This is a genomic window from Gabonibacter massiliensis, from assembly GCA_001487125.1.
GTDB lineage: Bacteria > Bacteroidota > Bacteroidia > Bacteroidales > Marinifilaceae > Gabonibacter > Gabonibacter massiliensis.
Genome location: LN913008.1, coordinates 1 through 57,051, shown reverse-complemented (window position 1 = coordinate 57,051; position 57,051 = coordinate 1). Strand labels below are relative to the sequence as shown.

Annotated in this window: 35 protein-coding genes; 25 read left to right on the top strand and 10 right to left on the bottom strand. The window is 41.7% G+C overall.

From position 1 onward, the window contains the following. Positions 1-262 precede the first annotated feature (262 nt). Positions 263-808: an RNA polymerase sigma-70 factor gene (locus tag BN3283_RS00195; protein ID WP_059025222.1), complete on the bottom strand. Its 546-nt coding sequence runs from the start codon at positions 806-808 to the stop codon at positions 263-265. Positions 809-1,491: 683 nt separating this feature from the next. On the opposite strand from BN3283_RS00195, the gene BN3283_RS00185 reads away from it, so the two are divergent. From BN3283_RS00185 to BN3283_RS00165, 5 genes are all read left to right on the top strand, one after another. Further along, the gene (locus BN3283_RS00185; protein ID WP_059025211.1) at positions 1,492-2,664 is read left to right on the top strand and encodes a FecR family protein; all 1,173 of its coding nucleotides are present in this window, start codon (positions 1,492-1,494) and stop codon (positions 2,662-2,664) included. A gap of 189 nt (positions 2,665-2,853) precedes the next feature. Continuing rightward, positions 2,854-6,519, top strand: a complete 3,666-nt coding sequence (locus tag BN3283_RS00180; RefSeq protein WP_059025220.1) for a SusC/RagA family TonB-linked outer membrane protein — start codon at positions 2,854-2,856, stop codon at positions 6,517-6,519. A gap of 11 nt (positions 6,520-6,530) precedes the next feature. Continuing rightward, complete coding sequence (locus BN3283_RS00175) at positions 6,531-8,048, top strand: RagB/SusD family nutrient uptake outer membrane protein (protein WP_059025209.1); 1,518 nt, start codon at positions 6,531-6,533, stop codon at positions 8,046-8,048. Between the two features lie 12 nt (positions 8,049-8,060). Beyond that, positions 8,061-8,966 carry a hypothetical protein gene (locus tag BN3283_RS00170; protein ID WP_059025207.1) on the top strand — a complete coding sequence of 302 codons (906 nt, stop codon included), beginning with the start codon at positions 8,061-8,063 and terminating at the stop codon, positions 8,964-8,966. 38 nt (positions 8,967-9,004) lie between these two features. After that, the gene (locus BN3283_RS00165; protein ID WP_059025205.1) at positions 9,005-11,668 is read left to right on the top strand and encodes a zinc-dependent metalloprotease; all 2,664 of its coding nucleotides are present in this window, start codon (positions 9,005-9,007) and stop codon (positions 11,666-11,668) included. 365 nt (positions 11,669-12,033) lie between these two features. On the opposite strand, the gene BN3283_RS00160 is transcribed toward BN3283_RS00165, so the two are convergent. The 4 genes from BN3283_RS00160 to rsmA form a co-directional block, all read right to left on the bottom strand. Then, positions 12,034-13,380 (bottom strand): deoxyguanosinetriphosphate triphosphohydrolase, encoded by a 1,347-nt coding sequence (locus BN3283_RS00160; RefSeq protein WP_041502982.1) that lies wholly within the window; start codon positions 13,378-13,380, stop codon positions 12,034-12,036. A gap of 100 nt (positions 13,381-13,480) precedes the next feature. Further along, positions 13,481-14,788 carry an acetyl-CoA hydrolase/transferase family protein gene (locus BN3283_RS00155; RefSeq protein WP_041502983.1) on the bottom strand — a complete coding sequence of 436 codons (1,308 nt, stop codon included), beginning with the start codon at positions 14,786-14,788 and terminating at the stop codon, positions 13,481-13,483. Positions 14,789-14,930: 142 nt separating this feature from the next. Further along, on the bottom strand, positions 14,931-16,298 hold the full coding sequence (gene mgtE / locus BN3283_RS00150; RefSeq protein WP_059025203.1) for a magnesium transporter: 1,368 nt from the start codon (positions 16,296-16,298) through the stop codon (positions 14,931-14,933). A 14-nt stretch (positions 16,299-16,312) separates the two neighbouring features. Continuing rightward, positions 16,313-17,080 carry a 16S rRNA (adenine(1518)-N(6)/adenine(1519)-N(6))-dimethyltransferase RsmA gene (rsmA, locus tag BN3283_RS00145; protein ID WP_059025201.1) on the bottom strand — a complete coding sequence of 256 codons (768 nt, stop codon included), beginning with the start codon at positions 17,078-17,080 and terminating at the stop codon, positions 16,313-16,315. Positions 17,081-17,246: 166 nt separating this feature from the next. On the opposite strand from rsmA, the gene BN3283_RS00140 reads away from it, so the two are divergent. From BN3283_RS00140 to nifJ, 5 genes are all read left to right on the top strand, one after another. Continuing rightward, positions 17,247-18,242 carry a lysylphosphatidylglycerol synthase transmembrane domain-containing protein gene (locus BN3283_RS00140; protein WP_041502985.1) on the top strand — a complete coding sequence of 332 codons (996 nt, stop codon included), beginning with the start codon at positions 17,247-17,249 and terminating at the stop codon, positions 18,240-18,242. Positions 18,243-18,252: 10 nt separating this feature from the next. Continuing rightward, positions 18,253-18,891, top strand: a complete 639-nt coding sequence (gene rsmG, locus BN3283_RS00135) for a 16S rRNA (guanine(527)-N(7))-methyltransferase RsmG (protein ID WP_434059162.1) — start codon at positions 18,253-18,255, stop codon at positions 18,889-18,891. Positions 18,892-19,014: 123 nt separating this feature from the next. Further along, positions 19,015-20,991, top strand: coding sequence for a transcription termination factor Rho (rho, locus tag BN3283_RS00130; protein WP_059025199.1), 1,977 nt, complete (start codon positions 19,015-19,017; stop codon positions 20,989-20,991). Positions 20,992-21,117: 126 nt separating this feature from the next. After that, positions 21,118-22,293, top strand: a complete 1,176-nt coding sequence (locus BN3283_RS00125) for an AAA family ATPase (RefSeq protein ID WP_059025197.1) — start codon at positions 21,118-21,120, stop codon at positions 22,291-22,293. A gap of 128 nt (positions 22,294-22,421) precedes the next feature. Further along, positions 22,422-25,955 carry a pyruvate:ferredoxin (flavodoxin) oxidoreductase gene (nifJ, locus tag BN3283_RS00120; RefSeq protein ID WP_059025195.1) on the top strand — a complete coding sequence of 1,178 codons (3,534 nt, stop codon included), beginning with the start codon at positions 22,422-22,424 and terminating at the stop codon, positions 25,953-25,955. Between the two features lie 77 nt (positions 25,956-26,032). On the opposite strand, the gene BN3283_RS00115 is transcribed toward nifJ, so the two are convergent. After that, complete coding sequence (locus BN3283_RS00115; RefSeq protein ID WP_082027428.1) at positions 26,033-26,857, bottom strand: tetratricopeptide repeat protein; 825 nt, start codon at positions 26,855-26,857, stop codon at positions 26,033-26,035. Positions 26,858-27,449: 592 nt separating this feature from the next. Between BN3283_RS00115 and BN3283_RS00110 the strand changes: the two genes are divergently transcribed. The 7 genes from BN3283_RS00110 (at position 27,450) to BN3283_RS00075 (ending at position 38,109) form a co-directional block, all read left to right on the top strand. Beyond that, positions 27,450-29,417 (top strand): OPT family oligopeptide transporter, encoded by a 1,968-nt coding sequence (locus BN3283_RS00110; RefSeq protein WP_041504735.1) that lies wholly within the window; start codon positions 27,450-27,452, stop codon positions 29,415-29,417. Between the two features lie 104 nt (positions 29,418-29,521). Then, a complete protein-coding gene (gene pepT, locus BN3283_RS00105; protein ID WP_059025217.1) occupies positions 29,522-30,739 on the top strand; it encodes a peptidase T in 1,218 nt (405 codons plus the stop codon). A 99-nt stretch (positions 30,740-30,838) separates the two neighbouring features. After that, positions 30,839-31,687: an AAA family ATPase gene (locus tag BN3283_RS00100; RefSeq protein ID WP_059025193.1), complete on the top strand. Its 849-nt coding sequence runs from the start codon at positions 30,839-30,841 to the stop codon at positions 31,685-31,687. A gap of 9 nt (positions 31,688-31,696) precedes the next feature. Continuing rightward, the gene (locus BN3283_RS00095; RefSeq protein WP_059025192.1) at positions 31,697-33,484 is read left to right on the top strand and encodes a vWA domain-containing protein; all 1,788 of its coding nucleotides are present in this window, start codon (positions 31,697-31,699) and stop codon (positions 33,482-33,484) included. 214 nt (positions 33,485-33,698) lie between these two features. Further along, entirely contained in the window at positions 33,699-34,328 is a 630-nt protein-coding gene (locus tag BN3283_RS00085) for a carboxypeptidase regulatory-like domain-containing protein (RefSeq protein ID WP_059025188.1), read from the top strand. 51 nt (positions 34,329-34,379) lie between these two features. Continuing rightward, a complete protein-coding gene (locus tag BN3283_RS00080; protein WP_041504722.1) occupies positions 34,380-34,721 on the top strand; it encodes a hypothetical protein in 342 nt (113 codons plus the stop codon). Between the two features lie 109 nt (positions 34,722-34,830). Continuing rightward, complete coding sequence (locus tag BN3283_RS00075) at positions 34,831-38,109, top strand: golvesin C-terminal-like domain-containing protein (RefSeq protein WP_059025186.1); 3,279 nt, start codon at positions 34,831-34,833, stop codon at positions 38,107-38,109. Between the two features lie 41 nt (positions 38,110-38,150). On the opposite strand, the gene BN3283_RS00070 is transcribed toward BN3283_RS00075, so the two are convergent. Both BN3283_RS00070 and BN3283_RS00065 read right to left on the bottom strand, forming a co-directional pair. Continuing rightward, positions 38,151-39,350, bottom strand: coding sequence for a C1 family peptidase (locus BN3283_RS00070; protein ID WP_070807423.1), 1,200 nt, complete (start codon positions 39,348-39,350; stop codon positions 38,151-38,153). A gap of 170 nt (positions 39,351-39,520) precedes the next feature. After that, positions 39,521-40,030: a YfbM family protein gene (locus BN3283_RS00065; RefSeq protein WP_059025184.1), complete on the bottom strand. Its 510-nt coding sequence runs from the start codon at positions 40,028-40,030 to the stop codon at positions 39,521-39,523. A gap of 320 nt (positions 40,031-40,350) precedes the next feature. On the opposite strand from BN3283_RS00065, the gene BN3283_RS00060 reads away from it, so the two are divergent. From BN3283_RS00060 to BN3283_RS00025, 8 genes are all read left to right on the top strand, one after another. Beyond that, on the top strand, positions 40,351-40,878 hold the full coding sequence (locus BN3283_RS00060; RefSeq protein ID WP_059025182.1) for an RNA polymerase sigma factor: 528 nt from the start codon (positions 40,351-40,353) through the stop codon (positions 40,876-40,878). Between the two features lie 53 nt (positions 40,879-40,931). Further along, positions 40,932-42,107 (top strand): FecR family protein, encoded by a 1,176-nt coding sequence (locus BN3283_RS00055; protein ID WP_059025180.1) that lies wholly within the window; start codon positions 40,932-40,934, stop codon positions 42,105-42,107. Positions 42,108-42,193: 86 nt separating this feature from the next. Continuing rightward, the gene (locus tag BN3283_RS00050; protein WP_059025178.1) at positions 42,194-45,628 is read left to right on the top strand and encodes a SusC/RagA family TonB-linked outer membrane protein; all 3,435 of its coding nucleotides are present in this window, start codon (positions 42,194-42,196) and stop codon (positions 45,626-45,628) included. A gap of 17 nt (positions 45,629-45,645) precedes the next feature. Next, the gene (locus BN3283_RS00045) at positions 45,646-47,127 is read left to right on the top strand and encodes a RagB/SusD family nutrient uptake outer membrane protein (protein ID WP_059025177.1); all 1,482 of its coding nucleotides are present in this window, start codon (positions 45,646-45,648) and stop codon (positions 47,125-47,127) included. A gap of 10 nt (positions 47,128-47,137) precedes the next feature. Continuing rightward, complete coding sequence (locus BN3283_RS00040) at positions 47,138-47,827, top strand: DUF4843 domain-containing protein (RefSeq protein ID WP_059025174.1); 690 nt, start codon at positions 47,138-47,140, stop codon at positions 47,825-47,827. A gap of 17 nt (positions 47,828-47,844) precedes the next feature. Beyond that, positions 47,845-49,350, top strand: coding sequence for a PKD-like family lipoprotein (locus tag BN3283_RS00035; RefSeq protein ID WP_059025172.1), 1,506 nt, complete (start codon positions 47,845-47,847; stop codon positions 49,348-49,350). Between the two features lie 92 nt (positions 49,351-49,442). Then, positions 49,443-52,082, top strand: coding sequence for a zinc-dependent metalloprotease (locus tag BN3283_RS00030; RefSeq protein WP_059025170.1), 2,640 nt, complete (start codon positions 49,443-49,445; stop codon positions 52,080-52,082). Positions 52,083-52,143: 61 nt separating this feature from the next. Then, positions 52,144-54,729 (top strand): zinc-dependent metalloprotease, encoded by a 2,586-nt coding sequence (locus tag BN3283_RS00025; protein ID WP_286137400.1) that lies wholly within the window; start codon positions 52,144-52,146, stop codon positions 54,727-54,729. A 269-nt stretch (positions 54,730-54,998) separates the two neighbouring features. On the opposite strand, the gene BN3283_RS00020 is transcribed toward BN3283_RS00025, so the two are convergent. After that, positions 54,999-55,715 carry a hypothetical protein gene (locus BN3283_RS00020; protein WP_147625502.1) on the bottom strand — a complete coding sequence of 239 codons (717 nt, stop codon included), beginning with the start codon at positions 55,713-55,715 and terminating at the stop codon, positions 54,999-55,001. Next, the gene (locus BN3283_RS00015) at positions 55,685-56,731 is read right to left on the bottom strand and encodes an RHS repeat domain-containing protein (RefSeq protein ID WP_059025164.1); all 1,047 of its coding nucleotides are present in this window, start codon (positions 56,729-56,731) and stop codon (positions 55,685-55,687) included. Before BN3283_RS00015 ends, BN3283_RS00020 begins: the two co-directional genes overlap by 31 nt. Positions 56,732-57,051: the final 320 nt, after the last annotated feature.

The window sequence follows — 57,051 nt, the reverse complement described above, 5'->3', positions numbered from 1 at the left end:
GGTACTGCCGCGAGGTGGGAGAGTAGGTCGATGCCGAATTTAGGAAGAAGCCACGAGAGATCGTGGCTTTTTTATTTTAAATTGTAGATTGTAGATTGTAAATTAAAAACGGAATTCAATCTACAATTTAAAATCTACAATCGTCAATTTACAATCGTCAATCCTTTAATCTCCTAATCACGGAATCTCTCAATCACAGAATCCATTTAATTTCTCGATCATGCTACTCCTTAATCTATGAATCTCAATTTCAACGTGGAACTTATTTAGTCAATGTTATTAAAAGGAATAAATCTAACCGTTCTGCAAAACGTCCCCGTAAATGCCGCATACCATTCTTCAATAATGTTTTCACCGTGTTTATAGAGATTCCTAATTGGTCTGCCACCTCTTGATATTTCATTTCCCGAAAAAATACGCCTTGAATGATTTCACGGGTTTGTTCCGGCATTCCAGTTATTTCTGATTCTACTTCTTGTATCAAAGCATCATTCCAGATCTGCATCTCTTCTTCCGCAACATCCTCCTGCAAATGGTCCAACCGGTCCTTCAATACATCTTTTTTTTTCAAACGATTCAAACAATTATTCTTAACAGAACGAAACAGATAAGTCTTTGTCACTTCATTCGATACTTTCTGAAAAGTATCGTCTTTCCAGAAATTGACAAACACTTCTTGTATAACGTCTTCCGCTTCTTCTTCTAAAACCAGGAAACTGAGAGCATATAGAAACATGGGTTTCGAATATCTTCTATATATTTGTTCGAATTTTATTTTTATACCTGCTCTATTTTTCGATCTATTCATTTGTTGCATATACAGGGAATAACCCTTTTAAATAATTCATAAAATGTTTCTCGATACGTATTTCTTCGGAATATTCCAACACTATAATTTTTGCCGATAAACGAACAAAATCAATCGAATCATGCAAAAGTATATATACATGTAAATACATCCTCCCCATTTTTTTCTTGCAAATAATCAAAAAAAACATGATCAAACCTGTTTTATTTGCAAACAGGTGGCAATCTCACTACATGCGTTTGTATACACGATCAGGAGCTCTCTCCTGATCAAAAACAAATTCTTTGTAATGCTTTTTTCATTCAAATCGGTTTCGTTACTGATTTTATCTCCTCCTAATTTGTGTGACAAAGATATAAAAAATCAATTGTTATTTATTTCATATAATCCAAAATAGATAGGTGTTGCAAAATGGGTATCTGACGATTAAAATAATTCCGTGACTAAAAGATATAGGTATTAGGGGATTAAAGGATTCTGTGATAGGGAGACCGGTAGATTTTTTTGATCGGTAAATTTATTGATTCATAGTTATTTTGTAATGAAAAGAGGGCTGTAACGGAATTCAGACGAGAATCGACCTTATCTGCAATCTAAAATATATCTGATCTTTTTAGTAAAAAATTTCATTTTGATTCACCCGATTTTATTTTTTATTGTCTATACGGGAAAGAAGATGAAGCATGGAATCATGGAATAATATAGATGAGTGGGTGAGTCAATATTGTCAAGGCGTTCTATCTGAAGAGGATCGGGTAAAGTTAACGGCATGGGTTGAGGCTTCACCGGAAAATCAGAAGGAGTTCGAACGGATGCTTCGGGTTTGGTTACGTGTGTCTGCAGCCGGGAAATGGAGTAAACTGGACCGTATGCAGGAGAATGTATGGGGAAAAATAGTTCAGATGTTAGAGATACACGGGAAACGTTTCTACTTGTGGAGCGTAAAGGGAGCGGCGGTGGCCGTTCTTTTGGTAGGAATTGTGTTTGTATGGGAGCGGGTAAATTTTTCCGAGGAAGCAGTTCCGGTAAAACATATGATGACCGTCGAATCCGGTTCGCCAAAGGCTTTGCTTATACTGCAATCCGGGGAGCGAATCGAATTGAAAGGCGGGAACATACATCAGGTTGTAAATATCAGCGGAGTGGATGTAGTACAGGATTCAGCCGGAGGTGTTCGATTTGAGGATTCCGGTATTGGCATGGAGGGTGAAACAGACAGTAACAGGATCGTGGTTCCGGAGCGGGGGGAGTATTATGTCGTGCTGAGTGACGGGACAAAAGTGTGGATGAATTCCGGATCGGAATTAGTATTTCCGACTCGTTTTCGGGGAGATCGTCGAGAGGTGAATTTAAAAGGAGAGGCTTATTTTGAAGTCGTGTCGGATCAGGAAAAACCGTTTTACGTGGAAACGGGAGAAATTCGCGTGCGGGTATTGGGAACGGCTTTTAACGTGATGTCTTATCAGGAGGATGCCCGTGTGGAGATCGCTTTGTTACGGGGGAAAGTATGTTTCGATACGCGGGAGGAAGTGTTTGTACTGAAACCGGGTGAGGTTGCAACATTGAACCGGGGAAACGGAAATGCGACCGTGCGGAAGGGGGACGTTGAGGCGATTATTGCTTGGACTTCCGGGCGCTTTAATTTTGAGGATGTTACACTTTCCGAGTTGGTGATAAAATTGGAACGTTGGTACGGGGTGAAATTCGTTTTCGGCGATGAGGCAAGTAAAGCATTGCGATTCTCCGGAGCCGTGACGAAATACAGACCGTTGGATTACGTGTTGGACATTATTTCTAAAACAACAGCCGTGGGTTTTAAGGAAAGCGGGGATTATATTGTAGTGTATACCAAGTGATGGGTTTGCGTCTCGTGTGACGACGAGGCGGATATTCCGGGATATGAAATCCCGGATAATGGTGATGCATTATCCGGGAGGAATAATAACTATAAAGTATATTATTAACTAATTGACAAATGTATGAAAAAAAATGGAGTAGGTGAACTGCTTTGGAATAAAAGTAAGTTCCGAAAAATTTTTCAGATTATGAAACTGAGTGTAATTCTATCGGTTGTTTTCGTTCACGTGGTTTTAGCCGACGTCGGGGCGCAGTCTAAGATCACGATAGAGCAGGATACCATGACGTATGCCGAATTATTTGACCAAATCAAACGGCAAACCGGCTTGACGGTGATGTACAGCAATAGCGAGTTGAATAAAAACCGTAAAGTCGAGGCCAAATTCCATGATATGGAGGTGCAGAAAGTGTTGAATAAGGCGTTGGCGGGGACCGGACTCGGGTATGAGTTTATCGACGAGTTTATCGTGCTGAAAGTACAACAAAAACAAACTCAGCAGAAGAAAGAAATTCGCGTGAGGGGAAAGATAACGGATGAGGGGGATTATCCGTTGCCCGGGGTAACAATCCGATTAAAAGGCACAAGCATAGGAACGGCCTCCGATAAAGACGGGAAGTATTCGATCGCTTTTCCCGAGACGAAAAAAGCGGTACTGGTGTTTTCGTTCATCGGAATGGAAACCCGGGAGATCGAGTACCGGGGAAAGGATACGATTAACGTGGTGATGAAAGAATCTTTGGCGCAATTGGACGAAGTGGTGGTAAACACGGGTTATCAACGTATCGATCCCCGAAAATCCACGAGTGCGATCACGACGATCAAAGCTGCCGATATTCTGAATCCCGCTTATCATTCCATCGATCAAATGCTGGAAGGACATGTGCCGGGTATGATTTTTATGCAGAATTCGGGACAGTTGGGGGCTACGCCAAGATTGAGAATCCGGGGAACATCGACGATTATAGGTAATCAGGAACCCGTGTGGGTGGTTGACGGGATTATCCAGCATGACCCGGTGAATGTGGACCCGTCGAGGATCAATGATTTCGATTTCGTGAATTTGTTAGGCAACGCGATATCCGGATTGAACCCGAATGATATCGAGCAGATCGACGTGTTAAAAGATGCTTCGGCAACAGCTATTTATGGCGCTCGGGCGGCAAATGGGGTGATCGTAATCACGACAAAGAAAGGAAAAGCGGGCCCCCCGACGATTTCGTATTCTTTGTCGATGAATTTTACCCAACGTCCTCGTTATTCTGACCGGAGTGTGAATATGATGAATTCTAAAGAACGTGTGGCTTTATCCCGCGAGCTGGTGGAGAATAGTATCGTTTATCCTTCTATTGACTCTTGGGTAGGGTATGAAGCTGTCATGCGGGATTTTTGGAACCAAAACATCACTTACGCGGAAATGGCTGAGAAAGTGGCTAAGCTGGAAACGATGAATACCGATTGGTTCGATATTTTGACCCGCGATGCTTTCACGCATAAACATAATCTGAATATATCGGGTGGTTCCTCCGTGATGAAGTATTATGCTTCAATCGGTTATAATGATGCCAAAGGAAGTGCCAAGGGAGAGAGTAACAAGCAATACACGGCGAATATCAACCTGTCCGCGAATTATAACCGATTCTCCGTTCGGTTCGGGATGCAGGCAAACGTGAGTGAAAAAAAATATACTCCTTCCGATGTAAATGTTATCGGGTACGCGTACAACACGAATCGTGCCGTGCCGGCACGTAACGAAGATGGCAGTTTATGGCATTACCTTCGCTCGGAAAATGATGCGGATCAAACCTATGATTTTTATCCGTTCAATATTATCGAGGATGTAAATAACAGTTTATTTGATATTAATTCTAACCAGTTAAGCTTGACGGTGGGGGCGGATTACAAGATTATCGATCCGCTGAAATTCGGGTTGACATTGTCTTACACGACGTCTAATACCTATCAGGACGAGTATCATGGTGAAAATACTTTTGCCGCGAAGATTTTGAGGAAAGAACGAAATGGAGTGATTAAACCGGATAAAACATTATTGCCTTTCGGGGGAATACTGAAAGAGGATAACCAAAGAAATAACAGTTATGTAGTACGGGGGCAATTGGATTTCGTGAAATTTCTGGATAAAGAGGATATACACCAGGTTGTCGCCGTGGTCGGCGGTGAAATTTCCTCCAGTCGTTACGCGGGAAAAAAGCAGACTCATTACGGGTATGTACCGGAAAGAGGGAAGCAGATGATATTGGTAGACCTGTCTCAATACAGTGAATTTGCATATATGCTTTCTACTTCTCCGGAATGTTGGGGAATTATAAAAGATGAATTAAACCGGATGGCTTCCGCTTACATGACCTTGTCTTATAATTACAAGGATTATTACATGTTTAATATCAACGGGCGTATAGACGGTTCGAATAGTTTTGGTGCTGCGAGCAATGAAAAACTCTTGCCCATTTGGTCGTTATCGGGACGTTGGAACGTAAAAGAGGATATTTTGAAACGGGCGAATTGGGTGACGAATCTGTCTTTACGGGCTTCTTTCGGTTTTCAGGGGAATATGCTGGCGCAGGAGTCTCCGCGTTTGATTATCAAAAGGGATAAAATGTCTCCGACACTGGAAGAATATGGATCTACCATCTATAAATTCCCGAATCCGCATTTGAAATGGGAGAAAACGACATCCATGAATTTCACCTTGGAGTTCGGTTTCCTGAACAACCGGATAAACGGAACCTTCTCCTATTTTTATAAGAAGACCAAGGATGCGTTTATGAATAAAAGCGTATCGGAAATTAACGGAGTGGAGACATATTACGTGAATCGGGGAACATTGGAAAATCAAGGTATCGAGGTCGCGTTGAATATTATTCCTATCAACACGGTCAGCGCGGGCAATCCCGAGGGATTCCGTTGGAATTTCGACCCGCAATTGGGACAGGTATTCAATAAATTACTGAATAAGGCGTTTGAGCGGAAAGAGAATACGTTTAGAGATGAAGACGCTATAACTTATAAAAATTATTTAGCCGGAAGCGTGGAGATGCCGGGAGAACCGTTAGGGACATTCTATTCTTATAAGTTTGCCGGACTAAACGGGGAAAACGGATTACCCATGTTTTACGGTGCCGAGGAATTTTACACCGTGAACGGGGAGATTATGAAAGACGAAAAAGGCGACCCGATCTCCAATCGAGAGCGAATGAAGGAGATGACCAAAGAAGAGGCTTATATGTCCGTGATGAAGAAATCGGGAACCCGGGTTCCGGTACTGCAAGGTGGATTGGTGAATACTTTTTCATTCAAGCGATTCGTGTTGTCATTTAACTTGACATATAGTTTGGGAGGTAAAGTGAGGTTACTGAGCCTATATCCTGATGTGACCAGACCGAACGGGACGATCGCCCCGAAGCCGTTACAGAATATGCGTAAAGAGTTTGTTAATCGTTGGAAGACACCCGGAGACGAGAGACGTACGGATATTCCCGGAATTGTTCCTAATGCCTTGTTTTCAGAAACGATGTCTCCCTGGTGGGTTGGAGGAGGCTATGCTAATAAGTTTTCCGATAATATCTGGCAAATGTATGATAATTCCGACCTACGGGTAGCCAAGAGTGATTATTTGAGATTACAATCCCTGTCTTTCCGATACAGTTTGCCGGAAAGCTTGTGTGGTAAATTATATCTGAAATCATGTTATGTCGGTTTTTACGCCACCAATCTTTTCACGATATGCGATAAGAAGTTGAAAGGACAAGACCCGGCTTCGCAATCGGGAAGTTCGGCGGGAACAAGTCTGTCATTGCGTCCGACGTATTCGTTGAATTTAAACATTTCATTTTAAAAAAGAGAGTTATGAAAAAGAGTTATGTTTCAATATTAGCGGGCATCGGATTGGTGTTTACCTCTTGCGGAGATTTTCTTCAAGAATATTCCCAGGATTTGGTGTATGCTTCAAGTATGACTGATTTAAGCGAATTGTTGGTGGGAGAGGGGTACGCGGCTTCGGATCGAGTAGTGGGAAGAGATGTTGATTTCTATGCTATCCATTTAATGGATGACGATGTGACGGAGTCTGTCGTGGATTACCTTTATTCGGATGATAATAGAATGGATAATGGATTTTATTGTTATAAGGAGCAACCTTTCGAATCTTACGGAAAGCCGATTGATGATGAAGTGTGGAAGGGGGTGTACAAAAAACTGGGTGCTTTGAACACGATTATTGAGGAAACGGAACATTTCAGAGGTGAAGAAGGTTATGCAAAAGTACAAGGAGAGGCGCATTACTTGCGGGCGTGCTGGTATTTTTGGTTAGTAAACCTGTATGCAAAACCTTACGCGAAGACCACGGCCATTGATGAGCCCGGGGTACCGATGAAGTTAACGAATTACATCGAGGACCGCTATTTTTCTCGTGCTACCGTGCAACAGGTGTATGAGCAAATCGTGAAAGATTTGACCATAGCTGTAGATCATTTGAAGACAGTCCGGGAAGCATCTGTTTATCGGGCGAACGAAACGGCCGCACGAATCTTATTGAGTCGCGTGTATTTATATATGAACGAATGGCAGTTAGCATTTAATGTGCTTAAAGATGTGTCGGCAGGTTATCAACTGAAAAATTTGAATTTGGAGGATTTAAAGACGAGTTTTACGAATGCGGACTCTCAAGAAACGGTATTCTCGATGGGAGGAAATCCGGTTTATTCGTTTATCATGAGGGTCGATTCCTATTTTCCTGTAATGCCGGGATGGGTATTTCCTATCGGTTTCTCGTATGCCGTGAATGCGGATTTACTGAGTTTGTATGAGCCGGGAGATTTGAGAAAGGATGCCTTTTTCTCGTGTCCACCGGATTATCCGTCTGTAACGCTGGCGTCGAAATTATTAAAAAATGACACCAGAATCGTTTCCGATCGTTTTTTGATCCGTTATGCCGAGGTGTATTTAAACCGGGCAGAGGCTTTGGTTATGTTGGGAGAGGAAGGAGAAGCGATAAAGATAATACAAGATTTCAGAAAGACCCGGTTTAAAGAAGGGAACGTGGGGGCTATCGATAAGACGGGAAAAGATTTGATTGAACTGATTCGGAAGGAACGCAGACTGGAATTCTGCTTCGAGGGGCATCGGTGGTTCGATATCCGGCGCTACGCGGTTTGTTCAAAATATCCTGAAAACAAACCTATCGTTCATTCCTATACCGTTTGGGATAAGGCAGTGGGTAGACCTGCCCGTTTGGGGGAATATGTATTACCGGCTTACTCGGAAGATAGTGATAATTACGTGTTGCCGATACCCGATTACGCGATTCGGTTTAATCAAGGAATGTTGAAAGGCAATAATCGGAAGAATATAGGGATGACACACTAAAAACGAAAGGAAATGAGAAAGTTAGTTTTTGTATACAGTATGTTGTTTCTGTACATGTGTTTGGCATGTTCGGACAACGAAAATTTGGAGCCCAGTGGTTTTGACAAGGATTGGTTTGTAATAGAAAACGATCCGACGGATCCTTTAAAAAGTCTGGTATACGATATATACGTAAACAAGAAAATCGCTGTATTTTATAACGATACGATCGGAAGAAGCGTGCGGGGAATGGATCAGAACGGAGATCCCGTGATACATTACCAGATTTTAGTTCCGCATTATTCGATAGACAGGATGGGTATTAATTATCACTTTGTTATCAGTCAAGATGATGATTTGATTTTACAAGCTATTCGTTTTTTGAAAGAACGAGTGTTAAAATATATGCCGGCAGGAGCATTGCCTAAAAGCTATTTTTTGGTAGATTCCGTGGCTTATTTAGTAAATGAATATTATAACGAGTGGGAATCCCGGGGTATATACAAGGGGATGATGACGACTGTTTGTGGTAAAATGTCTGAGATTCCGGAAATGGACGAGGTGAAGTTGCAGGAGTTGGCAGCGGAAATTATTGCATCGGATTATGGACCTTACGTGTATCGAACCTGTTCGAAGCAGTTGACCGAATTTTATTCGCACACGAATACGTATGCCGGTAAAAATTTTTACAATGTCAAGTTAAGTTATGATTCAAATCCTCCAAGCTGGAATATTGATATGAACGAGTACGGTTTTTTAAGGGAGTTATCGGATTATTATACAACCCCGACTGAAATGGAGGATATCTCAGACTATGTGGAATATATATATGCTTATCCCGAAGAGGTATTTACGGAAATGTACGGAGAATATGATTTAATCATGGCAAAGTATGCTATCATAAAACGCATTTTGGTAGATATTCAAAATAAACAATGAAAGTGGTGTATTGATTAACTTATTTAATTGTATGTAAAATGAAAAAATGGATTGTTTTATTGTTGGTGTCACTGTTTGTGATGCCAACCCAGGGTTCGTATGCTTTTTGGTGGAAGAAAAAGAAAAAAAACAAGGCGGATACAACTGCCGTGGCTCCGAAACCAAAAAGTAAATATGAAAAATTATTCGAGGGGAAAAAAAGTGAAACGGCGAAAAGTGATTTTATCACGATTCACAGGATCGGGGGTAAGCTATATTTCGAGCTGCCTATAAGACGCTTGGGCGAGGAGATGTTATTGGCTTCGACTATTGCGGCAACCTCGAATAATGAAGTGGCGGTTGTGGGGTATAAACCGACTGCACCGTTACATGTTAAGTTTTCGATGAAAGACAGTACGGTATTTTTGAAACAGATAAATACCCGATGTACGTATGATGAGGTTTCCCGGAAGTCGATAGCTGAATCTCAGGAGGCGGGCTATACCGATGAAATTTTGGAAAAGTTTATGGTAGAGGCTTACAATAGAGATAGTTCAGCCGTGGTAGTGGAGGTGACGCCATTATTCACGCGAGATATTCCTTATTTAAGCCCCTTGTCCTCGTATATGGGTTATCTCTCTGTTAACGGGAATGTTGATCCGAAGTATACATCTCTGGAAGAGATTAAAGCCTTCGAGGATAACGTAACGGTAAATACGACATTCATGTATAATTACATGAAAAAAATGATGGGTGTGGATTTTGGTGGTGGTAAGGTTTTGTTGAAAGCGACCCGAACATTTTTGCTTTTGCCGAAAGAAAAAATGCGTCCTCGCGTGTCGGATTCCCGGGTAGGAATCTTTTTAACCGAGAAAAAGCATTTGAAAAGTGGTGATGCATATCAGAACTACTCCCTGGCAAACCGTTGGCGTATAGAGCCTAAGGACATGGAGGCATGGAAACGGGGTGAACTGGTAGAACCTAAGAAACCGATCGTGTTTTATCTGGATGATGCTCTTCCCGAACAATGGAAAGAGCCGACCAGACGAGGGGCGTTACGTTGGAACAAGGCATTCGAGAAGATCGGATTCAAAAACGTAGTTCAAGTGGTGGATTTCCCGAAAAATGATCCTGATTTTGATCCGGCAAACTTGAAATATTCCTGTATCCGTTATGTGCCTGTGGCTATCGAGAATGCGATGGGACCCTCGTGGGTAGATCCGACAACGGGAGAAATTATTAACGCATCTGTATTGATATACAATGATCTGGTGGGATTGATCAACGAGTGGCGTTTCGTGCAAACAGCACAAATCGATCCTCGGGTGCGGGGGAAACGTATTGCCGACGATGTGATGGCGGAATCTATCGAGTATGCTGTCGCGCATGAAGTGGGTCATTGTTTGGGGTTGATGCATAATATGACGGCTTCTGCCGCTATTCCGGTGGATTCCTTGCGTTCGGCCACTTTCACCCGGAAATACGGGACAACGGCTTCTATCATGGATTACGCCCGTTTTAATTACGTGGCTCAACCCGGGGATAAAGGGGTAACATTGTCTCCGCCTTATTTGGGGGTGTACGATGAGTTTGCTATCGAATGGTCATACAAGCCTGTACCGGAAGCCAAATCTTTGAAAGAAGAAACTGCCGTCGTGGAGAGTTGGGTGGATGCGAAGGCGGGAGATCCGATGTATCGTTACGGAAAACAGCAGATACTCAGTCGTTTTGATCCGAGTGCCTTGGAGGAAGATTTGGGTGATGACCCGATTAAAGCGGGAGATTACGGGATCAAGAATTTGAAATATATAATGGCTCATTTGAATGAATGGGTACAGGATGATCCGAGTGGAGAGTACAAAGCGAAATTGTATGATGCGATTGTAATGCAATACTTTCGTTACTTGGGGAATGTGGTCCAGAATATTGGAGGTATTTATTTGTCTTCCGTGAAGGAAGGTACTCCGGGACATAATAAACGTCCTGTGCCCAAGGATGCGCAGAAAGCCTCCGTGAAATGGTTGTTCAAACAAGTACGTTCTTCCGGATGGCTGACAAAAACTCCGGTCGTGGACAAAATCCCTTTGGATGTTCCGATGTCCTATAATATGCTATATGTGGTAGATAAATTTTTCGGTTCGTGGATGGCTTCCCGGGTGGCTTTATCTTCCGTTACTTTCCCGAATACATACACGGAAAAAGAATTTTCGGAAGATGTCTTTAATGAAATCTGGAAACCCACGATGGAGGGACGGCGTCTTACGCATACTGACCAGTTGATTCAAAAGTCTTTCTTTAAGAAAATGACGACTTTATGGTGGATGCAAAACGGCATTATCGCGGGTTTTGCCGATCATACGGCACCGTCTCCGTCATCCGGATACAGTTTTGCGCCTTCCGTTGACGAGATAAATTTATATGGATTGGATCCGTCAGGAATGACAAAGCGTTACCTTAAGGAGTTGAAAGAGCTGGAAAGCCGTTACGGGCAGGGTGTGCTGGCTGCTCAAATGGAAAAAGTAGGTTTTGGGGCTGGTTATGGCTGGCAACGCAGTGTTGATGTGACGAGAATAGATGTACAGGATATCTATATGGTGTATATGGTACAGAAATCTATTAATTTGTTGAAGTCTAAACTACCCGGTTCGACGGGTAGTGATAGAATCCATTACCAGGGTATGCTGATAAAGTTGGAGAAGATGTTGGATCGGATGCAATATTAGTTCGTAAAACTCATATTTTTAGCAAGATATATAAAGTGACCGAATCCCTCTGGAGGATTCGGTGCTTTATAGGTAGATCCGCTTGAAAATGCATTGAATAAAAAAGAGCTTGTCTAATAACAAAACTTTAGACAAGCTCTTTTAAGCATTTATTCTGCAATCGTCAATCCTTTAATTGTAAATTGCAGATTGTAAATTTTAAATTGAATGCTGTTTTGTTAATTTACAATCTACAATCGTCAAGCTTTCTAATCCCTCAATCGCATAATCACCCTAATCACGTAATCTCTCAATCCCCCGATCCTTTAATTTACAATCTACAATCTACAATCTACAATCGTCAATTGTCAATTGATTGAGGTATTTTATTTGATTTCGGGTAGTTCGATACCTTTTATTTTGCGGTAAAGATTCAGGGCGTAGGAATCGGTCATCCCCGATACATAATCGGTTACGGTTTGAATTTTTGTATAAATGCTATCGTCTTGGTGTACTTTGTATTGTTCCGGCATGATGGATAATATATTTCGGGCATAATAGGTTCCCGGTTTCAGGACGGCATCGATGTATTCTTTAAGGATCGTGGCCAATATTTTGAAACCGGCTATTTGAATTTGAGTCACGATATTGGTATGGTATATGCGCGAATAAGCCAAATCGGTGCAGGCATCATAAGCTGTTTTATTGATTCCGGAAAGGTGTTGTATCAGAGAACCTTTGAATGTACCGTTCATGATTGCCTCGTAATTCTCACAGAATACGTTGGCGCAGGCATTGATCAATTTGTTGATGATTCCGGCTCGTAAAAAAGCGATACACTCATTTTTGTCGGTAACTATTTTGAATGTTTTGGCTATCGTTTTCAAATCCTCTTTATCCTCTTCCTTATCGTAGAAATTTAATAATATTTTGGTCGTCTCATCGTAAGATAAAATTTTCAGTTTATGGGAATCTTCGATATCCATAATTTGGTAGCAGATATCATCTGCGGCTTCGACTAAGAAGACTAAAGGGTGGCGTACGAATTGAAGAGGTTTTTCATTCAGCTGGATTAATCCCAACTCTTCGGCAATTTCCCGGTAAATCTCTTTTTCACTTTGGAAAAAACCGTATTTATGCCCTTTAACTGCCGCTTTGGATTCGAAGGGATATTTGACGATGGAGGCTAACGTGGTATATGTCATGGTATATCCTCCCGGCCGCCGGCCGTTAAAGTTATGGGTTAGTAATCTGAAGGCATTTGCGTTCCCTTCAAAATGACTGATATCCGCCCACTCTTCATCCGTGAGTAATTTTTTTAGGTATTGTCCCTCACCATCTATGAAAAAGTAAGATATGGCCTCTTCACCGGAGTGACCGAAAGGGGGATTTCCTAAATCATGGGCCAGGCAAGCCGTACTGACAATCGTTCCGATTTCCTCTAAAATTTCAGGGTTTTCTACTCTCTCTCTTTGCTTTATAAATTGGGCGATTTTGATTCCTAAGGAACGCCCTACACTGGCTACTTCCAGACTATGGGTCAGTCTGTTGTGCACGAATATGTTTCCCGGTAAAGGAAATACCTGGGTTTTGTTTTGTAAGCGTCTGAAGGGAGAAGAGAAGATCAAACGATCGTAGTCCCTTTGGAATTGCGAACGATCGTGCGAACGAAATAGGGTGGGGGCACTTCCCGGTTGATACCGTCTGGCAGATATAAGTTTATTCCAATCCATAATAAAAAATTTAAAAAAAATACCTGATCCATTGATCGGTATTATGTACAAAAATAGTAATAAAAAAAGAGGAAGCTAATTTAAGCTTCCTCTTTTCTTTTTATTTTTGGATAAAATGGAAATGACTGCCGAATCGTTCGAAGGCTGCTTTGTCCAACTCTTCCTGATGATCCGGATGTGCGATAGCGATAAGTGCTTTTGCTCTTTGTTGCAGTGTTTTTCCGTATAAATCGGCCGCACCGAATTCCGTTACGATATAGTGGACGTCAAAACGGGTGGTCACGACTCCGGCTCCGTTTAATAGGGTCGGGGTAATTTTGCTCACTCCTTTATTGGTAACGGAGGGTAAGGCGATGATGGGTTTACCTCCTTCGCTGGCTGCTGCTCCGCGGATGAAATCCAATTGGCCGCCGCAACCGCTGTAAAATTTGCACCCGATGGAGTCGGCATTCACCTGTCCCGTAATATCGACGGACAGAGCCGAATTAATGGCTGTCATCTTAGGTTGTTGAGCGATGATGCACGGGTCGTTGGTATACCCTACATCCATCATGGCTACGGCCGGGTTATCGTCGATGAAATCATATACTTCTTTGGAACCCATTAAGAAGGTGGATACGATCTTTCCTTTATCGAATTTTTTATTTAAGTTATTGATGACTCCTTTGGCATAGAGAGGCAGTACGCCGTCTGCGAACATTTCGGTGTGAATACCTAAATTTTTATGATTTCCCAATTGAGAAAGCACGGCATTCGGAATAGCTCCGATTCCCATTTGCAAGGTAGCTCCGTCTTCGATTAATGCGGCGCAGTTTTTTCCGATTTTGATATCCTCTTCCGTTAGAGAGGCCGGATGTGCTTCGATTAACGGCGTGTTGTCTTCGCAGAAGACATCGATATCCGATAATTTAATGATAGCGTCACCCCATGCTCTGGGAACATTCGGATTGATGACGGCAATAACCGTTTTCGCGTTTTGTACGGCAGCTAAAGTCGCGTCAACGGAGGTCCCCATAGATACGTATCCGTGTTTATCCGGCGGACACACTTGAATCATAGCTACGTCTATCGGATGAATTCCGCTGCGGATTAATTTTTGTGTTTCACTCAAGTGAACGGGAACATAATCGGCATAACCGGCTTGGGTCGGTTTGCGAACATTGCTTCCCACGAAATAAGATTCGAGAAGGAAAACACCTTCGAATTCGGCTTCGGCATAGGGAGCGCTTCCTTCCGTGTGCAGGTGTTGTATTCTTACACCTTTTAATTCACCTGCACGACCTCTGTTACAAAGGGCTTGAATCAATCCTTGCGGAGCACAAGCAACACTGTGAATGTGAATTCGGTCACCCGATTTCACTACTTTTACAGCTTCTTCAAATGATACTGTTTTTATTCCTTGATACATAATGATTTATTTTATCTTAACGCCTTATGATTTATAGCAGTTTTTCTTTCTTATCGAGGGCGCAAGTTAGCAACACTCTTTTAATTAAACAATTTTTTCTGTAATTAAAAAAGTGCTTTTGGAAGCTAATGCTAAAGGGGGGTTATAATAGTTCGGCAAGGATTAATTTTCCGATGAAAAGATAGATATTTAATCCGATGATATCATTGGTTAAGGTGATGAAAGGACCGGTAGCCAGAGCCGGGTCAATATTGATTCTATTGAGTAACAGAGGGAAAGCCGTTCCGAATAGCGAAGCAAAAATAATTACCGTAAAGAGAGAAATCGTTACCGTGAGCGGCATGGCGAAAGAGTTCATATTGAAACAAAGGGTGAGGACAAAAATGATGGAAGAGCATATGGTAGCGTTGATTAAAGCTCCTCCTATTTCCTTAATAATGTTTTGGAAAATATTTTTTACTCCGAGAGAATTGGAGGCCAAACCTTTTACGACGATGGCCGAAGATTGTATTCCTACATTTCCTCCCATGGCGGTGATAACAGGGATAAACATGGCCGTAGCCGGGAAAAGGGCAATATCCGCCTGGTAGAACGAGATCATATAGGCAGCTATCATTCCTCCGAAAAGACCTATGATTAACCAAGGTAGACGAGCTTTTGTCTGGTCCCATATCGTATCCGAAGATTCCACGTCTTGGGTGATACCGGACATCATATGATAGTCTTTTTCAGCCTCTTCACGAATGACATCCACGACGTCGTCGATCGTAATTCGACCTACCAGTCGTCCGATGGAATCCACGACCGGAATGGCTACCAAATCGTATTTTTGCATGATCCGTCCTACCGATTCCGCGGTCTCGTCCGTGTTAACGAAGATGACGTCAGGGTTATACAGTTTATTTATTTTGGTCGATGTCGGGGATAAGATCATTTTTTTTAATGATAATCTTCCTTTTAGTACGTTGTCATCGTCAACGACATACACGTAGAAAATTTCTCCGATATTTTCGGCTTGTCGACTCAACTCCCTGAGGCAGGTCAATACGGTCCAATTTTCATTGACGGCAACTAACTCTTTTCCCATCAGACCACCGGCGGTATCTTCATCATAGTGCAACAGGTCGACAATATCTCCGGCTTGTTCCAAGTCCTCTATGTGGGAAAGTACTTCGTGTTGTTGTTCATCGGACATGCTTCCTACCAAATCCGCCGCATCATCCGAATCCATATTGTCGATGAAACGCTTAGCGATGATTTCCGGGGGAAAAGATTCGATAAAACGTTTACGTTCGTCCTCTTCCAATTCTGCTAATACGTCACCGGCTAACTCATTATCAAGAAGTAAGAATAAGAATTGAGCCTGTTTATTATCGAGTTCTTCTAAGATTTCGGCGATATCGGCAGGGTGGAGGGTTTCCACTATTTTGGAAGCTCCCTCTTTATCGTTCGCGTTGATGATTTCTTCTAATTTGGCGAGAAACTCGTTGGTCAATTCAAATTGTTGCATGCTTGTCAGGTCTGTTATAAGTTGTTTTCTATGGCTTTACATAGCGTGATGAAGTCTTCTGCGCTAAGTTGTTCGGGTCGCAAATTTAACATATCCGAAGTAAATTCCGGGGGTAAAATCGGTTTTAATGAATTTCGGAGTGTTTTTCTCCTTTGATTAAAACCGGTTTTTACGACGTTGAAAAACAGTTGTTCTTTGCAATCCAATTTTTCCCTTCGGTTACGCGTCAGACGGATAACAGCGGATTTTACTTTGGGAGGGGGATCAAATACCTGTTCATTCACGGTAAAAAGGTATTCTATATGATAAAAAGTTTGTAAGAAAACACTTAATATCCCATAGGTTTTGTTTCCGTGGGAAGCACTGATCCGATCGGCGACCTCTTTTTGTATCATACAGACAACCTGTGGAATGTAATCTCTGTTTTCAATAACTCTGAAAAAAATCTGCGACGAGATATTATAAGGTAAATTTCCTATTATTGAAAAAGGTTCTTTTTGAAAAAGAGTGAGATCCATTTTAAGGAAGTCACCGTAAATGATCTGTTTTTTCTGTTGCGGAAAGGCCTCGTGGAGGTAGCTTATGGACTCTTGGTCGATATCGATAGCCAAAACTGAAAATCGGTTATTTTTTAGTAAATACTGGGTTAAGATACCCATCCCAGGTCCTATTTCCAACACGTTTGCCGTTAAAGGAAGAAGACTGTCCGTGATCTTTCGAGCGATATTTTGATCTTTTAGGAAATGTTGTCCTAAATATTTTTTAGCTTTTACAATACCCATCTGTTCCTGTTGTATTAAAAACAATGTGCTTACATTATAACGACTTTCTCCTCCCTAATTTTTCAACTTCCGATTAATAATGTACATTTGCAATCAACTTACAAAATAATCATTTTATTTTGATTTGAGGAAATTATTAAAGTGTGAACTTTACTAAAGTTGATGGATGAAGCCAATATATAAGCAAATAATAAAGTTTTTTGCTTTTTTTGCCGTAACGGTTTTCTTGTTTTGGTTGGTATACCGGGATCAGAATCCGGCGGATTTAATGAAAGTATTGCGTGAAGATGTAAATTATACTTGGGTATGGGTCGGCGTGGTGTTGGGAATTCTTAGTCACGTCAGCCGGGCTATGCGTTGGCAGTTGTTGACTCGGTCCATGGGCTATAAGATCTCTTTCATGAATAGTTTTATGGGGGTTATGATCGGTTATTTTGCTAACTTGGCCATTCCTCGAATGGGAGAGTTCACTCGTTGCGGAGTGGTAGCTAAATATGAACAGGTACCTTTTTCCAAGTTGTTAGGAACGGTCGTCACGGAGCGGGTGTTCGATATGATCATGTTGCTATTGTTGACTTTGGTCGTGATTTTATCTCAATTTGGACAAGTCGTACGTTTTTTGGATACTAACGAAGATATAAAGGAAAAGCTGTACGGTTTACTGACATCCGGTTGGATTTGGGCTATCGGTTTTTTATTTGTTATCCTGTTAATGATATTGATTTGGTTGGTTCGGAAAGGCGTTTTTTCGGCACGGATACATAAGTTTTTATCTGGATTAAAGGAGGGTATTTGGGCCGTAAAGGGAGTGGATAACAAATGGTTGTTTATAGCGCATACTGTTTTCATTTGGTTGATGTATTTTTTAATGCTGTATGTCTGTTTCTTCTGTTTCAAGTTTACCTCCGGCTTAAATATGCTGGTCGGCCTAACCGTGTTTGTTATTTCCAGTTATGGAATGGTCGCTCCGGTTCAGGGGGGTGTCGGGGCATGGCATTTTATGGTTGTGGCTGCCTTGATGTTGTATCTGCCGAATACTCCCGAAATGGAAAGTCTGGCCAAGACGTTCGCTTTATTGTCTCACGGGGCGATGACCTTATTGTATATCGTAATGGGAGTTTTGTGTATGCTGTACTTGCCTATCTACAATCGGAATCGCTAATTAATTATTAATGATTAAAGAAACAATGGAATTCATTCAGAAATATTTTGCCGGATTGAGTGACTTGCAAAAAAAACAACTGGAACAATTGGAAGGACTGTACCGGGAATGGAATGAAAAAATAAATGTCATATCTCGAAAAGATATCGGCGAATTGGAAATACATCATGTATTGCATTCCATGGCCATCGCGAAAGTTATCTCTTTCAAACCGGGTACCCGGGTTATGGATGTCGGTACTGGCGGAGGTTTTCCGGGAATCCCCTTGGCGATTCTTTTTCCGGAAACGGATTTTTTTTTAGTAGATTCGATCGGTAAAAAGATAAAGGTCGTTCGGGAAATCGTGACAGCTTTGGGGCTTAAAAACGTAAGAGCGGAGCAACTTCGGGTTGAAGAGGTAAAAGAAAAATTTGATTTTATTGTAAGTAGGGCGGTTACGGCATTTCCAACTTTTATGTCCTGGACGCGGAATCGCATTCGAAAAGGAGGAAACAACGAATTGCCGAACGGGATTCTTTATATAAAGGGAGGGGATTTTGACGAGGAGATAAAACCGTATAGAGATAAGGTCCGTGTATATGGTATTCCGGATTTTTTTGAAGAAGAGTTTTTTGCAACCAAAAAAATAATTTATATGCCGTTGCTTTAAATTATTTCTTAACAATTTGGGAATAAAGATAATTCTTTCTAATTTTGTGCAGATTATACTTTCCACCTGGTTCATGCCGGGTGACTTAACTTACTTAATGATAATTATCCATAACGTAATTATATGTACGATATTTTAGAACTGAATGAAAAATTACTTTCAGATTTGCGTCAAATTGCAAAAGATCTGAATGTTAAAAGGGTTGAATCCTATAAAAAGAAAGAGCTGATATATAAGATTTTGGATCAGCAGGCTATGGTGGCTACAGAAGAAACTACTCCTGTTGAACCGAAAGAAAAGAAGCCCAGGGTGCGGGTTATACGGGGAGGGGTGCAGAAAGTGGGAGATTCCAATGGAGGAATGAAAAGGTTTAATAAGAAGGATAACAAATCCCAGACCCTACCTACAAAAGAGGAACCAAAAGAAGAACCTGTGGCGGTAGAAGCGGAGAAGAAGGAAGAACCCCGGGTTATTAATGTTATCCATAGTGATATTTTGGATAAGGATATAGTTCTGAATCGTACGGAGAACGGTATAGTTGTCGAGAATAAAAAAGAGGAAGTTGAAGAGACGGCTCCTGAGGAGAAGAAAATAGAAAATAGTCAGGAAAACAAACGGGGAAACAAGCCTAATCGTAAGTTTATGGATCGCCGGAATAAAAAGCCGGAAAATAATGAACAGTCGGTAAGTCCGGAGCCCGCTATACCGGAGGAGAAGGAAGAAGAAAAGAGTAAAGAAAATTTTCCGGCAAAACAGGATCGGATGTCTAAATTTGTAAAGAAGGCTAAACGTTACGAGAAAGATAACGAAGCCTTACAGCAAGTTGTAGAGGACGATATCGTATTGGATGAGCCGGATGTTGATATTTTGCCCGAATTGGTACAGGAACCCGTGCTTGAAAGTCCGTTGGCGGAGTCGGAAGAGAAGCGTGAGAATACGAATAAAATGCGGTTCGACAAAAGAGATAAATATTATGAGTTTGAAGGTATTATATTAAATTCCGGAGTGTTGGAGATTATGCCTGACGGTTACGGTTTTTTACGCTCATCGGATTATAATTACCTGAACTCGCCGGATGATATATACGTGTCACAGAGCCAAATTAAGCTTTTCGGTCTCTCAACCGGTGATACGGTTGAAGGAACGGTGCGGCCGCCCAAAGAGGGAGAAAAATATTTCCCCTTGATAAAAGTGGAAAAGATCAACGGGAAGTCTCCGGAAGCTGTCCGGGATCGTATTCCGTTTGATCATCTTACCCCTCTTTTCCCGAATGAAAAATTCAATTTGACCGGAAACGGACGTGCGACCATTTCGACCCGGGTGGTAGATATGTTTGCTCCTATCGGTAAAGGACAGCGCGGATTGATCGTTGCTCAACCAAAGACCGGTAAAACCATGTTATTGAAGGAAATTGCCAATGCCATTTCTGCTAATCATCCGGAGGTTTATTTGATCATACTGTTGATAGACGAGCGCCCGGAAGAGGTTACGGATATGGCCCGGAATGTAAATGCAGAGGTTATCTCCTCTACGTTCGACGAACCGGCGGAACGCCACGTGAAGGTCGCTAATATCGTTTTAGAGAAGGCGAAACGTATGGTGGAATGCGGTCATGATGTGGTGATTCTTTTGGATTCCATTACTCGTTTGGCCCGCGCCTATAATACCGTATCTCCTGCTTCCGGTAAGGTTCTTTCCGGCGGTGTGGATGCAAACGCGTTACATAAGCCGAAACGTTTCTTCGGAGCGGCCCGGAATATTGAAGATGGAGGATCGTTGACGATTTTGGCCACCGCATTGACGGAGACCGGATCGAAAATGGATGATGTGATTTTTGAAGAGTTTAAAGGAACGGGTAACATGGAGTTGCAATTGGATCGCAAATTATCCAATCGTCGTATTTATCCGGCTGTGGATATTACGGCTTCCAGTACGCGTCGTGACGACCTTTTGTTGGGTGATTACACGTTGAATCGAATTTGGATATTACGTAATTATTTGACGGATATGAACTCCGTTGAAGCTATGCAATTTGTGAAAGATCGTTTGGAAAAAACGAAATCCAATGAGGAATTTCTGATTTCTATGAATGATAAGTGATTCAGATGACTTATAAGATAAAAAAGCGGGTTAAAATGATCTTTAACCCGCTTTTTCTATGTTTTGTAACATGTAGATTACAAAATGCTTCTTTTTTTACTATATTTGCATTGCAAAAAAAGAGAGATGGAGAGTTTACGTATTACACACGATATTCTATTGAAGGAGAGGACTTCTACTATCCGTCGGGGATTGCTGGATGTAATAGATTGTCGTGCCCGTCTGATTGCTATAAAGGGGAGCCGCGGGGTGGGGAAAACAAATTTTCTTCTGGCTTTATGCAAAGAATATTATGAGGACGATCCATCGTGTCTTTACGTGAATATCAATAATCTTTTTTTTGCGACGGAGGGGTTGTTCCATTTTGTGGAGCGTTTCTATAAATTGGGGGGAAAAGTATTGCTGCTGGATCAAGTTCATAAATATCCCAATTGGGATAAAGAGTTGAGGGAAGCTTACGATCATTTTCCAGAATTGCGGATTGTTTTCACGGCCTCTTCCATCGTGAGGATTAAATCCAACAAATACCTGTGCGGAATTGTGGAGATGTATAACCTGAGCGGGCTGTCTTTTCGGGAATTCCTGGAGTTGGAGACGGGACATAAATTTCCGGTATTTGCTTTTGAGGAGATATTGGAGCATCACGAGGAGATTGTAGACCGTATTTTAGACCGCGTGCGTCCTTTGGCCCATTTCGGGAATTATTTGAAATACGGCTATTATCCCATCTATTTGGAAGAGAAATCACATATCGATTATTTATTAAAGAATATAAACTTAACGTTAGAGTTTGATATTCCGTATAATAACCAGATAGAAATGAAATATTTGACCAAATTGAAGCAATTGCTTTATATTGTGGCAAATGATAATAACAATGTAAATATCAGCAAACTGAGCCATGAAATCGGAGTATCGAGGGCCACGGTACTCAATTATTTGCATTATATGAAAAATGCCCGTTTACTGACTTTGTTGTTTGACAAGGAAAGTGATGATGAGAACGGCTTGAAGCCTAATCAGGTATATCTTCATAATCCCAATTTATTGAATGCCGTATGTTTGGATAATACGGATGCCGCTACGGTCAGAAAAACCTTTTTAGTTAGTCAGTTATGCCCTGTGGCCAGCTTGAATTATTCGGAAAATGCGGATTTTCTGGTAAACGGACGCTATGATATTCTCGTGAGACAAGAGGGAGATAAAAGGCGAATAAAGGATAATTTAATAATAATGACGGATATGATAGAACGAGGGAAGAAAAATATTGTACCTTTATGGCTTACTGGTTTTGTATATTGATAATTAAATAAATAGTGTAATATAGTTGAGAATAAGATCACATGCTGGACGGAGAGGGCTTCGGTATTTTTCAGGTGTTGAATCGTGTTTTCAGAGGAATGAATGATTGTTAGTTAATGTAAAAAAAAATGGCAAAAGAAAAGAAATTTATTACTTGTGACGGTAACGCTGCTGCTGCGCATATAGCCTATATGTTCAGTGAAGTATCGTGTATTTATCCGATCACTCCTTCGTCTCCGATGGCTGAATACGTTGACGAATGGGCTGCTAAAGGAAGAAAAAATATGTTTGGCGAAACTGTTCGCCTGGTTGAAATGCAATCAGAGGCGGGTGCTGCCGGAGCCGTTCATGGTTCTTTGCAAGCCGGTGCTTTGACAACCACGTATACTGCATCGCAAGGTTTATTGCTGATGATTCCGAATATGTATAAGATTGCGGGAGAGCTGTTACCATGCGTTTTCCACGTGAGTGCCCGTGCTTTAGCGGCTCATGCTCTTTCTATTTTCGGAGATCACGCGGATGTTTACGCTGCTCGTCAGGCCGGTTTTGCTATGTTGGCTTCCGGTTCCGTTCAGGAAGTGATGGACCTTTCAGCTGTTTCTCACCTGACTGCTATAAAATCGAGAGTACCTTTCTTAAATTTCTTCGACGGATTCCGTACGTCTCACGAGATACAGAAGATAGAAGAGATTGATATGGAAGATCTGCGCGGATTAGTGGATATGAAGGCGTTGCAGGAGTTCCGCGATAGAGCTCAAAGTTCTGAGAATCCGGTGACGAAGGGTACGGCTCAGAACCCGGATATCTATTTCCAGGCAAGAGAGGCTGCCAATCGTTTTTACGATGCGGTTCCTGATATCGTGGCTGAATACATGAAAGAGATGTCTAAGCTCACGGGACGTACGTATCGTCCGTTTGATTACTATGGTGCGAACGATGCCGAGAATATCATCATAGCTATGGGGTCGGTGACCGAGACCATTCGGGAGGTAATCGACTATAAGATGGCTCAGGGAGAAAAGGTCGGAATGATAGCAGTACACCTGTACCGTCCGTTCTCTGCTAAATATTTTATGGACGTCATGCCGGCATCTGTAAGAAGAATTGCCGTACTTGATCGTACAAAAGAGCCGGGAGCAAACGGAGATCCGTTGTATTTGGATGTGAAAGAGATCTTCTACGGCAAAGAGAATGCTCCGGTTATCGTGGGTGGACGTTACGGTTTGGGTTCCAAAGACGTAACTCCCGCGCAGATTATCGCCGTATACAAGAATTTGGCAATGAATGAGCCTAAGGATAAATTTACAATCGGAATCGTAGATGATGTTACTTTCCACTCTCTTCCCGTAGAACCGGAAGTAAAAGTAACTTCTGCCGGAACCTATGAGGCTAAGTTTTACGGTTTAGGCTCGGACGGTACGGTTGGTGCCAATAAGAATTCGATTAAGATTATCGGTAGTGCTACCAATAAATATTGTCAAGCTTATTTCGCTTATGACTCTAAAAAATCGGGAGGTTTTACCGCTTCTCACCTTCGTTTCGGTGATGAGCCGATCCGTTCTACTTATTTAGTAACGACTCCTGACTTTGTGGCTTGTCACGTTCCGGCTTACGTTCATATGTATGACGTATTGAAAGGATTGAAGAAGGGGGGCTCTTTCTTGTTGAACTCTATCTGGGATGAAAAAGAGGTCGGGAATCATCTTCCGAATGCCATGAAGCGTTATTTAGCCCAAAATGAGATTAATTTTTATATTATTAACGGTACGAAATTGGGTCAGCAATTAGGTTTGGGCAATCGTACGAATACGATTATGCAGGCTGCTTTCTTTAAAATTACGAACGTGATTCCGTATGAATTGGCCGTGAGTGAAATGAAAAAAGCCATCGATAAGTCATACGGCAAGAAAGGAGAAGCTGTCGTAAAAATGAATTACGCGGCAGTGGATGCCGGCGGTGAGCATGTCGTTAAGGTAGAAATCCCTGCCGATTGGAAAAACTTGCAAGATGAAGTTGCAGCTCCCGATCCGAATCGTCCTGAATTTATCCGTAAGGTGGTAGATGTGATGAATGCTCAAGCTGGAGATGATCTTCCGGTAAGTGCGTTTACGGGACGCGAGGATGGAACTTTTCCTGCCGGGACTTCCCGTTATGAAAAACGGGGAATTGCAATTAATGTACCGGAATGGCAAGTAAATAACTGTATACAATGTAATCAGTGTGCTTATGTTTGTCCTCATGCTGCCATTCGCCCGTTCTTGATGACGGAAGCGGAGTTAGCCGCTGCTCCTGCCGGAACGACCTCCAAGCCGGCTATCGGTAAGGAGTTTGCCGGTCTTCAATTCAAGATTCAGGTATCTCCGTTGGATTGTACGGGTTGTGGAAACTGCGCCGACGTGTGTCCGGCAAAAGAGAAAGCCCTCGTTATGAAGCCGCTTGAATCGCAGGAAGCTGAAATTGCTCGTTTCAAATATATGGATGAAAAGGTCGGTTACAAACGCCTGGTGGAACCGAACAATGTAAAAAATTCTCAATTCCAACAACCGTTGTTTGAGTTCTCCGGTGCTTGTGCCGGTTGCGGTGAGACCCCGTATATTAAATTGATTACCCAACTATTCGGAGAGAGAATGATGGTAGCTAATGCAACCGGATGTTCTTCTATTTACGGAGGTTCTGCTCCTTCCACTCCCTATTGTAAAAATAATGTGACCGGTCGCGGTCCGGCTTGGGCGAACTCCTTGTTTGAGGATAATGCCGAGTACGGATTCGGTATGGCAGAGGGTGCTAATCGTTTGCGCGAACGTGTCAAGAGACTGATTGAAGAGCATATGAATCAATTCTCTGCTGAGGCTCAGGCTGCCGCACAAGAGTGGATTACCGCTTATGAAGACGGGGATAAGACGTTGGCAACGAGCGATAAATTATCTGCTGCAATGTCGAAAGAAACATCGGCTGTTGCCAAGGAGATCATGGCGTTGAAACCCTATTTCACGAAAAAGTCACAATGGATTTTCGGTGGTGACGGTTGGGCATATGATATCGGTTACGGTGGATTGGATCACGTGTTAGCCAGCGGGCAGAACGTGAATGTTCTGGTTGTGGACACGGAGGTATATTCAAATACCGGCGGTCAATCTTCTAAATCGACGCCTGTCGGTGCCGTGGCGAAGTTTGCCGCAAGCGGGAAACGGATCCGGAAAAAAGATTTGGGTATGATGGCTGCTTCATACGGTTACGTGTATGTAGCACAGGTTGCCATGGGTGCAAATCAGGCTCAGTATTTGAAAGCGTTGAAAGAAGCTGAGGCTTATCCCGGACCTTCTCTGATTATTGCTTACGCGCCTTGTATTAATCACGGGTTGAAAGCAAGTATGGGTAAATCACAGGCCGAGGAGAAGAAAGCCGTGGAATGCGGTTATTGGCAATTGTACCGTTATAATCCGATGCTGGAAGAAGAAGGTAAGAATCCCTTCCAGTTGGATTCGAAAGAACCGGATTATTCCAAATTCAGAGAGTTCTTAATGGGCGAAGTTCGTTACAACTCCTTAATTAAGGCTGCTCCGGAAGATGCGGAACGTTTGTTCGAAATGACTGAACGGGATGCTAAATGGAGGTATGAAGGCTATAAACGTCGTGCTGAAATGAAGTACGGTAACGAATAATATTCACAATAACGGAAATGGCGCTGTTCAATTTTTGGGCAGCGCTATTTTTATCATTTTAATCGTGTAACTGCTTGTTAATTTTTGCAATTGGCATTCAGCCGTGCAATGCTCTCTTCGTTTAATTGATCGATAGGAAAACCTAATTTTTGAGCTTGGGTGTAATCTTTACATGCTTTTTCCCTGTCTCCTATCTCTAAGAATATTTGAGCTCTTGTGATGTAGGCTGCCGCGTAGCTCGGCTTTATTTTCAGGGCTTTGTTAATATATTGTAAGGCTTTATCGGTCAACCCCTGTTTTAATAAGGAGAAAGCCCAGCTGTTCAGAATGATGGTTTCATCCGGGTATTTTTGTATTAGTTTCTCCAGAATGGTATGGGCCTCTTTTTCTCTTTTCAAGTTAATCAATAGTTTCGCCCTGTTAGCTTGTATGATGAAATCGTCCGGATCTTTTTCCAAGTAAGTATCAAAATCAGAAAGTACTTTGTTCCATTGTTTCTGTTGAATGTAAATCCGGATTCTCTTCATCAGTAAATCATTGTCATCCGGATATTTTTTTAACATCAGGTTATAATCTTTAAGTGCTTCCCGGTATCGCCGTGATTGAAAATAGCAGTATCCTCTTCTGAAATAGTATATATCCTTTGGTTCCAGATCGATGATTCTGGAATATAGTTCTGCGGCTTCTTCGAAACGGTTTTGGTTTTCCCGGATAAATCCTTTGTTGTAGATGGCTTTTATATTTTCAGGATTAATCTTCAGTGCTTTATCGAATAGGGTTATTGCCCGCGAAAAGTTACCTTTATGGGCTTGTTCGATGCCCGATTGAGTTAATTCAACGTCTTTTTGGCCATAAACCGAAAAGAATGAAAACATAAAGAGAATCATACATAGATTTCTCATGTGGTTAAGATGTATTAGAGTTAATAGTCGTATAAAATTATAAAAAACATGGATTTTATCAAAATATTTTTATTTATATTTATAATATTTATTATTTAAATCTCTTTTTTAACAAAGAATCTTCTCCTTTTGAATAGAATAATAGGTGAATAGATAAAGGGATTCATTTTTAGATGTTTATTCTTGTATTGAAAGACAGGGAAGAGTTGTTACTATTTTTACGGATTGTTTTGTGCGGGTGTTTCTATGCGGTGTTTGGAGTTTGGGATTGATGTTAGTTTTTAATATCTGTTTGTATAAAATAATAAAATGTATGCTCTAATGTAGGTATTTCGGAAAGCCTGGAAACATAAGAAGGGGTTCGTGGATGAACGAATGATCGATGAGTTTGAAACATAAGATAAACGATATCACATATTTGTATCTTTATTTAAAACATCGTAGTCATACTCTTGTGAAAAACGGGGGACAGCGTGAGGATCGATTTGTTAAAAAGATTGTACCGGGAGAGAAAGGTTGTTTCGGTTCCTATTTTTTGGTTAAAATAATTATCTTTGGGGGCAGAATAAATAAATCACTTACTATAAAAACGATGGATCAAGAAAACAAACAACCTAATTCGCTTCCCGAAAATGCCTATCGGGAGCTTGCGCCGGGTGAAGAGTACAAGCCTATGATGTCGGCAAAGTCGAAACCTCAGGAGGTTACAGTCTATTCGGTGACATTCGGTATCATTATGGCAATTGTCTTTTCGGCCGCTGCCGCTTATTTGGGATTAAAAGTAGGACAGGTATTTGAAGCGGCAATTCCGATCGCTATCATTGCGGTAGGGGTCGGTAATGTCTTAGGACGTAAAAACATGTTGGGACAGAATGTCATTATCCAATCGATCGGGGCAAGTTCCGGGGTTATTGTCGCGGGAGCTATATTTACCTTACCCGCTCTTTATATTTTGGGATTGGATGCACATTTTTATCAGATTTTCCTATCTTCCCTGTTCGGAGGATTGCTGGGTATTATGTTGTTGATCCCTTTCAGGAAATATTTCGTAAAGGATATGCATGGCAAGTATCCCTTCCCGGAGGCAACGGCCACGACGGAGGTTTTGGTTTCGGGAGAGAAAAAGGGAAATCAGGCTAAATTGTTGGCTGTTAGCGGGCTTATCGGCGGATTGTATGATTTTATCGTGAGTACTTTCGGTTGGTGGTCGGAAGGGATCTCTACCCGGATTATGGGTTGGGGGGAGTTGTTGGCTGACAAGATGAAAGTCGTGTTAAAGATTAACACGGGAGCCGCGGTATTGGGTCTCGGTTATATCGTGGGATTGAAATACGCTGCTTTTATTTGCGCGGGTTCGTTTACGGTATGGTTCGTTTTGATTCCTTTTATCAGTTATTTTGCCGACGGACAGACTTTGGCCGTGGGAGAAAATATTACGATGCTGATTGGTCAGATGAGTCCGGAACAGCTATTCTCCAATTATGCCCGTCACATCGGTATCGGAGGCATCGCGATGGCAGGTATTATCGGAATCATTCGTTCTTCCGGTATCATAAAACAAGCTTTGGGATTGGCCGTGAGTGAGTTGAAAGGGAAAAAGGACGCGGGGGAGACAACGGAACGCACCCAGAGAGACCTTCCGATGAAGACGATCTTGTCCGGTTTGATTGCCACATTGATCGCTATATTCGTATTTTTCCAGATCGGGGTGTTGGGAAATATGTTTCATACGATTATTGCCACTTTAATCGTGTTTGTGATCGCTTTCCTCTTCACCACGGTGGCTGCTAACGCGATTGCTATCGTGGGGTCTAATCCGGTTTCGGGTATGACGTTGATGACCCTTATTCTTAGTTCTTTGGTATTGGTCAGTGCGGGGTTGAGCGGAACAAGCGGAATGACGGCCGCTATGATTATCGGAGGAGTGGTCTGTACGGCCTTATCTATGGCCGGAGGTTTTATTACGGATTTGAAAATCGGTTATTGGCTGGGGACCACACCCGCTAAACAAGAGGGATGGAAATTCTTGGGAACGGCCGTGTCGGCAGCTACTATCGCCGGAGTCATGATGGTATTGAATAAGACTTACGGTTTCGTGGGAGACGGTGCTTTAGTGGCACCGCAGGCAAATGCTATGGCTGCCGTGATTAAGCCTTTGATGGAGGGCGGTGCAACTCCCTGGCTGCTTTATTTTGCCGGAGCCGCGTTGGCTTTGATCTTGACGATGATCGGTGTTCCTGCCTTGGCCTTTGCCTTGGGGATGTTTATTCCGTTGGATTTAAATACGCCTTTGTTGATCGGAGGGTTGATTAGTTGGTATGTCGGTTCCCGTAGTAAAGATGAACAGGTAAATAAATCCCGCCGGGAACGGGGGACATTGATTGCTTCCGGATTTATCGCGGGGGGAGCCTTGATGGGTGTGATCAGCGCCATATTGAAGTATTGCGGTGCGGATTGGTTCGTGGAATGGAGCGGTGCTGAAATTTTAGCCGTAGTGATGTATATCGCGATCATCGTTTATTTCATTAAAGATTCGTTGAGAGCTAAGTTAACGGATTGAGTGATTGAGTGATTCAGTGATTAGAAGATTGAGTGATTGGGGTGCGATCGCGAGAATTACTTCGTTTGGAATGATAATATAAAATAAAAAATTAAATCGATATGTTGGATTTAAAAGAGCGTTTTTTAAGATATGTCGCTTTCGATACTCAAAGTGATGAGAACAGCGAGACCTTTCCTTCAACGGAAAAGCAATTGGTATTGTTGAAGCATTTGACGGAGGAGATGAAGAGTTTGGGATTGGTGGAGGTAGAAATGGATGAGCATGGGTATGCTATGGGATCTGTTCCGGCGACACCCGGTTATGAAGATCGTCCGGTAATCGGTTTCATCTCTCATGTGGATACCAGCCCGGATATGAGCGGGGCTCGTATAAACCCGCAAATTATCGAGAATTACGATGGAAAAGACATAAGATTGAACGCCGACTTGATGATGAGGATTGTCGATTTTCCCGAGTTGGTTTATTTTAAAGGTCATACGTTGATAACAACGGATGGAACGACCCTATTGGGAGCCGACGATAAGGCCGGTGTAGCTGAAATCATGACGGCGGCCGAATATCTGATTAATCATCCTGACGTGCCGCACGGAAAGATTCGTATAGGGTTTACCCCGGATGAGGAGATAGGCCGTGGGGTTGATTTCTTTAATGTCGAGAGATTCGGGGCTAAGTTTGCCTATACGATCGACGGAGGTTTCGAGGGCGAATTGGAGTACGAGAATTTCAACGCGGCCAGTGCCAAGATGGTTATTCAGGGACGTAATGTTCATCCGGGATACGCGAAAGACAAAATGATCAACGCTTTACAGGTAGCGGCTGATATAAACAGTTTGCTACCGGCTTGGGAACGTCCGGAACATACGGATGGATACGAGGGTTTTTATCATCTGGTAGGGTTGGGTGGTTCGGTGGAAAATGCTACCATCGATTATATTATCCGAGATCATAACCGGGAAAAATTTGAGGCTAAGAAGCAATATATAAGTAAGGTGGTCGAGTTGCTGACCCGAAAATACGGGGAAGGGGTAATTACTTTAACACTCAAGGATCAATACTATAATATGCGTGAGATGGTAGAACCGCACCCGGAGGTGATCGACAAGGCTTTTCAAGCGATGAAGCAGGCCGGAGTGACTCCTATCGTGCGTCCGATACGCGGGGGGACCGATGGAGCGCGTCTCTCGTACATGGGATTACCTTGTCCGAATTTGTTTACCGGAGGTATGAATTTCCACGGGAAATTCGAGTATTGCTCTTTGGATACGATGCATAAAGCCATGCAGACCATTTTGAATCTGATTCAACTTTGGGCAAAGTAAAAAATAAGATTTATCGGAGAACGGGGCTGCTTTTTTCAGGTAGCCTCGTTTTTTATGGTTAGATTTGTAAGATAAAATAACCATGAAAATAGGGGAAAAATGACGGAAAAAACACGTGTGCCGAGGCAAACCAACATGATATTATTTTCTCCTCCGAAACATTCGGAAGATCTGTATATTCCTTTAGAGACGTGGGAGTTTCTGTGTCACACGTTGTATTTAAAGAAATATCCCTTTTTATTAGGCCCCAAAGGCTGTGGAAAGTCATCGGTCGCTAAGGAGCTGGCCGAAGCTACCGGAATGGATTTTTTTGCTTTCGACATGGGCCAGGCCTTTAAACCTAAGAAGATGTTTGTCGGGGGATTGATTATCGGAGATGACGGAAAAACAAAAGCTGTTCGTTCCGAATTTTTTAAAGCTTTTACCTCTTCCCGTCCGACGTTGATATTTTTGGATGAGCTGATGCGGATCCCGATGGTGGCTGCCAATTTTTTAATGACAATACTGGATAGGCAGCAGTCTTACATTTATGATGAGGATTCGGGTACGCGGTACGATAAAGGAGAGGATGTTTTGTTTGTGGCGGCTGGAAACGTGGGGTTTGCCTACGTTTCGACTCAACGGTTGGATACGGCTTTTGAAGATCGGTTTATCAAGGTTCGGCTCGATTACCTGTCTCCGGCAGAGGAAGCAGACCTGATTTTAGATCGTTATCCCCAAGTGTCCAAAGAAGCGGCCGGAGCATTGACTAAAGTGGCGGAAATATTGCGGTTGGCGGAACGGAGGGAGACTCTCTCCGTTTCCCTGTCTACCCGTCAGGTATTGGATGCGGCGGCTTATCTGCCTTTGGGGTACCGGTTGAATGAAATCATTGAAAAAGTCATCTTGACGAATTATCTCATTACCGGGGAAGAGACATTGGCCCGCTCCCTGGTTCAAGCCTTATAACGGTTTCTGATGAATTTTCGAAAAATAGAGGAAATATACGAGGAGCAATTCATGGATCGGGATTGGTGGGGAAACTTTCCGCGGGCCCGGAATTTGGTCGACCGGAATCTCGGTACGACCGATATTTTGACCTTGGTCCCCGTTTGTGCCCGGATAGCATATCATGTTACCGGAGAGATTCCTAAAATGATCTTATCCAATAAAGCCCCGGGTCTGGCAATGAATCCTATGCAGATCGCGTTGAATCTGAAATTGTTGCGGTTGGCTTTTTCCGATGAGATAAGAGTATATTCGTTTTTCGGTCATTTCGTGCATGAAATGGCACATATGGTTTATACCGGGAAGGAGATCAATCATCTGGATTCGAAAAAATGGAGATATACCCGTTTACAATATGAATTGATTCATATGCTGGAAGACCGTCGGGTGGAATCTAAATTAGTCAGGGATTTTCCGGGATATCATTTTTATCTTTATGCAGCCCGTCGTTTGGATATGGCCGTGGGGATAAATGCCATAGAAGAGCAAGTCGGTTTTTACGGCGGTCCGGGGGAGGATAACGAAAGTAACGGGTTAGACGGATCCGAGGCTCTTTTGGATTATATATGTTCTAAAATATTGTATCCGAATATTCTGGAGTTCGGTTCTTATCGGCGTGAGGTGTTGTCCTTCCCGGCAAATGGACAGAAGGTGAAGGAGGTGGATTCGGTATTGAACGAAATAAAGGAATACGCCGATTTGACGTACGCTGATGTCGAGAAATACGCGGGAGAATTGGCCCGGTTGTTTCGGCAGGAAGATTTTTGTCCCGATAACTTTTGTTTGCAGGAGATGAAAAACGTACTCAGGGGTGTAGAAGATTTTAGAACGGACCGACAAATCAAAATGGCGGAGTCTGTCATTCGGGATATGCGGAAAACCTTAAATTCGGAACCTCTATTTAGTAATCAGTCCTTTGTCTCTTCTGAACGTTCCAAATTGGAATGGAAAGGAAATTTGGGTTGTTGTGACCGGATAGAGGAGGTGGAAGCGGAAGATGCCCAAATTTCGGAAGTCTTACTGAATCGGGCTAAGGAATTTGCAGCTCGGATACGGTTGAGTCTCTCCATGTTCTCGGCTAAAATGGATCGGGTCCGAACCGTTTACGAACAGGATTCCGGTGAATTGGATGAGGACGAATTGTATCAGGTGCGTTATAATCGTTATATTTTTCAAGAAGAAGAGTATGCTTCTTCGGTCATTCTGGAAGTCGTCATACTGCTCGATCTGTCCGGTTCTATGGTAACGGGAGATAAGATCGAAATGCAGACGGTTATCTCATTGGCTCTCGCTTTGGCCTTCGGCAAATATCCCAACCTCGTTCGTTTCTCTATCTATGGCCATCGTTGTGATACGGAGAAGATAGAGATTGTGCGTTTTTACGAGAACGGAGAAAAATTGCAGTGGGGAAAATTGTTTTCACAGTCAGCCTTAAATGCCAATGCCGACGGTTATGCTATGCTCTATTGCTTTGATAAATTTAAGTCTGATGCAAAAAACAAATTGTTTTTTATGATTTCCGACGGAGCCCCTTCTGCCACGGGGTATGACGGGGAGAATGCCCGGGAACACGTGTGGGAAGTGGTTCGGGAAGGACGTAGACGGGGCATTGAAGTACTCTCCGTCGGCATCGATAATTTTGATCAGGCGGATATGTACGACGAGTTTATCCCTTTCTCCGGGGCCGAAATTACAACTCATCTCTCTCGGTGGATCCGGAAAAAGTTTTCTTCCATAGCAGATGCTAACTCTTTTTAGATGAATTTTTTTTGTATTTTTATTAATATATCTCTATTGTAAAATATTGTTTTGTTTTTATTTGTGATTATTTTTATATTTGTAAAAAATATGTTATAAATTAAGTAGAATATAGTCTTATGGGGTAAATTCCGAGTAATTGTTTTTTCTCGTAAATCTCCTTTTTGAAAAAACAAGGAGACGGGAATCTATGTATTAATTTAAAATTTTCGTGATGAATGAAAGTGTTTACAGGCTGATAGGAATGGCATGTATCCTTTTATCCGTGAGTTGTGGAAGTCGTGAAGCCACATACGAAGGATACGTGAAAGATGCCGAAACAGGAGATCCTTTGGCTGATGTGAAGGTGTATACCTTTGATCCTGAAAGTAAAAAAAAGGAATCGATACAAACAGATCCGAGCGGGTTTTATCGGTTACCTGTTCTAAAATTAAAAAAATCTGCGGAGATTCGCTATTCTATTGTAGGGTATAAACGAAAATCACAAGAGATAGACACGATAAAAAGGGGGATAAAACGAGGGAAGGGGAGAATCGTTTTGCCTGATGTTTTATTAAATGTAGATACGGTGAAACAGGTTATTTACCGGGGAAAGGTAAAAGATGCCGAAACCGGAGAACCGCTTTCCGGAGTAGGCGTAACTTGCATGAACATACGCGTCTCAACCACTTCGACGTGCGGGAACTACCTGGTCTCTTTTGTCGGCGGTAATAAAAGACAAAAAATGGTTTTTACTAAATCAGGGTACGCTAAGGTTTCCATTGATACGGTTTTGCAATCATTGGGTCGTATTATGAACGCTCCGGATCTTTTAATGCAAAAAGAGGCTTCTGATAAAGAATGAAAACACATTCTTTTGAGAGATATTTTATTATTAATTTTTAAGACAAATGTTATGAAAAAGATGATATTTTACGTGATTATGCTCTCTTTTTTTATTGTGGAAACTGGATTTGTAGTCGGTTCTAAGTATTATGATGGTATTGTATCTGGTATTGTTTATGATGATGACGAATTGGAACCCTTGGAGGATGTTCGAGTCGTTTATAATGATCTCGTCGTGGACCTCACGGAGGTAGATGGATATTATAGTCTTACATTTGAAGGTTTATTGGAGGAAGAGGTGAAGTATTACGATGTGAAATTTTCAAAAGATAATTATCAGGAATTAATAGAGTCTTTAAAAGTAACAGGAAGAAGATTCGAGAATAAAGATGTATATATGTGGAGGGAATAACCGTCAGAAATGGATTTGTAAAAGGGGATTGAATAAAGAGAGATAGGTTCTTTTTTGTTTATTCCCTGTGAGTGTTTTTAATTTTTTGTCAGAAGCCAATTCGTTTCGTATGATCAATTTTCGAGATATAATGCTTGTTACTCGATACGAGATAAAAATCGGGAGAAGAAACTGGATATATAATATTTTCTTTGTATTGGCTGTTTTGTTTATAGGATATTACCATTTTTATTTACAAAGCAATTTAAAGCCCTTTAATATAAAGATGGTTGCTTTGCCCAGTTCTTTTCCTTTGATGAATGCTTACTTGTTTAATTTTTGGTTATCACTACTTGTTGTTTTTATCGTGTTGGAGCTTTTTGGGCGGGAGAGAGAGAAAGATACTTTGGAAACGGTAATGGTACGCTCGTTTGATAACCGGGATTATTTTATAGGTAAAATCGGAGGAATAACGGTACTTCTCATGGGAATGAATTTGATCGTCATGGGAGTGGCGTTTTTTATCCATCTTTTTGCGAGTGATTCTCCCTTCGATTTGAGGCTTTATTTTTTTTATTTTTTTTCTTTTACGATTCCTGCGTTCGTGTTTATGCTGGGGATTTGTGTATGGGTTTGCGCCGTTTTTAGAAATCGTTATTTTCCGGTTTTGTTTTTATTCGGGTTACTGTATCTTTTTTTCGTTTATGCCAAGCCGGTGGAATTTTTAGATTTGTACGGCAGGATGTTGCCGAATGGTTTTTCAGGTATAACGGGACATTTCGATTTATGGAAATATTTGGTTCAACGTTTTTCTTTCTTACTGGTAGGTACTGGGGCACTCGTGAGCGCTGTCGGTTTCATAAAACGATTACCTAATCGACAGAGCAGGAAGATAAGATTTCATTTATCCGGTTTGGTTCTTGTCTTGTGCGGATTGGGAATAGGGTATATTCCGGTGTACGGTGTAAAAAAAGAAAAAGAGATTCGGGAAATTTATCGACAAACTTATTTGAAATATCCCTCTTCTGCTTGTTTGGCATTACTTTCTCATGATATAATTTGTCATTTGAAAGGAGAGCGGGTGAAAATGCAAAGTCGGCTCGAGTTGGAGAATTGCAGTCGTGTAGGTCTGCCTCGTGTTTTTTTTTATCTGAATCCTTTTCTGAACGTGGTCCGAATAGAACGGGACGGTAAAATGGTCGTCTTTCGGAAAGAACATCAGGCAATTATTTTAGAGACGACCTTGTCTCCCGGTGAAAAGGCCGTATTCGACATGGAATACGAAGGAAGTATAGACGAGCGGATCTGTTACCTGGATATTCCGGATCAAGAGTATTTTTACCCGAGCTTTGAAATCCAGTCGTTTGTGCCCGGTCGTCGTTATTGTTATTTAGATTCGAATTATACCTTGTTACTACCTGAATGTCTTTGGTATCCGGTGATTTATCCTCCGGCGGATCCCTCTTCACCCTACGAGACGATACGGAATAAATCCCTTTTTTCGCTTCGGGTGATCCCTGCAAATGATGATAGAGTCGTGTCGCAGGGGAAAATGTCTGTTCACGGAGACACGGTTTGTTTCTCTTCTCCGGAATGCTTGTCCGGAATCACTCTTTGTACGGGACCTTTTGAAGAAGAAACGGAACAGATCGGAGATTGGAAGTTTTCGATTCTACATTTTAAAGGACACGATATTTTTCCTTATGACTCGGATCGATTCGTGTTTAATGCTTTTTCCCGGTTGGAAGAGATAAAAGAAGTGCTATATCCGTATAAAAATTTCTATTGTATAGAAACGCCTCCTTCTATGGTTGCTTATTACCGTTTCTGGAAAAATTCAAGTGAATTTGTTCAGCCGGAGATGCTTTTTTTTCCGGAAGGTAAGGAAGCTTGTCCGGTGTCGGCTAAAGATAGGGAAGAGGAAGGGATAAGTCCGATGGCCATCCTCTCGTTTTTGAGCCGTTTTTTGGAAAATAACGGAAGATTCGGGGAACTTTACCGCAGGTTCATGTTTTCGTCTGATGCTAATAATCATGGTTATGGTTGCCGGTATTTTATATATCCTCTTTTTCGACCGAAATCGGTGTTCTCTTCGGAAATTCCGGTTTTGGATGCGGTTATGGGGAATTGTATACAGTCGTCGATAAAAGATCGGTCTGAATACGAATTTAGCTTGTCCGATCTGTTGGAGGCTCGTTATTATTTGCGGGGAGGAGCTTCTTTTAAGATGGCTTTAAGGGACCGGACTTTGAAACGAGAAGTTTTGGACGAGGTCGTAAGGTTGAAAAGTAAATCGTTAGAAAACTACTTGATCTTTTACTCTTCTCCGGAAACGGTAAAACAATTTTGGAAAGCGTTTAGGGATTTACCTTTTCAGGAATACACGTACGGGCAGTTTATAGCTAAAGTGCGAGAGAAGTTCGGGGTTGATATAGAGGATTTTTTGCGGGAATGGTATGAATCTTCATCTCTACCTTTGTTCGCCGTGCGGAATGTTCAGCTTGTTCAGGGTGAAAACGAAATGCAGAAGTTCATCCGTTTTTATATTCGAAATTCCGGGAAGCGTGACGGTATTATCGAGGTCTCGGTAACAGAAAATAACCGGCCGAGAAGTTTATACTATTTAATTGGAAAGGGAGAGAGTAAAAAGATTGTTATTTCAGGCAAAATAAGCCGGTTGACAATTAATACCGGGGTGTCGGCGAACATTCCGGGGGAATTTCAGTATGATTTTTTCAGAATCAGCGATTACTTTTCAAAAGACACCGTTCCGGGTATATACGATGCCGATTCTCTCGTTTTTCAGTCAATACCGGGAGAGATTATCGTGGATAACACGGATAAGGGGTTTCATTTGGAGTATTTGTCCGGTAAGAAGCTTGTCCGTTGGTTTAAAGGAGAACAAGAAGATAAGTATTCATACAATCGATTCTCTGCCAATAATTGGGCAAAATTGGTGGACAAGCAGTGTTACGGACAATACGTGAAAGATGCTTACGCTAAATTGGTAGGTAACGGAGAGTGTAAAGCGATATGGGAAGTCGATATTAAGGAGGCGGGAAATTATGAAATATTTGTTTATCATGTACCATATCAAAGTTCGGGTTCCCGTGGCGTGTCCTCTTTACGTAATCCCGTCCATTATTTTGTGTATGATGGTAAAGCCGAGCGTGAAGTTGTCATACGACCGACGCGAAGAACCTCCGGGTGGATATCGCTGGGTACCTATTATCTGGAACAGGGATTGGCACGAGTCTCCTTGGATGATAGAGGGAAATCGGAAGAGAAGGAGGGGGAATTTTGGTCCACTGTACGTAGTTTGACCACGTGGAAAGGGTATACGCACTATAAATCATCTTATAGTCAAATCATAATAGCGGATGCCGTGAAGTGGGTAAAAATGGATTAGAATAAAAAAACAGCATCTTCCAGATGCTGTTTTTTATCGGATTAAAGTCCTAATTTTTTTCGAATCGCTTTGGGGATGGCGTCCTTATGTACCATAATAGCCACGGTTTGTAAACGGCAATACGGTTCCGACATGTAAAGATAACCGCCGAATGGATTACTGTCTGCATTCCACGAATTTTTGGTTTTATAGTAAAGCGTGCCGTTTTGGTCTTTCAATAGGCCCGTGATATGCATCAAATGGTCGTCGGTCGTCTGCCGGTTGTCGAATCTGAATTGACGTTTTGAATCGTCGATTCTCATCTCCGGTACGGGTTCTTCGAAAGAGGACATTTTAGATTTTCTCTCTTTTTCGCTTAATGTCTGCCATTTGTCGATTTCGGCATTGATCATTTCGGAAGGTTCGTCGGTCGGCAAGATGGCTAAACCGGCTCCGTGGTTAAAACTATTGTGGCTGACATCTCCGTCCCAACATACGGTATATCCCTTTTTCAAAGAGTTGTTCATGATCTCGATCAATTCATCGATCGGAAGATTATAGTAAACACCGTGAGCCCAGTTGTCGGGAATGGGAAGTACAACCTGTGTATAGAAAGGAAATTCCTGGAAGGAGGTGATTTCCACGTAATCGTCCAGATTGAGCCCTAAAGAAGCCTCGAACGTTTTTGGGGTGTATTCTTTTCCTTTGTAGGTGAATTTTTCCGGGGTCGCTCCTAAATAGGTGTCGATAATGCTTTCGTAAGCTTTTGGCCAAACCGGGGTAAGACGGCGGTTCGGGTTTTTGTTGATACCATCCAGCATCCCTTTTAGAGCTTCGACCAATTCGCCGTGGATGTGAAAATCCCTGCCGTATTGGAGTCCCGTGTATACCTCTTCCGGAACAATACCGTATTTTTTAATCATGAGGATGACATCGTGTGCCTGTCCTCCTTCTCCGAAGTTATTTGATCCGTGGAATTGGATATAACGGATTCCTTTTTCGTAATAAGTATTTTTGGCAACGAATAATTCGGAAAGATCGTATTCCGGTTTTCCCATTCTCAATAGTTCGGATTCCAAAAAGGAGAGGGCGGCATAATCCCAGCAGGTCCCGACACTTTGTTGATCCTTCACCGGGGTGGTTTTAAGATCGGCAATGGTTTCGAATTGGTAACCGGAACGGGGACCTCCCTGTTTTTGTGCCAAAAGCGTTGTTGCACCCGTGAAAACAATCACGGCCATCAGTAAAAACTTTCTAATCATAGCGGATAATTTTTTTTTATTGTTGCGGGTGCAAGGTAATCAAAAAAATTAAGGATATACCGCTTTATTTTTACAATTTCTTCCATTTAACGGCATCTGCAATGATATAGAATCCGGGATGAGAAAATTGTATTTTTTCCAAAGCATGGAAGAAGTATTCAAATAATCTGTTATTGAATCGTCACGATAACGCACTTTTTATGTTTGAGAGCGCTCCGGTAAAATCTCAATAGTTTTTTATAACCGGTTTCATATAAAAATTCGAACAATTCGGCTTTGTTTTTGGTATTCCATATATCCGGGTAGATCTTGCTTTTAGAGAAAAGATCCGGGGAAAACTTTTTGTAAAGGGTTCTTTTGTTTATGTTTTTAAAGGTTGAGATGAGAGGTTCCAACTCCTCGAATCGGGTATAAGCGACAAAATCATTGTCTTCGTCCTCGCTAAATAGATGCGACCCCACGATGGATTCGCTCAGAAGATTGTTTTTCATCGAGACTACGGCAGATTTGCCGGTTAATAAAAAATGAAGTCCGTCCCAACTTTTATCTATATCGATTGTTTCGTATCGAGGATCTTCATTGATTTCGGATAGCTCTTCAGATAGCTCTTCGTGATCCAACTGAAGCAGACGGTCAATAACATCCGGATCGACCATCTTGTAAGACGCGATCATTCCCATTTGCACTGTTTTTTAGTTAGTAAGACTATAAAAATAAGAATTTTTTATCAAATAGGAACCCAAAAATCGTGTTTATTTTATTTTTAACGGCATACACCTCTTCTTTAATACGATCTGTGAGCTGATTATTACCCATAAGAATCTATAAACGATCGTTTAATAATATGCAAAAATAAATAATTTTATATACGATACAAAAAAATCAATCATTAATAATCAATATGTTAAATAATTATGCAACTAAGAAAATTAAATAAATAAGAATGTTATTAAACGATCGTTTAATTAATATAGGTTTCGGATGAGCTTTTTATAGGTGTATGGTGTTAAGTAAAAGAGCCAATAGTGTAAAGTTCAAAGATTTGTATGAAAAATTATTTCATAGTTTATTAGCTATTGCTTGTAAATATGTAGACTATAACGAGGCGGAAGATATCGTTCAGGACACTTTTTATAAACTCTGGCATTCACCTCATTTGTTTATTGATGGAAATGAACTTCAGTATTACCTTTATACTGTCGTGAGAAATAAATGTCTGAATCATATCCGGGGAAAGAAGGTAAAAGAGAGATGCCTGAGTCATTACGAGATTGAATCAGAGGAATATTTTTATAATGCCGTGTTGGAAGAGGAGATTTTTATTCGGTTAAGACAGGCGGTGGATTATTTACCTGAGAAATACAGAGTTGTTATCAATTTGACCTTGGAAGGATTAAAAGATAAAGACATTGCGGAAAAACTCGGCATATCTGTGGATGCGGTTAAAACGCAGCGAAAGAGGGGAAAAGACCTTTTGAAAGCGGGTCTTGATCATACGTTTTTAATTTTTCTTGTAAATTTAATTTGATTCTTTGTCACTTTTTGACGGATGGAGTGTTTTACAATAAAAATCGGTCAAGAATGATAGAGAATTATAATGAAATAGACGAAATTGCGGATTTGATTACAGCCCGAATAACCGGAACGATCGATGAAGCGGGAAGAATGAAATTGGAAGACTGGATTCTTGCTTCGCCGGAAAACGCTCGTTTGCATGAACGGTATACATCGGAAGAGTTTATTGTCGATAAATTTCGTTTTATTGCTGAACACGATATTTCGGCCTCTTATCAGGAGTTGATGTTAAAAGTGAAACGAGCGGAACGGAAAAGAAAAGTTCGTTTTTATCGTTATGCCGGCGTGATTGCTTTTTTCATACTGCTTGGGGGAATGTTGTATCTCGGAAAAGAAAATATTGTTTTGTCCAAGCCTGAAAAGGTTGCCCGAATTATTCCCGGAACATATAAGGCTATACTGACGTTAGCAGACGGGAGTCAGGTGGATCTTTCCGAAATTGAGACCGATCGAAAATTAGATAAGGAGGGAGCTCATATGCGGATCATGTCAGGAGCTATCCGGTATGCTACATCCGATACTTCCGTTGTGGAAGAGCAATATCATACGATATCCATTCCCCGGGGAGGAGAGTATACGCTGACGTTAAGCGACGGAAGTGTTTTGCAGATGAATTCGGAATCAGAGATCCGTTATCCGGCTTCTTTCCGGAGCGGAATCCGGGAGGTTTTTATGAAGGGGGAGGTTTTATTTCAGGTTGCACGGGATACGACGGCTCCCTTTGTTATTCATTCGGAGCAAGGGGAAATACGTGTGTTGGGAACTTCTTTTAACGTGAGGGATTACGGTGATGAAAATTTCCTTGAAACCACGTTGGTAAATGGAAAAGTTGCTTTCGAGAGAGCCGGGGAACAATATACTTTATTGCCTGGGGAACAATTGAAATTGGATAAACGGAACGGTCAGACGGCCGTTATGCCCGTGGATACCCGTCTGTATTGTTCCTGGACAGAGGGGAGGTTCGTTTTTGAAAAACAGCGTCTGGAAGATATCATGAATACACTTTCCCGTTGGTATGACATATGCGTGTCTTATGAGAATCAATCTTTAAAGGATGTTTTGTTTACCGGAAATCTGAAAAGATACGGGGAGTTGGCTCCCATACTGGATATGTTGACGTTAATCAATAAAATAGATATAGAAGTTGACGGTAATCGTGTTATGATAAAAGATCGGAAATAAAAAGTCGGAAGATACGCCCGTATCTTCCGACCTAAAACCTTCCCGGAGGGTATCCGGAAATAATTATTCATCTAATTCACAAATGTATGAAAAAAAAGTTCAATTATCAAGGTCGTGATTATGGCCTTCGGAAATGCTATGTCACAATGAAATTCACCATTTTATTTATGTTTATTTCTATTCTCCAATTGAGGGCGGAAGTGAAATCGCAGGAGGTGTTGTTTAATTTAAAGATGAGTAACGTTTCGTTGATCGAGGTACTAAAGTCGATAGAATCTCAAAGTGATTATACCTGTTTGTATAGTTACGAGGAGGTGTCGAAGGTAACAAACCTTGACTTGGATTTTAAAAATGCAACTGTTCAGGCTATACTGGAGAAGTGTTTGAAAGGAACGAAGTTGCAGTATAGAATTGTTGATCAGACAATTGTTATTCGGAATACAAAAGTTGTCCCGCAAACTCAAAAAGTAGATAAGAAAACTATTAAAGGACGGGTGGTCGATTTGGAGAAGATCCCGTTGCCGGGCGTAACCGTTATCATAAAAGGGACAACCTTGGGTTGTGCTACGGATACGGCAGGACGTTTTCAATTGGTGCTTCCGGATATAAAGGATATTGTTTTGGAAGTTAGCTTTATCGGGATGGAAACGAAAGTCATCAAGTTGAAAGATATTAAGGATAAGGAAATTCTCGATGGGAAAAAAGAGTTGGATATTGTTCTGGTAGAACAGGCCGAGAGTTTGGACGATGTGGTCGTTACGGGGTATGCCAATGTACGTAAAGAGTCTTACACCGGAACTTCGGTTCGAATAGAGGGAAAAGAGTTAATGAAAGTGGCCAATCGAAATATAATTTCGGCCTTACAGGTGTTCGATCCCTCGTTTCGCATTATGGAAAATAATCTGATGGGATCTAATCCGAATGCGATTCCCGAATTTTACGTCAGAGGACAGTCGGGAGTGGGGGTGAGAGAGTTGGACGTGGCTGATGTTTCCGAAGCGAAGTTGAAAAATAATCCGAATTTACCGATCTTTATTTTGGATGGTTTTGACGTGAGTGCCGAGAAAATATACGATATGGATCCGACCCGTATCCATAGTATCACGATCTTGAAAGATGCTGCCGCAACAGCCATATACGGTTCCCGGGCTTCTAACGGGGTGATCGTGGTGGAGACAAAAGCTCCAAAAGCCGGAAGATTGAACGTGAATTACAATTTCGTGGGTAGTTTGACTGCTCCGGATTTGTCCAGTTACGATTATTTCGATGCCAGGGAGAAATTAGCCGCAGAGGTCGCTGCCGGGTATTATAAATTGAAAGAGGATGGAAGTAATATCAGGCAGGTGTATACAAATTACATGAAAAAATTGAATGCTATCAATAAAGGGGTAGATACTTACTGGTTAAGTCAACCTTTGCGTACGGGATTCAATCATAAACATAGCGTATACGTGGACGGGGGTAACGATGCCGTGCGGTATGGATTCGAGTTACGCTATGACAATGAGAACGGTGTGATGAAAAAATCTTACCGGAATCGGGTCGGTGCCGGATTTTACATCGATTATCGATTGAAAGATTTACAGATACGGAATCATGTTACCTATGACCGGGTAAGTGCCCGAAATTCACCCTTCGGGAGTTTCGGCGATTTCGTGAAACAGTTGCCCTATAACGAAATGAAGGATGAAACCGGACATTATACACCGGAGTTGCCTCTTTACGGGAATGGTACATCACTTGTGAATCCGATGTACGAGGGAGCAGAAACTAAAAATTTCAGCAAAAACTATTACGAAGAATTTACCAATAATTTTAGTTTGGATTGGTACATAACGGAAGCATTTCGTTTTAAAGGACAAATCGCCTTGACCAAACGGATCGACGGTTCTAAAAACTTTTTGGATCCGAAATCGGGGACTTTTAATGACGCAAAAGAGTATAACGGGGAGAAAAAGGGTTCTTTGGCAGTTTCAGACGGGAATCAATTTCGTTGGACGACCAATTGGTTGTTGATGTATAATCAGATATTCGAACACCATTATTTGACAGGAACTTTAGGATTGAATACGACGGAGTCTGTTATTTCCGGTACTTCGGCTTTTTACCGCGGATTTCCTTCCGGGAATCTGAGTTCGATTATGTACGCTCAGGAGCAGGTGGGTAAGACCAATGAAACGGATAACCATACCCGTCTTTTCGGAGCATTCTTAACCATGAATTACTCGTATAAAGATATCTATTTGTTTGATGCTTCTTGTCGTTTGGATGGTTCGTCTGAATTCGGTGCCGACAGGAAATGGGCTCCTTTTTGGTCCTTGGGAACCGGCTTGAATATGCATCGATATCCATTTTTGACCGATAATCCGTGGATTTCTCAGCTGAAGTTGACTTTAACCTACGGACAGACGGGTAAGGTTAATTTCCAACCGTATGCGGCCAAGGATATCTACGAGATCTATGATAAAAACTGGTACATTACCGGTATGGGAGTTCAGTTGATGGCCTTGGGAAATACTTCTCTCGGTTGGGAGGTGAAGAATAGCACGAACGTTGGAGTGGAGTTTACCTTGAAAGAGGGTTTGTTTTATCTAAAGGGGACGTACTATTACGAAAAGACAAAAGATATGATCACGCAGATCGATATCCCTTCCTCTTTCGGATTTACCCAATATTATGACAATTTGGGAGAAGTTGAAAACCGGGGGTACGAGTTTCAATTGCGTTCGGATATATTGAATAAAAAGGACTGGTTTGTATCTGTTTTTGCCAATCTTTCTCACAACAAAAACGAGATTTTAAAAGTATCCAATTCGTTGAGTAATTATAACAATAAAGTAAACGATTACTACGAGGAGTATAACAGGAGTGAATTTGAATCTGCTGATGAAAAATACGCCAAGCCTTTTTTGAAATACGAGGAGGGGGGCACATTGACCTCCATATTCGGGATGAAATCCTTAGGGATCGATCCGGCCAGCGGACAAGAGGTTTACGTGAGACGGGACGGAACCATCACCTATGATTGGGAAGCCAATGAGCAGCAGATTATCGGCGATACGGAACCGGCAGCCAAAGGATCTTTCGGTTTTAACTTCGTTTGGAAATCGCTTTCCGTCTATGCTTCCTTTATGTACGAGTTCGGAGGTGAACGGTATAATAATACTTATCCGACGCATATCGAAAGTGTGGATTTGTGGAAATACAATGCGGATAAACGGGTATTTTCCGATCGATGGATGCATATAGGAGATAAAACACCTCTGAAAGATATTAAGGATCGTTCGGCTATTGCCCGTCCGACCTCCCGTTTTGTACAAAAATACAATACGCTTGATTTTAACTCTTTGAGTATAGCTTGGACGTTTGATAACGATTGGGTAAGAAAATTGGGATTGAACGTGTTGAAATTGCAATTTAATACAACGGGATTGGCCCATTTCTCAACGGTAAAACAGGAGCGGGGGACCTCTTATCCTTATGCAAGAGTGTATGATCTCTCCTTAAATATAAGCTTCTAAATCTAAAAAGAACGATTATGAAAAAAGATGTTATTTTATTGTTATTGGTATTTCTAACCGTTTCCTGTAATGATTGGTTGGATATAGAACCTAAAAGTCAGATCGATAAGGATAAATTGTTTTCGGATGAAACCGGATTTCAAAATGCGTTGAACGGCATTTATCAAGGAGCTTCCTTGGGAGTGTTGTATGGTAAAAATATGAGTTGGGGTATGCTAAGTGCTGTTTCTCAGATTTATGATCCGGAGTCTTTGTTGGAGGAAGAGGGGGATTTTGCTGAATTTACCTATGATAACAAGACGACGGAGCCTGTTGTGGCTGCTATATGGGAAAAATTGTATAACCTGATAGCCAATTGTAATCTGTTGTTAAACGAGGTGGCTAAAGCCTCACCTTCTATTTTTACTTTAGATACGGTTTCTAAAAATGTAATTGCAGGTGAAGCTTTAGCGTTACGAGCTTTTTTCCATTTTGACGTTGTTCGTTTGTTTGCTCCGGCTCCGGTAACGGAAAAGGATGCTCCGAAGCATCTGATCCCTTATCAGACGGAATGGCCTTCCGAGATCAAAAAGAAATTGACCGCTACGGAAGCGTTGGATGAAGTGATCAAAGATTTACTACAAGCCAAGGATCTATTGGCATTTAACGATACCTCGTATAATGCGACAGGAATGAGTAATGTCGATGTGCGTATAAAGGGATTATACAGCGTAAAGGGTGGAAAATTTATGAACAACAGGGGATATCGCCTTAATTATTGTGCTGTGCTTGGGATGTTGGCTCGGGTATATATGTATAAGGGAGATCGAGATAATGCTTATAAATATGCCTCTGAATTTTATAATACTTTTGTCGTAAAGAAAAAATGGTTTAAATGGAACGCATCCTCTGATTTTACGGACGATCTGAAATATCGGCAAAAAAAGCATTTGTCGGATGGCCTCTTCTCTTTCTATAATTTCGATTTATTGAATAATTATGTCGACTATAACGTGTGGTGGGTGGATCAGGCGATGCAAATTCAGGGTGTAAACGAAATTTTTGCGAACGATAAAGACGATTATCGCTTGAATTATCTGTTGGATCATAAAGAAGTGTACGGGGAAGAGGTCTATTGGTCTATCAAGTACCAGCGTATTTCCGGTGATGCAAATATAAATCGGGATGAGGGGAGGGCCTTACCGAATTTGCGGATGAGCGAAATTTATTATATCCTGGCAGAGTGTCTCTATCATCAGGGAAGGGAACCCGAAGCCGTGAAAATATTGAAAGAATTGAGAGATGCGCGGGGATGTAAACGGAAGATAACTTCTTTTACTTCGGAAAAAGATTTTTACGATGTTCTGTTAAATGATGCCCGGCGGGAGTTTATCGGGGAAGGACAATTATTTTTTATGTATAAACGTTTGAATCGTCCGATTCTAACGGTTGGATCTGAAATCGCACCCAGTGCTAAGGTGTTCGTATTTGATATTCCGAATAGTCAGAATGTATTTTAATTGATAGATTATGAAAAGATATTTATATAGTTTAATCGTTTTGTTTGCCTTTATCGGGTGTAGTACGGATGAGGTAGAGGTGTATCAGTCCGAAGGGTATATTTCGTTCGTGGAAAAGGAATCGGATACCTTGGTGGTCTCGTTCTTTCTGTTGGGAAACTTGCAGGAGTACGATTTACCCGTGTCCGTTCGTTTCACGGGAGATCCTTATCGGGAAAAACAACCAATATCATTGGTCGTGAACGAGAAAAAAACCACGATGGCGGCTCAATACTATGACTTACCGCAACCCGAAATGAGTGCCATGAGTCATTTGGATACGTTTAAGATTCATCTGAAAAACTATCCCGAATTACAGACGAGAACGGATATGTTGTGCATTGAGTTAAAGGAGAATGATGCCTTTCAATTAGGAGACCGCAATTATCGTCGGATGTATATAAAAATCAATGATAACGTAGCTAAACCCGATTGGTGGTCTCGTAACACGGAACGCTATTACCTGGGGGCCTATTCCGATGAAAAAATTCGGGAGTTAATGATTGCTGCACAACCGGATCTGACGGGTAAGGTGGACGAGGGAATGATTCGTACGTGGGCCCTGAAATTGAAATATCACTTGGAAAAGAGAGCTGATTCTCCGGAGGGACCTGTAACAGAAAAAGACGGTTCCCTGATGACAGTTCCGGTTAAAGGTTAATATTAAAAAGTAAGATTATGAAATGGAATAAATTAATATATGTAACGCTATTTACCTTGTTTTTATTCTCTGCTTGCTATGAGGATAAAGGAAATTACGATTACAAGGATATGGAGAAAAATAAGGTTACGGTGCTCTTTAAATCATGGACGGCAAAACCCTATTATGGAGAACCGGCTATTTTTACTCCGAAACTGAGGCTGGATAACCCGAATGCAGATACGAATGTACTTAAATTCAATTATTATTTTGGAAAATACGGATGCGTTTGCTCCGAAAAGAACATGAGCTACGTGTTCGAGGGAGAGACCGGTAGCGTAGAAGGAATCTTGATCGTGACGGATACTACAACCGGAATGATGTGGTCCTCGAATATCGGTGTCAGTTACCAAAGTCCTTACGGAACGGGATGGTTTATTTTGTCGGATGAGAATGGAAAGTCCCGGGTAAATATGGTACGTGTGCGGAATGACGAGTACATAACGGATCAGCGGTTATATTCAACTTTATGGGGAGGGGATTTGGGAACCCGGCCTCACCGAATCTTACTGAACAAAAAAGGAATAAAATGGGGGGAACCCTATGAGCTTAGGATTCTACAAGATGGTCCCGAAGGATCTGTTTCTTTGGATCCGAAAGATTTGAAATTGACTAAAACTTTAAAATCCGAATTTGTAGGAGAGATGTTACCGGATGTCGGGTTTAAAGCGGAAGGCTTCGCTTTCGGAGATTGTTGTGGCGTTGTGATTGGACAGGATGGAAATGTGTATACTAGAATATATGATCGTAATAAATTGAACTATAGTTCTTTTGTCGCAATTCCCATGGAGTATAAAAAACAGAAGGTGAACGCTCAATATTTATTGAATGACCATCCTAAAGGAGAAATGTACGATATGATACTGTATGATAAGACACAAGGAGCTTTTATGATCGTAAAAGGAGGATCTCTATCCAGTGCGGGAGGTACCTCCGTGGTTACAGCCCCGGAGACTCTCCCGACGGGAGTTCCTTCCCCCGCCAATCTATATGCTTATGAAAATCTCTATTCTCAATTGTATAATACCGGTTATAATGGTGTTGCGTCAGTCTTTTCTTTGATAAAAGATAAGGATGGAAAGGTGTTCGTCTACTCTTTCGCGGGACCTTTACTGGGAGAGTGTAAGGAGTTGACGAAAAAAGAGTTTAAAGCTTCTGCACTCTTGTCCGAAACATCGGTTTGGCATCGTCTCAGAACGAGACCCTATTTGTTTATCGGGAAAGGAAAAGAATTGTATTATTACGATCTGAATACATCGATGCTATATCCTTATCGTTTGAGTACCGGTTTTGCCGGGAATATCACCTCCATTGAGTCGGACTACTCGCAAAAAGATAACGTGCTGGCAGTGGGATTAGATAGTGGAGATTTTTATCTCCTGGATGTTTCGGAAAAAGCTTTCGTGGCTCCGGAATTGCCGGAACCGATTTATCAAACGAGAGTTCCGGGAAAAATCGTGGATCACTTCTACAAGCAATATTAAGAACCAAATCTTGAAATCTATAGCGTGGAACGGGGCGAAAGTCCTGTCCCATTCCACGTTTATTGTCTATAAATTAAAAAAATCACTGTTGTATGAAATTAAAAATTTTATTTCTTTTACTGGTAATGCTTGGCCTTACCCTAACGGTTGATGCTCGAAAGAGAAAGAAAACCGCTACCTCCTCGAAGCAGGAACAAAAGGAGACGAAATACCAAAAGTTATTCAAGGATAAGGCTTGTGAAACTGTTCCCGGAATGATCACGCTTCATAAAATGGATGGTAAGGTCTATTTTGAATTGCCGGTAACGATGTTGGATAAAGAGATGTTGTTGGGTTCAACGGTCAGTGAAATAACGGATAACCGTTTTGCTATCGTGGGAGAAAAACCCCGTGAGCCTTTGCATGTCGTATTTACTCGTGCAGACTCTTTGATCAACTTGAGAACAGTTACCTCTAATTTTATCTCTAAGGATGCCAATATCGAGCAGAGAATAAAAGAGAGTACGGTACCTGCTATTTTGCGGAATTTTAAGATTCTGGCCTTTAGTCCGGACAGTGCCAACGTGGTGATCGACATGACAGACTTCCTGCTGTCGGATAATGATGATATCGGTCCTTTTAATCCTTATGCTCCGGCAACCGGATACGGTCGGGCTTGGATCGAAAAGGAGTACAAGGCCGCGGATTCTCAGATTGCCGGAGTCAAAGCTTTCTCGGATAATGTAAGCGTGAGATCTTCTTTAACATATATTGTAAGCGTGAGGGATCAACGGTATTATTACACGTATAAGAAGCCGTTCACCGCGGTGATGACCCGTAGTTTTGTTTTATTACCCGAAGAGCCTATGCGTCCCAGGATAGCAGATCCCAGGATAAATATTTTCGTGATGGAAAAATCCACCTTTAGTAATGAAGGAAATGGTGTACAACGGGTTTATTTCACGAATCGTTGGAGGTTGGAACCGAAAGACGAGGCAAAATATCGGCGGGGAGAACTGGTAGAACCTCGCAAACCGATCGTGTTTTACATCGATAATACTTTCCCGGAAAGTTGGAAACCCTACATAAAAGAAGGGATAGAAAAGTGGAATCTGGCTTTTGAAAAGATCGGGTTTAAAAATGCGGTAGTGACCAAAGATTTTCCAGCCAATGATCCTGAATTTGATCCGGATAATTTGAAGTATTCTTGCGTGCGTTATTCTCCCTCTCAAGTGGCAAATGCCATGGGCCCCTCCTGGACGGATCCCAGAACCGGGGAAATCTTAAATGCTTCTGTCTACCTGTATCACAACTTGATCAAGTTGGTACAAGACTGGCGTTTCCTGCAAACGGCACCTGCCGATGCCGATGTACGATCGATGACAATGGACGAGAAATTGCTGGGTGAGTGTATCCGCTATGTCGTTAGTCACGAGGTCGGTCATTGTTTGTCTTTGATGCATAATATGGCGGGTTCTTCTTCTATTCCCACGGATTCGTTACGCTCTCCGTCATTTACGCGAAAATACGGTACAACGTATTCTATTATGGACTATGCCCGGAACAATTACGTGGCACAGCCGGGAGACAAAGAGCGAGGTGTTCGTTTGACTCCTCCTGAATTGGGCGAGAGCGACTATTTTTCTATAAAGTGGTTGTATGCTCCTTTGTTCGATGCTCAGACTCCCGAGGAGGAAGTTGCTACGTTGAGTAGTTGGATTGCTGAAAAATCGGGAGATCCTGTATATTGGTACGGGAAACAACAATTGCAGGTTCATATCGATCCGAGTTCGATGGAAGAAGATTTGGGAGACGATCCTATAAAATCGGCAACGTACGGGGTCAAGAATCTAAAATACCTGTTGAATCACCTGAATGAGTGGGTCGGGGAGAAAGATTATGACTACACGTTCCGTTCCACGATGTACAACGAAATCGTGTACCAATATTTCCGGTATATCAATCACGTGTTTGCCAATATCGGTGGAATCTATTTGAATGAACGGTATGCCGGAGATGCTCGTCCGAGTTATGTTACGGTACCGAAAGAGAGACAAAAACAGGCTGTTGCTTTTATATTCGAACAAATGAGAGATTTGACCTGGCTGAATGGAATGCAGTTTGACGAGGGGTTACCTTTGCGCGGAGATATCTCTAATCTTGTCGAGGACGAGCTATTCAAATCGTTAATGGGAAGTCCGTTCGCGTTAAATCTTTGTGCATCGAAAGCAAAGACGGATCCTTACGGGGAGGCGGAGTTTATGGATGATTTTTATCGTTTTATCTGGGAACCCACGATAAAGGGCAAAACATTGAGCGAGACAGAGAAAAAATACCAACTTCGATTTTTGTCGATGCTAATGATTAATTCCGGTGTCAATAGAGGAGAAAAAGGTTCTTCTCTGGGTGTTTTGGCCTTGGCGGGAGAAAATCAGATGGTGGCGGTCCCGGAAGAGATAAAGGAACGGAGTCGTGAGATCTACGGCGAATTGCCGGAGTCCGTGTTGGGAAGATTTACGAATGAAGCACTCGTTCCGGTGGAACCTTGTCCGGATGAAAGGATCGATCAGGAAAAAGCCGGATTCAGCCTCTATGTTTCAGTTCAACGAAAAGGAAAGCCGATGGAGCATGTTTACTACAATATCTTGAAGCGTACGCACAATTTGTTGAAAACGAAGGTGAATACCGGATCGGAGGATACCCGCAAACACTATCGTTTGTTAATGTACAAGATCGAAAAGGCTTTAAAATGATTTTCGGATCATGCTTACGGTAAAATATATTGTATCCGAAATGGTAAATAGAAAGTTGAATATGAGAAAAATAATCTATATCAGTATTATTTCTTTCTTTGTTTTAGGCCTTAGTCTAGAGGTTTCTGCCAAACGAAAGAAAAAAGAAGAGACCCCCAAAAAGGTCGAAACTCCCTATCAGAAATTTTTTAAAGGGAAGAAATGCATTACCCGGGAAGGATTCGTGAAACTTCATCAGATAGACGGTAAAGTATACATGGAATTTCCGAATCAGTTGTTAAACAAAGATATTTTGTTGACTTCTTCCATAGAGGAGATTAGTGACAACGGAGAGGGTGTTGTGGGACAATTTGCCGGAAAAGGCGTACATCTCCGTTTCACCAAATTGGATTCTTTGTTACAGGCACGTTTGATTTCCAGTTCTGTGTATGATCCGGAGGATAACGAAGGATTGAGTCAGGCATTGAAGGAGTCTACCATCGGGGGCGTTTACAAAAGCTTCAAAATCGAAGCACGGACACCGGATAAAAATGCCGTTTTAGTGGATGTCACCCCGTTGTTTTTGGAAAGTTCAGCCTATACCAATCCGTTTACGGCTTTCGGTGGAAATTCTTTATTCGGTTTTGTGGCTCGCATTCATAAATATCAAGCGGATCGATCTTTTCTAAAAGACATTCAGGTGAGGGATCAGGAAATTCGCGTAACCTGTGAGATGGGATTTGACGTGGATCGTTTGGTTTTTGGAAAATACCCGATGGCTCTGAATGCTCCCGTGAGTGTCACTGTAAATAAGATGTTGATACTATTGCCGGAGCAACCGATGCGTCCTCGGTTGGCGGATGCCCGAATCGGGGTGATGCCGATCAGGAAAGTCGATTTTTCCAAAACCGACGAGGGTGTGAAACCGATTTATTTCGCGAAACGTTGGAGACTCGAACCGGCGGATGAGGCAAAATATGCTTCCGGAGAGCTCGTGGAACCTCGGAAACCGATTGTGTTTTATCTGGACTCACTGATGCCGGAATTCTGGAAGCCTTACGTGAAAGCAGGTGCGGAAGAGTGGAATCAGGCCTTTGAAAAGATCGGATTTAAAAATGTGATTCGGGTGGTCAACTTTCCCGGGAACGATCCCGATTTTGATGCCAATGACATTCGTCATTCAACCATCCGATATTCTCCTTCGGTATTGTGGATGACTGCGGTTCAGACCTCCATGCATGAAGATCCTCGAAGTGGAGAGATATTGAATGCTTCTCTCTATATCCATAACAATGTTATCGGTTCGATGTATAATGATCGGGTATCACAGACAATGGGGGCCGACCCTTCCGTGCGGCAAGACAATTTTTCCTTGCAAATGACAGGAGAGATGTTGAAAGCCCACGTGACACAGGCTGTCGGAAGTTGTCTGGGATTGACAAGGAATTTAGGAGCATCTTATGCATATCCTGTCGATTCTTTGCGTTCGCCCACTTTTACCGATACGTACGGGCTTTCTCCTTCTATCATGGATGGAATCACTTACAACTATATAGCACAACCCGAGGATGTGAAAAAGGGAGTAAGAATGAGTCCCAAGGGTGTGGGACCATATGATTTTTACGCGATCAAATGGTTGTATAAACCTATATCCGGAAAGAATTTTGAGGATGAAACTCCCGAGTTGGACAAATGGATACGCGAGGGGCTGAAAGATCCTTATTGCAGGTTCAGTAGAAAACTAATCTCCTACCCCTCTTTTGATCCTTCAGTCGTTTCGGGAGATTTAGGCGACGATCAGGTGAAGGCTCTCGGTTACCTGGTAAAAAATATAAAATCGGCTCTGGTACATTTCCACGAATGGTATTTGAAAAATAATACCGAAACGAGCGAATGCAAAGAGCTTTTAGGATATGTGGACAACTTGTTCACGAACAAAGTTCGTGAGGTGGCTGCAACGATCGGAGGATGCTATCTTCGGGATGTCAAAATGGGGGATGGACGTATGCCCTACGAGATGGTCTCTAAACAAAAACAAAAAGAGTCGGTGAAATTCCTGATGGATCTGGCAAAAGATCTTTCCTGGTGGGATGAAGCGGAAATCCTGAACGAACTGGAGATCATGGAGAGTAAAAAAGAGGCTTTTCGATCGCTTATCGTCTCTGCCTTATTCAATCGAACCGTTGCCGTGGCATTTTGTACGGAGAAATCCTCCGAAACATATACCATCCGGGAGTACATGGACGATCTCTACCGATGGGTATGGGAAGCAACGTTAAAAAATCGTTCCTTGACACGCGAGGAAATCGATTTACAGCGGGCTTTCTTGAATAGCGTAATAACCACCTCGACCGTAAGTGCGACTCCCGCCACGTTCTACTCGTCCAAAGATGCTTTGGCGATACCCGTACAAGCTCCTTTGGCGATGCAATACGGTAAAAAATTTGTGGATAAATTGACATCCGGGGAAGTCAAATTTGAACGTGCCGGATTTTATCCTGTAGCGGGAGTTCGGCAAAAATCTTATCCGGTTTCCTCACTCTATTATCAAATGTTGCTGGATATCGAGTCGATGCTAAAGGACAAAGTAACCCGAGCTTCGGGCGAAACCAAAACGCATTATGAATACCTGTTGTTCAGAATAAAGCAATCCCTATCCGATTCGTAACGTTTAATTTATATCGGTTAAAATTAAGATCTCCCCGTAGTCGAACCCCGACTCGGGGAGATCATTTAGCATGAATGGTTTACTGCTTACTCTACCCGTGAATCGATTCACTCTGTCGTGATAACCGTTACACTATTCCTGTGGGTTACCGTCACTCCTCATGGTTACTTCTCCATTAAAAAAATCGAGAGACGGTTCCAAGAGGTTAGCATTAACCTCGAAGAATCGTCTCTCTGAATTTTATAGAATCAAAGAATAATACAAATCATTTACTTTGGAATACTATCTCTTGGAAAACATAAAACAGTGGAGAAAATAATCCTGGACAAGTTATATTTTTTAGTTATCTTTTGAAAATAGGCTTCTATTTCTTCAAAGTAAGGTCCTTTCACATACTCTTCAAAATCTTCCCCGTACGCGTGTAATTTGTTTATCGGGTCATATTTTAGTATAAGATACCTCTCATCCTCCTCTCCAGATAAGATGATGTATTTTCCACGGGGATAACGAGAACGTATTTCCCTTATGCCTTGCTTTATCTTGTTTTCAATTTTCTTTTTTACAGGTTTTCCATTTCGATCGAAACAATGCACCCCTCTCAAATAACTTGGTATCGTGTAAATATTATACATCCAAGGTTCAAACGGGTAAATGTAGTCTGAAATAATATGTCCATTTTCCATTAACATACTATAATTACTATCCGATACCCATTCTATTCGCTTTACATTCTTTTTGAATTTAGAGATCGAGTAAGATAGATAATAGTCTTTGTTTCCTTTTTTATAATCTTTCAATAACTTTAATAAATCTTCTTTTGATTCCGGACTTTTAAGATAATATATTTTATACCCGTCAATTATCCAATCCAAGAAAGGATAATCATATCTCCCCATATTTGCCATATGTTTGTGGGTCTTGCAAGACCCACAAAAAAGTATCAAGACACAAATTGTTATTTTGAATAAAAAAATTCTTCTTGCCATTTCTTATAAAATTTATTTTTACTTTCTAACGTTGGAAAAACAAACGTGACAATACTAGACTGAGGATCTAATTTTTTTCTAATATACATATTGTAACCACTTTTTAATCCCATATTACTAATAGCCTTAGTATGCGTATACTTGTCATCTCCACGGTCAAATTTTCCGTACATCCCGTTAGGAACTTCGTTCATGAAATAATATCCGGTACTCCCTTCATATTCAAATATATGAATATTATTCTCTGCCAATCCCCAAGTATCTCTTTTGAACGGAATCCCAATATCAAAATTGACAGAACGCTCCAAAGGTTCCATTTTAAAGATATCTGGATCATCATCAAATTCACTCATTCTTTTTATATAATTTGCGTGTGATATTAGAGACTCGTCTATCTTCTGATAGAGACGTCCTTCCCAGTTTTGTAAATTCATCATGTGTCCGAACAAGCTGTAATAGTTATTTCCTTCTGTATAAGTTTTTCCCAAATAAGTTCCCTCTATCTTTTTCTTTTTCATTTCTTTTGCGGAATGTATCGTGGGATCGTATTTGATTTCTCCTGTTGGATCTCTATACCAATCCATGTCTTGTCCATCCGGATCAACAAACAAAACGGGGTTGTTCGCGCAATAATTATAAGAACTCAACGAGTAATATTTCTCGGTCATGGGGTCGACGGTGAACCAGCGTCCTAATTTGTTATCATACATGCGGGCGCCGTAGTCGAGGTAATCGAGGTTGCCCGTGGTCTGTTCCTCCTTTCCGTTGTACTTGTAACGGTTTCCTCCTTGTTGGGCGTAATCTGCCCGGGCGTGCCTGGCGCCGAAGGGGTAGTAGTCGTTTCGTTCCTTCACGTTCCCGTTGTCATCTACAATCACCCTGACGCTGCCGAGATGATCGTTCAAAAAGTAGTTCACCTCGAACCCGCCGTTGGTGGAGTTGCTTGCCCGGATTACGCCGCTGCCGAAATTGGCCGACTCGAGTTGTACTCCGGCACTACTTTTCTTGTATGTCAAAGAACGTATCTTGTAACACGTCCGTCAAAACCGTTATGGGCGGAGTCCTGTATCGTGATCTTATTTAAGATAACCGGGATTAATTCGCTGCCAATATTGGTTTTAAATTTATTATTGATAACAAATTTAAAATATTATTCTCGTAATCCCAATCGCAGGATCGTTTTTTTCACGTGTTATCGGGTTTTAGAGGCTTGGAAATAAAAACAGGGGACGTTTGACTTGTCCCCTGAATAGTCGTTAACCTTGTCGCGCTTGCGGTTTATTGAGAATCGTTATTTTTATTAGCAAGAGTAACCATGTAACATGGAGTTAAATAC

Bases quoted from the DNA above. Each gene is read 5' to 3' on its own strand.
- BN3283_RS00060 (WP_059025182.1), top strand. From the start codon at position 40,351: ATGGTGTTAAGTAAAAGAGCCAATAGTGTAAAGTTCAAAGATTTGTAT.
- BN3283_RS00175 (WP_059025209.1), top strand. From the start codon at position 6,531: ATGAAAAAGAGTTATGTTTCAATATTAGCGGGCATCGGATTGGTGTTT.
- BN3283_RS00065 (WP_059025184.1), bottom strand. From the start codon at position 40,030: ATGGGAATGATCGCGTCTTACAAGATGGTCGATCCGGATGTTATTGAC.
- BN3283_RS00110 (WP_041504735.1), top strand. From the start codon at position 27,450: ATGGATCAAGAAAACAAACAACCTAATTCGCTTCCCGAAAATGCCTAT.
- BN3283_RS00030 (WP_059025170.1), top strand. From the start codon at position 49,443: ATGAAATTAAAAATTTTATTTCTTTTACTGGTAATGCTTGGCCTTACC.
- mgtE (WP_059025203.1), bottom strand. From the start codon at position 16,298: ATGCAACAATTTGAATTGACCAACGAGTTTCTCGCCAAATTAGAAGAA.
- rsmA (WP_059025201.1), bottom strand. From the start codon at position 17,080: ATGGGTATTGTAAAAGCTAAAAAATATTTAGGACAACATTTCCTAAAA.
- BN3283_RS00170 (WP_059025207.1), top strand. From the start codon at position 8,061: ATGAGAAAGTTAGTTTTTGTATACAGTATGTTGTTTCTGTACATGTGT.
- BN3283_RS00180 (WP_059025220.1), top strand. From the start codon at position 2,854: ATGAAACTGAGTGTAATTCTATCGGTTGTTTTCGTTCACGTGGTTTTA.
- BN3283_RS00050 (WP_059025178.1), top strand. From the start codon at position 42,194: ATGAAAAAAAAGTTCAATTATCAAGGTCGTGATTATGGCCTTCGGAAA.
- rho (WP_059025199.1), top strand. From the start codon at position 19,015: ATGTACGATATTTTAGAACTGAATGAAAAATTACTTTCAGATTTGCGT.
- nifJ (WP_059025195.1), top strand. From the start codon at position 22,422: ATGGCAAAAGAAAAGAAATTTATTACTTGTGACGGTAACGCTGCTGCT.
- BN3283_RS00020 (WP_147625502.1), bottom strand. From the start codon at position 55,715: ATGGCAAGAAGAATTTTTTTATTCAAAATAACAATTTGTGTCTTGATA.
- BN3283_RS00035 (WP_059025172.1), top strand. From the start codon at position 47,845: ATGAAATGGAATAAATTAATATATGTAACGCTATTTACCTTGTTTTTA.
- BN3283_RS00140 (WP_041502985.1), top strand. From the start codon at position 17,247: ATGAAGCCAATATATAAGCAAATAATAAAGTTTTTTGCTTTTTTTGCC.
- BN3283_RS00080 (WP_041504722.1), top strand. From the start codon at position 34,380: ATGAAAAAGATGATATTTTACGTGATTATGCTCTCTTTTTTTATTGTG.
- BN3283_RS00125 (WP_059025197.1), top strand. From the start codon at position 21,118: ATGGAGAGTTTACGTATTACACACGATATTCTATTGAAGGAGAGGACT.
- BN3283_RS00095 (WP_059025192.1), top strand. From the start codon at position 31,697: ATGAATTTTCGAAAAATAGAGGAAATATACGAGGAGCAATTCATGGAT.
- BN3283_RS00070 (WP_070807423.1), bottom strand. From the start codon at position 39,350: ATGATTAGAAAGTTTTTACTGATGGCCGTGATTGTTTTCACGGGTGCA.
- BN3283_RS00165 (WP_059025205.1), top strand. From the start codon at position 9,005: ATGAAAAAATGGATTGTTTTATTGTTGGTGTCACTGTTTGTGATGCCA.
- BN3283_RS00115 (WP_082027428.1), bottom strand. From the start codon at position 26,857: ATGAGAAATCTATGTATGATTCTCTTTATGTTTTCATTCTTTTCGGTT.
- BN3283_RS00100 (WP_059025193.1), top strand. From the start codon at position 30,839: ATGACGGAAAAAACACGTGTGCCGAGGCAAACCAACATGATATTATTT.
- BN3283_RS00185 (WP_059025211.1), top strand. From the start codon at position 1,492: ATGGAATCATGGAATAATATAGATGAGTGGGTGAGTCAATATTGTCAA.
- BN3283_RS00040 (WP_059025174.1), top strand. From the start codon at position 47,138: ATGAAAAGATATTTATATAGTTTAATCGTTTTGTTTGCCTTTATCGGG.
- BN3283_RS00025 (WP_286137400.1), top strand. From the start codon at position 52,144: ATGAGAAAAATAATCTATATCAGTATTATTTCTTTCTTTGTTTTAGGC.
- BN3283_RS00160 (WP_041502982.1), bottom strand. From the start codon at position 13,380: ATGGATTGGAATAAACTTATATCTGCCAGACGGTATCAACCGGGAAGT.
- BN3283_RS00075 (WP_059025186.1), top strand. From the start codon at position 34,831: ATGATCAATTTTCGAGATATAATGCTTGTTACTCGATACGAGATAAAA.
- BN3283_RS00055 (WP_059025180.1), top strand. From the start codon at position 40,932: ATGATAGAGAATTATAATGAAATAGACGAAATTGCGGATTTGATTACA.
- BN3283_RS00045 (WP_059025177.1), top strand. From the start codon at position 45,646: ATGAAAAAAGATGTTATTTTATTGTTATTGGTATTTCTAACCGTTTCC.
- BN3283_RS00195 (WP_059025222.1), bottom strand. From the start codon at position 808: ATGAATAGATCGAAAAATAGAGCAGGTATAAAAATAAAATTCGAACAA.
- BN3283_RS00155 (WP_041502983.1), bottom strand. From the start codon at position 14,788: ATGTATCAAGGAATAAAAACAGTATCATTTGAAGAAGCTGTAAAAGTA.
- BN3283_RS00085 (WP_059025188.1), top strand. From the start codon at position 33,699: ATGAATGAAAGTGTTTACAGGCTGATAGGAATGGCATGTATCCTTTTA.
- rsmG (WP_434059162.1), top strand. From the start codon at position 18,253: ATGATTAAAGAAACAATGGAATTCATTCAGAAATATTTTGCCGGATTG.